General features: G+C 70.1%; 57 protein-coding genes and 1 tRNA gene (1 of these 58 running past the window's edge). 41 read left to right on the top strand and 17 right to left on the bottom strand.

All coding sequences use genetic code 11. The features are described 5' to 3' along the window. Window positions 1-1500, bottom strand: partial view of a winged helix-turn-helix domain-containing protein gene (locus EV148_RS17845; protein ID WP_132000210.1) — the 5' portion only. It extends 918 nt beyond the left edge of the window; only the first 1500 of its 2418 coding nucleotides appear in the window; it begins with the start codon at window positions 1498-1500; its stop codon lies beyond the left edge, outside the window. 59 nt (window positions 1501-1559) lie between these two features. Further along, a complete protein-coding gene (locus EV148_RS17840) occupies window positions 1560-2759 on the bottom strand; it encodes a magnesium transporter (RefSeq protein ID WP_132000209.1) in 1200 nt (399 codons plus the stop codon). 189 nt (window positions 2760-2948) lie between these two features. Between EV148_RS17840 and EV148_RS17835 the strand changes: the two genes are divergently transcribed. Further along, entirely contained in the window at window positions 2949-3425 is a 477-nt protein-coding gene (locus tag EV148_RS17835; RefSeq protein WP_241988142.1) for an outer membrane lipoprotein, read from the top strand. Window positions 3426-3514: 89 nt separating this feature from the next. On the opposite strand, the gene EV148_RS17830 is transcribed toward EV148_RS17835, so the two are convergent. Both EV148_RS17830 and ygfZ read right to left on the bottom strand, forming a co-directional pair. Further along, window positions 3515-3952 carry a cell wall hydrolase gene (locus tag EV148_RS17830; RefSeq protein WP_132000207.1) on the bottom strand — a complete coding sequence of 146 codons (438 nt, stop codon included), beginning with the start codon at window positions 3950-3952 and terminating at the stop codon, window positions 3515-3517. Between the two features lie 421 nt (window positions 3953-4373). Next, window positions 4374-5198 (bottom strand): CAF17-like 4Fe-4S cluster assembly/insertion protein YgfZ, encoded by an 825-nt coding sequence (gene ygfZ, locus EV148_RS17825; protein WP_158287535.1) that lies wholly within the window; start codon window positions 5196-5198, stop codon window positions 4374-4376. A gap of 131 nt (window positions 5199-5329) precedes the next feature. Here ygfZ and EV148_RS17820 point away from each other — a divergent pair, with 131 nt between their 5' ends. From EV148_RS17820 to EV148_RS17785, 8 genes are all read left to right on the top strand, one after another. Then, entirely contained in the window at window positions 5330-5509 is a 180-nt protein-coding gene (locus tag EV148_RS17820; RefSeq protein WP_132000205.1) for a DUF1674 domain-containing protein, read from the top strand. 55 nt (window positions 5510-5564) lie between these two features. Next, the gene (sdhC, locus tag EV148_RS17815; RefSeq protein ID WP_132000204.1) at window positions 5565-5960 is read left to right on the top strand and encodes a succinate dehydrogenase, cytochrome b556 subunit; all 396 of its coding nucleotides are present in this window, start codon (window positions 5565-5567) and stop codon (window positions 5958-5960) included. Continuing rightward, window positions 5957-6343 (top strand): succinate dehydrogenase, hydrophobic membrane anchor protein, encoded by a 387-nt coding sequence (sdhD, locus tag EV148_RS17810; RefSeq protein WP_132000203.1) that lies wholly within the window; start codon window positions 5957-5959, stop codon window positions 6341-6343. The genes sdhC and sdhD overlap by 4 nt, the downstream gene beginning before the upstream one ends. Before the next feature lies 1 nt (window position 6344). Beyond that, on the top strand, window positions 6345-8138 hold the full coding sequence (gene sdhA / locus EV148_RS17805) for a succinate dehydrogenase flavoprotein subunit (protein ID WP_132000202.1): 1794 nt from the start codon (window positions 6345-6347) through the stop codon (window positions 8136-8138). 104 nt (window positions 8139-8242) lie between these two features. Next, complete coding sequence (locus tag EV148_RS17800) at window positions 8243-9028, top strand: succinate dehydrogenase iron-sulfur subunit (protein WP_132000217.1); 786 nt, start codon at window positions 8243-8245, stop codon at window positions 9026-9028. 114 nt (window positions 9029-9142) lie between these two features. Beyond that, window positions 9143-10159, top strand: a complete 1017-nt coding sequence (locus EV148_RS17795) for an SRPBCC family protein (protein WP_199222824.1) — start codon at window positions 9143-9145, stop codon at window positions 10157-10159. Next, on the top strand, window positions 10156-10407 hold the full coding sequence (locus EV148_RS17790; RefSeq protein ID WP_132000201.1) for an FAD assembly factor SdhE: 252 nt from the start codon (window positions 10156-10158) through the stop codon (window positions 10405-10407). The genes EV148_RS17795 and EV148_RS17790 overlap by 4 nt, the downstream gene beginning before the upstream one ends. Next, the gene (locus tag EV148_RS17785) at window positions 10379-10813 is read left to right on the top strand and encodes a hypothetical protein (protein ID WP_132000200.1); all 435 of its coding nucleotides are present in this window, start codon (window positions 10379-10381) and stop codon (window positions 10811-10813) included. Before EV148_RS17790 ends, EV148_RS17785 begins: the two co-directional genes overlap by 29 nt. Before the next feature lie 37 nt (window positions 10814-10850). Here EV148_RS17785 and EV148_RS17780 read toward each other — a convergent pair whose 3' ends face one another. After that, a complete protein-coding gene (locus tag EV148_RS17780) occupies window positions 10851-11450 on the bottom strand; it encodes a Maf family protein (protein ID WP_132000199.1) in 600 nt (199 codons plus the stop codon). After that, entirely contained in the window at window positions 11447-11908 is a 462-nt protein-coding gene (locus EV148_RS17775; RefSeq protein WP_132000198.1) for a hypothetical protein, read from the bottom strand. The genes EV148_RS17780 and EV148_RS17775 overlap by 4 nt, the downstream gene beginning before the upstream one ends. A 117-nt stretch (window positions 11909-12025) precedes the next feature. On the opposite strand from EV148_RS17775, the gene EV148_RS17770 reads away from it, so the two are divergent. From EV148_RS17770 to EV148_RS17705, 14 genes are all read left to right on the top strand, one after another. Beyond that, window positions 12026-12532 (top strand): YceD family protein, encoded by a 507-nt coding sequence (locus EV148_RS17770; protein WP_132000215.1) that lies wholly within the window; start codon window positions 12026-12028, stop codon window positions 12530-12532. A gap of 87 nt (window positions 12533-12619) precedes the next feature. Then, window positions 12620-12814, top strand: coding sequence for a 50S ribosomal protein L32 (gene rpmF, locus EV148_RS17765; protein ID WP_132000197.1), 195 nt, complete (start codon window positions 12620-12622; stop codon window positions 12812-12814). A gap of 135 nt (window positions 12815-12949) precedes the next feature. Beyond that, complete coding sequence (locus tag EV148_RS17760; RefSeq protein WP_277871172.1) at window positions 12950-13963, top strand: beta-ketoacyl-ACP synthase III; 1014 nt, start codon at window positions 12950-12952, stop codon at window positions 13961-13963. A 156-nt stretch (window positions 13964-14119) separates the two neighbouring features. Further along, the gene (gene fabD / locus EV148_RS17755; protein WP_132000196.1) at window positions 14120-15079 is read left to right on the top strand and encodes an ACP S-malonyltransferase; all 960 of its coding nucleotides are present in this window, start codon (window positions 14120-14122) and stop codon (window positions 15077-15079) included. A gap of 112 nt (window positions 15080-15191) precedes the next feature. Next, window positions 15192-15989 carry an SDR family NAD(P)-dependent oxidoreductase gene (locus tag EV148_RS17750; RefSeq protein WP_132000195.1) on the top strand — a complete coding sequence of 266 codons (798 nt, stop codon included), beginning with the start codon at window positions 15192-15194 and terminating at the stop codon, window positions 15987-15989. A gap of 113 nt (window positions 15990-16102) precedes the next feature. Next, a complete protein-coding gene (gene fabG / locus EV148_RS17745; protein ID WP_132000194.1) occupies window positions 16103-16846 on the top strand; it encodes a 3-oxoacyl-ACP reductase FabG in 744 nt (247 codons plus the stop codon). Between the two features lie 184 nt (window positions 16847-17030). After that, window positions 17031-17270: an acyl carrier protein gene (acpP, locus tag EV148_RS17740; protein ID WP_132000193.1), complete on the top strand. Its 240-nt coding sequence runs from the start codon at window positions 17031-17033 to the stop codon at window positions 17268-17270. Between the two features lie 118 nt (window positions 17271-17388). Further along, a complete protein-coding gene (gene fabF / locus EV148_RS17735; protein ID WP_132000192.1) occupies window positions 17389-18624 on the top strand; it encodes a beta-ketoacyl-ACP synthase II in 1236 nt (411 codons plus the stop codon). Between the two features lie 284 nt (window positions 18625-18908). After that, window positions 18909-20255 carry an aminodeoxychorismate synthase component I gene (locus EV148_RS17730; RefSeq protein ID WP_132000191.1) on the top strand — a complete coding sequence of 449 codons (1347 nt, stop codon included), beginning with the start codon at window positions 18909-18911 and terminating at the stop codon, window positions 20253-20255. Between the two features lie 53 nt (window positions 20256-20308). Continuing rightward, window positions 20309-21379, top strand: a complete 1071-nt coding sequence (gene mltG, locus EV148_RS17725; protein WP_132000190.1) for an endolytic transglycosylase MltG — start codon at window positions 20309-20311, stop codon at window positions 21377-21379. After that, on the top strand, window positions 21376-22011 hold the full coding sequence (gene tmk / locus EV148_RS17720) for a dTMP kinase (protein WP_132000189.1): 636 nt from the start codon (window positions 21376-21378) through the stop codon (window positions 22009-22011). The genes mltG and tmk overlap by 4 nt, the downstream gene beginning before the upstream one ends. After that, the gene (gene holB / locus EV148_RS17715; protein WP_132000188.1) at window positions 22008-22976 is read left to right on the top strand and encodes a DNA polymerase III subunit delta'; all 969 of its coding nucleotides are present in this window, start codon (window positions 22008-22010) and stop codon (window positions 22974-22976) included. Before tmk ends, holB begins: the two co-directional genes overlap by 4 nt. Window positions 22977-23094: 118 nt before the next feature. Beyond that, window positions 23095-23445, top strand: a complete 351-nt coding sequence (locus EV148_RS17710) for a PilZ domain-containing protein (RefSeq protein ID WP_199222825.1) — start codon at window positions 23095-23097, stop codon at window positions 23443-23445. Window positions 23446-23449: 4 nt separating this feature from the next. Beyond that, entirely contained in the window at window positions 23450-24373 is a 924-nt protein-coding gene (locus EV148_RS17705; RefSeq protein ID WP_132000186.1) for a ketopantoate reductase family protein, read from the top strand. 45 nt (window positions 24374-24418) lie between these two features. Here the strand turns inward: EV148_RS17705 and EV148_RS17700 are convergent, their stop codons facing one another. From EV148_RS17700 to cysS, 3 genes are all read right to left on the bottom strand, one after another. Continuing rightward, on the bottom strand, window positions 24419-26323 hold the full coding sequence (locus EV148_RS17700; RefSeq protein WP_132000185.1) for a patatin-like phospholipase family protein: 1905 nt from the start codon (window positions 26321-26323) through the stop codon (window positions 24419-24421). 144 nt (window positions 26324-26467) lie between these two features. After that, entirely contained in the window at window positions 26468-26908 is a 441-nt protein-coding gene (locus EV148_RS17695) for a SufE family protein (protein ID WP_132000184.1), read from the bottom strand. Next, complete coding sequence (cysS, locus tag EV148_RS17690; protein WP_132000183.1) at window positions 26892-28289, bottom strand: cysteine--tRNA ligase; 1398 nt, start codon at window positions 28287-28289, stop codon at window positions 26892-26894. Before cysS ends, EV148_RS17695 begins: the two co-directional genes overlap by 17 nt. Window positions 28290-28535: 246 nt before the next feature. On the opposite strand from cysS, the gene EV148_RS17685 reads away from it, so the two are divergent. The 11 genes from EV148_RS17685 (at window position 28536) to EV148_RS17635 (ending at window position 40705) form a co-directional block, all read left to right on the top strand. Continuing rightward, a complete protein-coding gene (locus EV148_RS17685) occupies window positions 28536-29072 on the top strand; it encodes a glycine zipper 2TM domain-containing protein (RefSeq protein WP_132000182.1) in 537 nt (178 codons plus the stop codon). A 338-nt stretch (window positions 29073-29410) separates the two neighbouring features. Further along, entirely contained in the window at window positions 29411-30466 is a 1056-nt protein-coding gene (locus EV148_RS17680; protein WP_132000181.1) for an N-acetylornithine carbamoyltransferase, read from the top strand. A gap of 55 nt (window positions 30467-30521) precedes the next feature. Beyond that, window positions 30522-31775: an argininosuccinate synthase gene (locus tag EV148_RS17675; RefSeq protein WP_132000180.1), complete on the top strand. Its 1254-nt coding sequence runs from the start codon at window positions 30522-30524 to the stop codon at window positions 31773-31775. Next, a complete protein-coding gene (locus tag EV148_RS17670) occupies window positions 31772-32872 on the top strand; it encodes an acetylornithine deacetylase (protein WP_182518558.1) in 1101 nt (366 codons plus the stop codon). The genes EV148_RS17675 and EV148_RS17670 overlap by 4 nt, the downstream gene beginning before the upstream one ends. Before the next feature lie 108 nt (window positions 32873-32980). Continuing rightward, window positions 32981-34279: an acetylglutamate kinase gene (locus EV148_RS17665; protein WP_425479892.1), complete on the top strand. Its 1299-nt coding sequence runs from the start codon at window positions 32981-32983 to the stop codon at window positions 34277-34279. Between the two features lie 113 nt (window positions 34280-34392). Then, window positions 34393-35373 (top strand): N-acetyl-gamma-glutamyl-phosphate reductase, encoded by a 981-nt coding sequence (gene argC / locus EV148_RS17660; RefSeq protein WP_199222823.1) that lies wholly within the window; start codon window positions 34393-34395, stop codon window positions 35371-35373. Between the two features lie 99 nt (window positions 35374-35472). Next, the gene (gene proS, locus EV148_RS17655; protein ID WP_132000177.1) at window positions 35473-36813 is read left to right on the top strand and encodes a proline--tRNA ligase; all 1341 of its coding nucleotides are present in this window, start codon (window positions 35473-35475) and stop codon (window positions 36811-36813) included. A 79-nt stretch (window positions 36814-36892) separates the two neighbouring features. Beyond that, complete coding sequence (gene argH / locus EV148_RS17650) at window positions 36893-38188, top strand: argininosuccinate lyase (protein ID WP_132000176.1); 1296 nt, start codon at window positions 36893-36895, stop codon at window positions 38186-38188. Window positions 38189-38263: 75 nt separating this feature from the next. Beyond that, a complete protein-coding gene (locus EV148_RS17645; RefSeq protein ID WP_132000175.1) occupies window positions 38264-39298 on the top strand; it encodes a PIG-L deacetylase family protein in 1035 nt (344 codons plus the stop codon). Beyond that, window positions 39299-40162, top strand: coding sequence for an alpha/beta hydrolase family protein (locus tag EV148_RS17640; protein WP_132000174.1), 864 nt, complete (start codon window positions 39299-39301; stop codon window positions 40160-40162). It begins immediately after the preceding gene. Between the two features lie 186 nt (window positions 40163-40348). Beyond that, entirely contained in the window at window positions 40349-40705 is a 357-nt protein-coding gene (locus EV148_RS17635) for a hypothetical protein (RefSeq protein WP_132000173.1), read from the top strand. A 125-nt stretch (window positions 40706-40830) separates the two neighbouring features. On the opposite strand, the gene EV148_RS17630 is transcribed toward EV148_RS17635, so the two are convergent. Continuing rightward, window positions 40831-40907 (bottom strand) — tRNA-Pro (locus tag EV148_RS17630). 309 nt (window positions 40908-41216) lie between these two features. Between EV148_RS17630 and hisS the strand changes: the two genes are divergently transcribed. From hisS to EV148_RS17615, 3 genes are all read left to right on the top strand, one after another. Continuing rightward, window positions 41217-42614 carry a histidine--tRNA ligase gene (gene hisS, locus EV148_RS17625; protein ID WP_132000172.1) on the top strand — a complete coding sequence of 466 codons (1398 nt, stop codon included), beginning with the start codon at window positions 41217-41219 and terminating at the stop codon, window positions 42612-42614. 123 nt (window positions 42615-42737) lie between these two features. Further along, window positions 42738-44642 carry an HAL/PAL/TAL family ammonia-lyase gene (locus EV148_RS17620; protein WP_132000171.1) on the top strand — a complete coding sequence of 635 codons (1905 nt, stop codon included), beginning with the start codon at window positions 42738-42740 and terminating at the stop codon, window positions 44640-44642. Between the two features lie 139 nt (window positions 44643-44781). Next, complete coding sequence (locus EV148_RS17615; RefSeq protein WP_132000212.1) at window positions 44782-45078, top strand: GIY-YIG nuclease family protein; 297 nt, start codon at window positions 44782-44784, stop codon at window positions 45076-45078. Window positions 45079-45264: 186 nt separating this feature from the next. Here EV148_RS17615 and EV148_RS17610 read toward each other — a convergent pair whose 3' ends face one another. The 3 genes from EV148_RS17610 to gloB all read right to left on the bottom strand — a co-directional run bounded on the left by EV148_RS17610 (window position 45265) and on the right by gloB (window position 48220). Then, the gene (locus EV148_RS17610) at window positions 45265-46047 is read right to left on the bottom strand and encodes an enoyl-ACP reductase FabI (protein ID WP_132000170.1); all 783 of its coding nucleotides are present in this window, start codon (window positions 46045-46047) and stop codon (window positions 45265-45267) included. A 92-nt stretch (window positions 46048-46139) separates the two neighbouring features. Then, window positions 46140-47462 (bottom strand): transglycosylase SLT domain-containing protein, encoded by a 1323-nt coding sequence (locus EV148_RS17605; RefSeq protein WP_241988143.1) that lies wholly within the window; start codon window positions 47460-47462, stop codon window positions 46140-46142. Continuing rightward, window positions 47462-48220, bottom strand: coding sequence for a hydroxyacylglutathione hydrolase (gene gloB / locus EV148_RS17600; RefSeq protein ID WP_132000168.1), 759 nt, complete (start codon window positions 48218-48220; stop codon window positions 47462-47464). The genes EV148_RS17605 and gloB overlap by 1 nt, the downstream gene beginning before the upstream one ends. A 192-nt stretch (window positions 48221-48412) precedes the next feature. On the opposite strand from gloB, the gene EV148_RS17595 reads away from it, so the two are divergent. From EV148_RS17595 to dnaQ, 3 genes are all read left to right on the top strand, one after another. Next, window positions 48413-49105, top strand: a complete 693-nt coding sequence (locus EV148_RS17595) for a methyltransferase domain-containing protein (protein ID WP_158287534.1) — start codon at window positions 48413-48415, stop codon at window positions 49103-49105. Continuing rightward, a complete protein-coding gene (gene rnhA / locus EV148_RS17590) occupies window positions 49102-49557 on the top strand; it encodes a ribonuclease HI (protein ID WP_132000166.1) in 456 nt (151 codons plus the stop codon). Before EV148_RS17595 ends, rnhA begins: the two co-directional genes overlap by 4 nt. A gap of 135 nt (window positions 49558-49692) precedes the next feature. After that, entirely contained in the window at window positions 49693-50424 is a 732-nt protein-coding gene (gene dnaQ, locus EV148_RS17585; RefSeq protein ID WP_132000165.1) for a DNA polymerase III subunit epsilon, read from the top strand. A 148-nt stretch (window positions 50425-50572) separates the two neighbouring features. Here the strand turns inward: dnaQ and EV148_RS17580 are convergent, their stop codons facing one another. Further along, window positions 50573-51277, bottom strand: a complete 705-nt coding sequence (locus EV148_RS17580; protein ID WP_132000164.1) for a PP2C family protein-serine/threonine phosphatase — start codon at window positions 51275-51277, stop codon at window positions 50573-50575. 183 nt (window positions 51278-51460) lie between these two features. Between EV148_RS17580 and EV148_RS17575 the strand changes: the two genes are divergently transcribed. Further along, on the top strand, window positions 51461-53167 hold the full coding sequence (locus EV148_RS17575) for an amidohydrolase (protein WP_132000163.1): 1707 nt from the start codon (window positions 51461-51463) through the stop codon (window positions 53165-53167). Between the two features lie 483 nt (window positions 53168-53650). On the opposite strand, the gene EV148_RS17565 is transcribed toward EV148_RS17575, so the two are convergent. From EV148_RS17565 to EV148_RS17555, 3 genes are all read right to left on the bottom strand, one after another. After that, window positions 53651-53971 (bottom strand): PGPGW domain-containing protein, encoded by a 321-nt coding sequence (locus tag EV148_RS17565; protein ID WP_132000162.1) that lies wholly within the window; start codon window positions 53969-53971, stop codon window positions 53651-53653. A 182-nt stretch (window positions 53972-54153) separates the two neighbouring features. Beyond that, window positions 54154-54816 carry a hypothetical protein gene (locus tag EV148_RS18580; protein ID WP_158287533.1) on the bottom strand — a complete coding sequence of 221 codons (663 nt, stop codon included), beginning with the start codon at window positions 54814-54816 and terminating at the stop codon, window positions 54154-54156. 308 nt (window positions 54817-55124) lie between these two features. Further along, the gene (locus EV148_RS17555; RefSeq protein ID WP_132000161.1) at window positions 55125-56033 is read right to left on the bottom strand and encodes a hypothetical protein; all 909 of its coding nucleotides are present in this window, start codon (window positions 56031-56033) and stop codon (window positions 55125-55127) included. Window positions 56034-56240 lie beyond the last annotated feature (207 nt).

The following is a 56240-nucleotide window of genomic DNA, read 5'->3' as shown; positions in this document are numbered from 1 at the left end:
CGCTTCGGCATGCCGGCCGCGGTTGTTGTTGAGGATGCCTTCGTTGGCGTCGACCCGCGCGAGCGACAGCGTGTCGTTGGCGAGCGTGAGGGCGATGCGCGCACGCGCGAGCGCGCTTGCCGCCTCGTCGAACCGCCACAGGTTGACCAGCGCGGCAGCGAGCCCGGTGTAGGCCTGGCCGACCACGACCGGCTCGTGGCGCGACTCGGTCAGGCGGATTGCCTCCTCGAAGATCGGCACCGCGTCCGCGCTGCGGTCCTCGCGCACGGCGAGCGCGCCGAGCATGTGCAGCGCCTGCGCGCGCAGCACGGGGTCGGTCTCCGCCGACACCTGAGCGAGCACCTGTTCGAGCGTGCCGCGCGCGGCATCGAGGCGTCCGCTGCGGTAGTCGATCTGGGCGAGCCGCACGCCGATCGCCGGCGTCGCCCGCACGGCGGCGGGGGCCGCTTCGATCAGGCGCCGGGCGGTCGCGAAATCATCGCCGAGCAGCGAGGCTTCCGTGCGTTGCAGGAGCCCGGCGACCGACACCGGGACGTCGTCGTGCGTGGCCACCGGCGACTTGCCGAGCAGCACGAGCAACTGGTCGCTCGCGTTGCGCGCGGTTTCGATCGGGTCGCTGCCGCGCGCTTCGATCGTACGGCGCCGGCCGTCGTTCTCGCGCAGTTCGATCTGTACGAGCCAGTCGTCGGCGACGCGCGCGACTTGCGGCACGATCACCTCGCGCGCGCCGGTGAGGCTGCGCACGACGGTCGCCGGGTCGCCACCTCCCGCGCTCGCGGTACGCCAGGCGGCGACGACGTTGTCGCTCGGTGCGACGACCTGGCCGGCCTGGCGCAGCCGCGAGGCGACGAGGTCCATGAGGCCGAGACGCAGCCAGGCCCATTCCTCGCTCGATTCGACCGTCGCCGGAAGCACGACGAGGGCGTCGTTCGACGCGACCTGTGCCGGCTTCGGCGGCAGCGCGTCGCGACCGCGCGGAGGCAACAGCCAGGCGAGCGCGAGCGTGGCAAGCACGAATGCCGCTGCGCCGGCCAAGATCGCAACCCGCCGGTGCGGTCCCGCAGGCGGCGCCGCAGTTGTGGCGGCGACCGCCTCCGCCGGCGGCTCGGTGGCGGTCGTCGCCGCGGGAGCGGACGGCGGTGTCGACGGAGCGGACTCCCGCGGGTCGGGCTCGTCGGTGCGTGCGGTCTCCAGTTCGCGGATCCAGCGATAGCCGAAGCGCGGGATCGTGCGGATCGCGTTCTGTTCGTTGCCGTCGTCGCCGACCGCGCGACGTGCCTTCAGCAGGGTCTGGCCGAGCAGGGTGTCGCTGACGTCGAGCTTGCCCCATACCGCGGCGATGAGTTCGTCGCGGCCGACCGCGCGGTCGCGGTGCTCGATGAGGTAGACGAGGCAGTCGAACACCTTCGGGGACAGCGCCAGCAGTTCGCTGCCGCGATGCAGCTCGCGCGCGAGCGGATCGACGCGATATTCGCCGAAGAGATAGACCGGATGGGACATGGCGGCAGGTTAGCGCGTGCGCCCGCCTGCGGCCATCCATTCGATGCGCCGGTCGCGCGTCACGCGATGAGCCACGCGGCGAGGCCGAGGAACAGGCCCATGCTGACGACGTCGGTCGCGGTGGTCAGGAAGATGCCGGACGCCGTCGCGGGATCGGCGCCGAGCCGCTTGAGCGCGAGCGGAACCGCGGCACCCGCGACGCCCGACAGGGCGCAGCTGCCCGCCATCGCGACGAACGTGATCGCGGCGAGCATGAGGGCTTGGGGATGCTCCTGGTGGCGGGCGAGCCAGAACATGCCGATCGCGGCGACGAGCCCGGTCAGCGCACCGTTGACGAAGCCGAGCCAGGTTTCCTTCCACAGCAGCGCGCGCGTGCGGTTTGCGCCGACTTCACCGAGCGTCATGCCGCGCAGGGTGACCGCGAGCGACTGGCAGCCGGTGTTGCTGCACTGCCCGGACAGCACCGGGATGAACACCGCGAGCAGCACGATGCGGTTGACCGTGCCCTGGAACAGCCCGACCACGCTCGCCGCGACGAACGCGGTGACGAGGTTGATCTGCAGCCACGGGTGGCGGAAGCGCAGCGCGCGTTGCCACGGCGTCGCCAGGCGTTCCTCCTTCTCGACGCCGACCATCGCGCCGGCCTGGGCGCTGATCTCGAACGCCTGCTCCTCGAAGATGACCGCTCCGCGCACGACGCCGATCAGGCGGCCGTCGGCATCGCAGACGGGGTAAACGGGATAGTGGCGGCGCACGACTTCGCGCATCGCATCGAGCACGGCGGTCTGCGGCTGCAGCGAGAACGGCCGCGACACCATGATTTCCGACAGGCGCTGGGTCGCGCGTGCGAACGCGAGTTCGCGGAACGCGACGATGCCGGTCAGGGCGCGGTCCGCGTCGACGACGAACACATAAGTAACGAGCGTGTGGGAGACGACCGGGCGCAAGGTTTCGATCACCTGCGCCACCGTCGCGTCCCCGTCGAACACGGCCGGCGCCGGTTCCATGAGGCGGCCGATCGAACCTTCGGGCCAGTGCTGCCCCTGCAGCCACTGGCCGTCCTCGCCCTGGCCCGCGGCGAAGGCGATCTGGCGGCGGCGTTCGGCGCCGAAGCGGTCGAGGATCGCGACCGCACGGCCGGGGCCGAGCGCATGCAACAGGCGCGCGACCGAGGCGTCCGGCAGCGGTGCGAGGCGCACGACGGCATCGTCGGCGTCGAGGTCGCGCAATTCGTCCACGGTCACGGTCGGCGTCGTCATGGTTCCCCCTGCGGTCGCGCGATGCTAGCCGAAGCGCGGCGCGGCTCCCATAGCGACAGCCGGGCAGCGCCGCCGGCGTTGGACCGAACGCCGTCGTTCATCCGGCGGGGGTGTGGCGAGCGGCCGTTCACGGCTTCTTTAACGTGGGTGCGTGACCATGCGTGGCAGACCACCAACGGAACCATGACGATGAGCAGCAGATTCGTGTCGATGGCGTTGACCGCGGTAACCGGCATCGCCCTCGTGGGTTGCGTGGCGACGCCGCCGCGCACGCGTTACTACGACGATGCGTACTACCAGCGGCGCGCAGCCTACGACTGCTCGCGCTGCGGCGTGATCAAGGAGGTCGGCCGCGTGTACGTGCGCGAGAACAGCACGGGCGGCGGCGGCGCGGTGCTCGGCGCGATCATCGGCGGCGTGCTCGGCAGCACGGTCGGCAAGGGCGACGGCCGTACGGCCGCCACGGTTGCCGGCGCGGTCGCCGGAGGCTTCGCCGGCAATGCAATCGAGCGCAATTCGAACGACTACGGCGATCGCGAGGCATGGCAGTTCCAGGTGCGCCTCGACGACGGCCGCTGGGCCACCGTCACCCAATGGGACAACAACGACCTGCGCCCGGGTGATCGCGTGATGATCCGCGACAACCGCCTGATCCGCCTGCGCTGAGCCGGCGGGCCCGGAAACGAAAACGGCGAAGGCAGGGCCTTCGCCGTTTTTTCTGGTTCTCGTCCGATGCCGTCGGGCGCGGCGCGGACTCAGTTGATGCGGTAGAAGTTGTGGGCGCCGATCGTCGCGACCGGCGGACCCTTGATCCAGCCGGGCGACACCGAGTCGGCGAGCACGAAGTGGTCGGCGTCCGGCACGACGAACTTGCGCCGGTCGCGCGGCAGGGCCCAGATCGCGAGCGAGCGGCCGGCGATCTGCCAGGCCGTGTTCCAGGCGGCCGGTTCGTCCACGACGCGGTTGTTACGGATCGTCGTCGTCGCGAACTGCCCGGGGGCACGGACGACGTCGCAGACGGTCTTGCCCCAGCGGCCGCTTTCGCGGCGGCGCATCGCCACTTCGGCGACCGCCATCTGGCCGACCTTCGATTCGCTGCGCGCCTCGAGGTAGACCGTCGTCGCCAGGCAGACCTGGTCGGCGGCTGGCTGCGGCAGGATCGACGCGAGCCAGAGTAGAAAGGAAAGTTTCATGTCGCATACCTCTCGCAGTCGGGAGGTTCGTCCCGGCTCGCCGCGACGCGAACGCCAAGCGGGCATGCCAGGCGCACCATCGCCGGGCCGGGTCGAACCATCGATTTGGATGACGCTGCGGCGTGGGCGCGGTCCTGCCGCGCCTTGCTACGCCCGCCAGTCGCGTCTGCCACCCCGGCAGTCGCTCCGACGTCTTTCACGAACCGGCGCATCGCGCCGGGGACATCCGCCGGCCTTGTTCAGGTCCGCGGCGGGCGTCCAAAAAGCTCATTCAAAACAAGCTTGTGGATACGCAAAGCGCCCCGTCTGGACGAGGCGCGGGGCGAAGCCTACGCGAGTCGGCGGCCCATGTCCCTGAACGGGCGCCCCTTCGTTCAGCGTAGCGTAAGGCGCTGTCTGGCAGGTCCTTGTAAAAATTTTGTTATGCGCCGGGCACCAAAGTGCGGCCATCGGTGGTCGTCGCGACCGACCCGCGTGCGTCGTCGGTGACGACGGCGAGCGCATTCGCCGACAATCCGGACGGGTCGGCAGCCGCATACAGGATGCGACCGACCGGGGTTTCACCGACCAGCACGCCCGTCCCGGGCGGCAGCCCGGCGACGTCGTCCTCGACGCGATAAACCTGCAGGTGGCGCTTGTTGCCACCGCGGAAATGCAGGCGCGCGGCGATCTCCTGGCCGGGATAGCACCCCTTGTCGAAGCGGATCGCGTCGATGCGTCCGAGTTCGAGTGCCTGTGGCACGAACTCCCCGGCGAGCGCCGCGGCCAGGAAGGGCAGGCGGGCGGCCAGGTCCTCACGCCGCCAGGCGGCGAGTGCGGCGTCGTCCATCACGCCGGCAGCGGGCGCGAGCCAGGCCGCGCGCGGGGCCGTGCCGGGCAGGGCGATCGCATGGCCGCCGCCGATCGCCGCGACTTCGCCGGCGCCGGGTGGCGGCGTGTCGAGGCGATGCACGGCCCAGCCGCCGATCGTTTCGAGCCGTACCGCGCTGCGGAAGACGTAACGCTGCAGCGCGTCGCGCACGGCGGCGGCGTCGCCGAGCGGTTGCCATGCGACGAGGCGTTCGGCCGTCACGCGCAGCAGGGCGAACACGGCCCGGGCCCGGCCCTGGGCATCGAGCCACGCGCTCCATTGCCAGCGCGCGGGTTCGAGCGTTGAAACGTCGCTGGTGAACTGGGCGTGCGCGAACGTGGTCGCGTCCCTGCCTTCGATCGTGAGCAGTTCCGCGCGGCAGAGGGCAATCGGCATCGCAATCGTCATCGTGGCGAGTCGTCCACTGTAGCAGGCGCGCGTACGAGAGGGCCGCATCGTGCGCCGAACGCCTCGCGCGAGGTTGTCTGGATGAACGAGTGGGTTTAACCTTCGCGCCGCACCGCATCATGCCCGACACTCGACACTCCCCGACCGAATCCCCCTCGCCACCCGTGGCCGGCGCCACCGTGGATGCGCCCGCGGCACCCGCGAGCGAAGTGAAACCGGAGATCGGCGGGCGCGAATCGGGCCTCGATCCGACGCGCTACGGGGATTGGGAAAAGAACGGCCGCTGCATCGATTTCTGATGCCGAGCGCAGGATGCGCGAGCGGACCCTACGACAACGCCAGCACGAGCCAGCCATGCCAGCCAACGCGCGACCGCTATCGCCCCACCTGTCGATCTACCGCTGGCAGATCCAGATGGTCACTTCGATCCTGCATCGCGCGACGGGCATCGCGCTCGCCGCGGGCACGATCCTGCTCGTCGTCGCGCTGCTCGCGCTCGCGAGCGGCCCCGATGCGTACGGCAAGGTCGCCGCGTTCTGCGGCTCGTGGCTCGGCATGTTGCTGCTGGTCGGCTGGACCTGGTCGCTCGCCTACCACCTGCTCAACGGCATCCGCCACCTCTGGCAGGACCTCGGTTACGGCTACCTGCCCGCGCAGTTCGTGCGCAACGGTTGGATCGTCTCGATCGGCAGCCTGATCCTCACCGCGCTCGTCTGGGCCTGCGTGTTCGCACAGCGGGGTGGCGCATGAACGCCCGCCTGCGCTCGCCGCTGAAGAACGCGCTCGGGCTCGGCTCCGCGCGCGCCGGCTCGCACCATTTCGTCGTGCAGCGGCTCACCGCCGCGGCGCTCGTGCTGCTCGGCCTGTGGTTCGTCTGGATCGTGCTGGAACTCCTCCACCTCGACTATGCCGGCGCGCACGCGCTCGTCGCGCAGCCGTGCAACGCGGTGCTGCTGCTCGCGTTCGTCACCGCCGTGTTCTGGCACGCGCAGCTCGGCTTGCAGGTCGTCATCGAGGACTACGTGCACACGCGTGGCTCGCAGCTCCTGCTGCAGGTCGCGGTGAAGTTCCTCTGTTTCATCGGCGCCGCCGCAAGCGTGCTCGCCATCCTCAAAATCGCGCTGGGACGCTGACATGGCCGGTACCGCTTACAAGGTCCAGGAACACAAGTACGACATCATCGTGGTCGGCGCCGGTGGCGCGGGCCTGCGCGCGACGTTCGGCCTCGCCGCGACCGGCCTGCAGACCGCATGCCTCACCAAGGTGTTCCCGACGCGCTCGCACACGGTCGCCGCGCAGGGCGGCATCTCCGCCGCGCTCGGCAACATGGGCGAGGACGACTGGCGCTTCCACTTCTACGACACCATCAAGGGTTCGGACTGGCTCGGCGACCAGGACGCGATCGAGTACATGTGCCGCGAGGCGATCCCCGCGATCATCGAACTCGAGCACTATGGCGTGCCGTTCTCGCGTACGGACGACGGCAAGATCTACCAGCGCCCGTTCGGCGGCATGACCACGCACTACGGCCAGGGCGTCGCGCAGCGCACCTGCGCCGCGGCCGACCGCACCGGCCACGCGATCCTGCACACGCTCTACCAGCAGTCGCTCAAGCACGACGCGCGCTTCTTCGTCGAGTACTTCGCGCTCGACCTCATCTTCGACAGCGAGGGCGCCTGTCGCGGCGTGCTCGCGCTCGACATGGCCGAAGGCACGCTGCACCTGTTCCGCGCGCACGGTGTCGTGCTCGCCACCGGCGGTTACGGGCGCGCGTACTTCTCGGCGACGTCGGCGCACACCTGCACCGGCGACGGTGGCGGCCTCGTCATGCGCGCCGGCCTGCCGATGCAGGACATGGAATTCGTGCAGTTCCATCCGACCGGCATCTACGGCTCGGGCTGCCTCATCACCGAGGGCTCGCGCGGCGAGGGCGGCTACCTCACCAATTCGAAGGGCGAGCGCTTCATGGAGCGCTATGCGCCGAACGCGAAGGACCTCGCCTCGCGCGACGTCGTCTCGCGCTCGATGACGATCGAGATCCGCGAGGGTCGCGGCGTCGGCGAGCACAAGGACCACATCAACCTCAACCTCATGCACCTCGGCGCCGACGTGCTGCACGAGAAGCTGCCGGGCATCTCCGAATCGGCGCGCATCTTCGCCGGCGTCGACGTCACCAAGGAGCCGATCCCGGTAATCCCGACCGTGCACTACAACATGGGCGGCATCCCGACCAATTACCACGGCGAGGTCGTGCGCAAGGTCGGCAACGACCCCGACGCCGTCGTGCCGGGCCTGTTCGCGATCGGCGAGGCGGCGTGCGTGTCGGTGCACGGCGCCAACCGCCTCGGTTCGAACTCGCTGCTCGACCTCGTCGTGTTCGGTCGAGCGGTCGCGCAGCGCTGCGCGGCGACGATCAAGCCGGGCCAGCCGCACAAGGACCTGCCGGCGTCCGCCTGCGACGCCGCGCTCGCCAACCTCGACCGCCTGCGCAACGCGAACGGCTCGACGCCGACCGCGGAAATCCGCCTGACGATGCAGAAGACGATGCAGGCCGACGCCGCCGTGTTCCGCACCGCGCAGACGCTCAGGGAGGGCTGTGCGAAGATGGACAAGGTGTTCGCCTCGTTCGACGACGTGCGCGTTTCGGATCGCTCGCTGGTATGGAACTCCGACCTGATCGAGACGCTCGAGCTGCAGAACCTGCTCTACAACGCGGTCGCGACGATCAACTCGGCCGAGCAGCGCCCGGAGAGCCGCGGCGCCCACGCGCGCGAGGATTTCCCCGACCGCGACGACGAGAACTGGATGAAGCACACGCTCGTCAGCGTCGACGCCAAGGGCAAGTGCTCGTTCGACTTCCGCCCGGTTCACATGAACACGATGACGAGCGACGTCGAGCCGGTGCCGCCGAAGAAGCGCGTGTATTGACGACGTGATTCGTGATTCGTGATTGGTGATTGGCAGATGCCTGCGGCAATGCGAATCCTGCTTTTCCGAATCACGAATCACCAATGACGAATCACGGAGTCGACATGGCCGAATTCACCCTCCCCAAGAATTCCAGGATCAAGGCCGGCAAGCATCATCCGGCGAAGGCGGGCGCGAAGGACATCCGCACCTTCCGGGTTTACCGCTGGAGCCCGGACGACGGCGAGAACCCGCGCATCGATACCTACGACGTCGACATGGCGACGTGCGGGCCGATGGTTCTCGACGCGCTGATCAAGATCAAGAACGAGATCGACCCGACCCTGACGTTCCGTCGCTCGTGCCGCGAAGGCATCTGCGGTTCGTGCGCGATGAACATCGACGGCACCAACACGCTCGCCTGCACCAAGGCGATCAGTGACTGCGGCTCGGGCGACGTCAAGATCAACCCGCTGCCGCACATGTCGGTGGTCAAGGACCTCGTCCCCGACCTCACGCATTTCTATGCACAGCTCGCGTCGGTCAAGCCGTGGCTGCGCAGCGACACGCCGCCGCCGCCGGATCGCGAGCGCCTGCAGTCGAAGGAGGACCGAGCCAAGCTCGACGGCCTCTACGAGTGCATCCTCTGCGCATGCTGCACGACCTCGTGCCCCAGCTACTGGTGGAACAGCGAGCGCTATCTCGGCCCGGCCGTGCTGCTGCAGGCATACCGCTGGATCGTCGATTCGCGCGACGAGGACACCGGCACGCGCCTCGACGAACTCGAGGACCCGTTCAAGCTGTATCGCTGTCATACGATCATGAACTGCGCGCGTACCTGCCCGAAGGGACTGAACCCGGCCAAGGCGATCGGCGAGATCAAGAAGCTCATCGTCGAGCGCGCGAGCTGAGGCGCGCCTTGCACCGTTTCGCTGCCCACGTCGCCGGCAGCGTCGTGTCATGGGCGACGTGGATCGTGCGCGGTTTCGCGCACGCGCGCGCGGCCTGACTGCAGGAGCTTCGGCATGAGCGCAGACGCAACCGACGTTGCCACGGCCGTGCCGGCGCCACGCGCGGGGCCGCACCTCGCCTGGATGTTCGGCGCGGGGGCCCTGTACGGCCTCTGCATGCGCCTGCTGTTCGTGCTGCCGTTCTATCGCGACCACCGCGGTGCGAGCGGCGTCATGCTCGTTTCGTTCGTCTTCCTCGTGCCGATGCTGATCGGCGCGCTGACGGTCTACCTGCTGCCCACCGCGCAGCGCACCGTCGGTCGCGCCCTCGTAGCGCCGCTCGTGCCCGTGCTCGTATTCGTCGGCGGCACCGCGATCCTGCTCATCGAGGGCAGCATCTGCATCGCGCTGGCCCTGCCGGTCTTCCTCGTCGCGGCGATGTTCGGCGGCCTCGTCGGCTGGGTGCTGCTGCGCCTCGTGTCGCCGTCCCGCTCCGTCGTCGGTGCGGTGCTCGCGTTGCCGCTGCTGCTCGGCGCGGCCGAGCGCGGCGCGCCGCTGCCGGATCGCCACGGCGAGAGTGACGCGTCCGTCTTCATCGCGGCACCGCCCGAAGCGATCTGGCGCCTCATCAACGACGCGACCGGCATCCGCGAGGACGAGATGGCGCAGGGCCTCGCCTGGCGCATCGGCGTGCCGTTCCCGCAGGAAGCCGTCACGGTCGACACCCCGGGAGGGCGCGTGCGCAAGCTGCGCTGGGACAAGGGCGTGCATTTCGACGAGCCGATCCTCGACTGGGTCGAGAACCGCTACATCCGCTGGCGCTACGTATTCGCCGCCGACTCGATCCCGCCGGGTGCGCTCGACGAGCACGTGCTCATCGGCGGTCGCCACTTCGACCTCGTCGACACGTCGTACCGGCTGATCCCGGAAGACGGCGGCACGCGTCTCGCGATCCACGTGAGCTGGCGCGTCAGCACGCATTTCAATCCCTACGCGGGGGCATGGGCCGAACTGCTCGTCGACGACGCGGCGCGCACGATCCTCGCGTTCTACCAGCGCCGCGCCGAGGCGGCGGCGGTCGCGCGGCAATGAACGGCGACGATCCCCGCCTCGGTCGCCTGCGCTGGCGTGCCCGCCGCGGCACGCGCGAGCTCGACCGCCTGCTCGGCGCGTGGCTCGATCGTCATTATGCGGGTGCGGATGAAGCACGCCGTGCCGAGTTCGACGCGCTGCTCGGCGAATCCGATCCGGACCTCTGGGACTGGCTGACCGGTCACCTCGACCCTTCGCCGCGCTACGCCGCGATCATCGATGAGATCCGCGCCCTCGATCGTGTTTGACTACCGGCCGTCGCCGGCGGTCGCCACCGCGACGGTCGTGGTCGCACTCGCTGCCGGGCTGGCACCGTGGGCGAGCGCGGCGCCGCTCGCGTTGCGCATCGCGCTGTCGGCGCTCGCACTCGGCGGGGCGGCGATCGCATTGCACCGCTACCGCGCGCCCGCGTTTCGCCGCATCGTGTGCGGCGCGTCGGGGTGGCGCCTCGTCGATCGCGATGGCCGCGAGCACGCGGCCGTGCTGCATGCGCACCGGCGCCTCGGGAGCCTGCTCGCGCTCGACTGGCGGTGCGCGCCGCGCTCGCATTTTCGCGTGCTCGTCACGCCGGACAACCTCGACGCCGACACGCGCCGCCGCCTCGTGCTGTTGCTCGCGCGGGGCGAGCCGCCGGAAACCGGCGCGCTCGTGTAGGGCGCGCGCAGCCCGTGCCGCCCCGGAGCAGCGCGCCTCACGGCAGTTCGATGCCCGCCGCGCGCAGCAGACGCGCGAGCGCGATCAGCGGCAGCCCGATCAGTGCCGTCGGGTCGGTGTTCTCGATGCGTTCGAACAGCGCGATGCCGAGGCCTTCGGCCTTGAAGCTGCCGGCGCAGTCGAGCGGGCGTTCCGCGTCGACGTAGCGCGCGATCGTCTCGTCGTCGAGCGCGCGGAACACGACCCGCGTGAGGTCGATGTCGACATGGGCGCGCGGCGTCGCATCGCGCGCATCGACCACGCAGAGCGCGGTATGGAATGCGACCGCGCGGCCGGAACAGGCACGCAGTTGCGCGCAGGCCGCCTCGACCGTGCCCGGCTTGCCTAGGGCGCGGCCGTCGAGCTCGGCGACCTGGTCGCTGCCGACCACGATGGCGCCGGGGCAGGCGGCCGCCACCGCGTGCGCCTTCGCCTCGGCGAGGCGGGCCGCGAGGCGTGCCGGCGCTTCGCCGGCGAGTGGGGTCTCGTCGACCGCGGGCGCATGCACGCGGAACGACGGTGCCAGGCGCGCGAGCAGTTCGCGCCGGTAGCGCGACGTCGATCCGAGCACGAGATCGACCTCGGCTAGCCGCTTCAATGCGGCACTTCCGATGGTTGCGCGGCGAGCGTGGCGCGCGTCTGCTCGACGTCCGCACGCACGTCGGCGAGGCGTTCGAGCTGGCGCGCGAGCGTGCCGCGCGTCGCGTCGAGCGCGTCGCGTGCGGCGAGTAGTTCCGCGTCGCTCGCGCGCATGGCGTGCTGCCGGAGCCAGAGTCGATGCGCGAGCAGGTCACGCAGCGCCTCCTGCACTTGCGGCTCGGCGGCGAGCGTCGCGCGCGCCGACACGGCTTCGGCCGGCGACAGCGCGGCCGCGGCGATCGCGGGCACCTCGCGCAGGCGCGCGCGGCACTCGAGCAGCTCGCGTTCGAGCGCATCGGCGAGGTCGAGAATCTCGGTCAGCAGCATGCGCCGGCGCAGCAGGTGGCGTTCGCGCCGCCAGGCGAACACGAGGCCGAGCGCGAAGACGGCCGCCGCGCAGGCGAGCAGGATGTTCACGTGGCCGGCGACTCCGAGGGACGGGCAGCCAGTGTGCCCCCGATGGCCGCGCCAAGCCAGCCGGAACCGGCGGTTCAGGTTGACAGCGGGGAGGGCTCCACCTACCATCGCGCGCCCATGTCCGCAGCCCTGCCAGATCGCGTGGATGTCGCACGCCAGGTGCAGGCGCGCCGCACGTACGAAGGAACCCTGCCGCTGGCCGCGATGCAGCGCCTGCGCGGCAGCCTCGCGACGACGGAAGGCGAGGCACGCTACCACGTCGAATTCGGCAAGGACGAACTCGGTGTCGCGTATCTCGGATTGCGTGTGGAAACCGGGTTGCCGCTGGTCTGCCAGCGTACGCTCGATGTCTTCGTCCAGCCGGTGTCGATCGACCAGCGCCTCGGCCTGATCGCCGACGAAAGCGGCGAGGCCGCGCTGCCGCCGGGCTACGAGCCGTTGCTCGTGCCGGACGGCCAAGTCGGCATCGCCGACGTGATCGAGGACGAGCTGATACTCGCGTTGCCGGTGGTGCCCGTGAAGCCGGGCGAGCCGCTGGAATGGAAGGATCATTCGGACGAGGAGTCCGAGGAAAAGCCGGCCAGCCCGTTCGCGGCGCTGGCGGGCTTGCGCAAGAACACGTAGTTGCGTGCAAGTGTTGTGTACTGCGGCGAGGATCGCCGCTCCGAACTCGAATACGGACGTTCGTCAAAAGCCTGAGGAATAGCCACCATGGCCGTCGCCAAGAGTCGTAAAACCCCGTCCCGCCGCGGCATGCGCCGCGCCCACGATGCGCTGACCGCGAAGCAGCTGTCGACCGACCCGACCTCGGGCGAAGTGCACGTGCGCCACCACGTCACCAAGGACGGCTACTACCGCGGCAAGAAGGTCATCGAGTCGAAGGCGCAGGCCCGCGACGAAGACTGATCGCCACGCGGCGCCGCATCGGCGCCGACGGCGATGACGGCCCGGCCCGGATGCGCCGGGCGGGGTTGCCCGGCAGGGCACGGAGAGCCCGGCTCGGCAGCAGCGCGCGCCCGCTGAAGGTGCGCGCCTAATCTCGTGCAGGCGTTCGCGCCTGCCTCCTTCGAGCGGGGAACGGCCCTGATCTACTCACGCATCGCCGGTACCGGCAGCTACCTGCCGGAAAAGATCGTCACCAACGCCGATCTCGAGAAGCGCGTCGATACCACCGACGAGTGGATCCGCACGCGCACGGGCATCCGCGAGCGCCGCTTCGCCGCCGATGGCGAAACCACGGGCGACCTCGCGTTCTACGCCGCGACGCACGCGCTCGACGCGGCCGGCATCAAGGGTGCCGACCTCGACCTCATCGTGCTCGGCACGACCACGCCCGACATCATCTTCCCGTCGACCGCCTGCCTGCTGCAGCACCGCCTCGGCGCGAACGGCTGCGCCGCATTCGACGTCAACGCCGCGTGCTCGGGCTTCATGTACGCGCTCGGCATCGCCGACCAGTTCATCCGCAGCGGCCAGGCGAAGAAGGCGCTCGTCGTCGGCGCGGAGACGCTGACGCGCATGCTCGACTTCAGCGACCGCTCGACCTGCGTGCTGTTCGGCGACGGCGCCGGCGCGGTCGTGCTCGAGGCGTCGAGCGAGCCCGGCATCCTCACCACCAAGCTGCACGCGGACGGCGGCTACAAGCACCTGCTGTACAACCCGGTCGGCGTCTCCGCGGGCTTCCGCGACGACGAGCCGAACCACGGCGTGCGCGTGATGATGACCGGCAACGAGGTGTTCAAGGTCGCGGTCAAGACGCTCGACCGCATCGTCGGCGAGACGCTCGAAGCGGCCGGCATGCACGAGCAGGACGTCGATTGGCTGATCCCGCACCAGGCGAACCTGCGCATCATCGAAGCGACTGCCAAACGCCTGTCGATGTCGATGGACCGCGTTATCGTCACGGTCGACCGCCACGGCAACACCTCGTCCGGCTCGGTCCCGCTCGCGCTCGACGAAGCGGTGCGTTCGGGCAAGGTGCAGCGCGGCCAGACCCTGCTGCTCGAGGCGTTCGGCGGCGGCTTCACCTGGTCGTCGGCGCTGCTCAAGTACTGATCAGGGCCGAGGGTCGGGGGCTGGGTGGATCGCCAGGGTCGTCGCCCGCAGCCGCAATCCGTGGGGCGGATCAAGGCGCGAAGCGCCGCATCCGCCGCTTGCGCGGCTTGATCCGGCCTACCTGTTTCGTTACCCCTTCGATCCGGGAACACAACGATGTCCGCACACCCCAGCTCTCAGCCCTCGGCCCTCGCCTTCGTCTTCCCCGGCCAAGGCTCCCAGTCCATCGGCATGCTCGCCGAACTCGCCGAGCTGCACGCGCACGTGCGCGAGGCGTTCACCGAAGCCTCCGATGGCGCCGGCGTGGACCTCTGGGCGCTGTCGCAGGGCGGACCCGAAGCAATGCTCAATCGCACCGAATACACCCAGCCCGCGCTGCTCGCGGCGGGTGTGGCCGTGTGGCGACTGTGGCAGGCGAACGGCGGCGCGACGCCGTCGCATGTCGCCGGACACAGCCTCGGCGAATACACCGCGCTCGTCGCGGCCGGCGTGCTGTCGCTGCATGACGCCGCGCATCTCGTGCGCATCCGCGGCCAGGCGATGCAGGACGCCGCGCCCGAAGGCGTCGGTGCGATGGCGGCCGTGCTCGGCGCCGACGACGCACTGGTCGAAGAGGTCTGCCGCGAGGTGTCGGGCGACCACGTCGTCGTGCCCGCCAACTACAACTCGCCCGGCCAGATCGTCATCGGCGGCCACGCGCAAGCGGTCGATGCCGCGCTCGCGAAGCTGTCCGAGCGCGGCGTGCGCAAGGCGGTCAAGCTCGCCGTGAGCGTGCCGTCGCACACGCCGCTCATGCGCGAGGCGGCCAATCGCCTCGGCGAGGCGATGCAGGCCTACCACTGGAGCCAGCCGCGCATCCCGGTCGTGCAGAACGTCGACGCGCGCACGCACGATGGCCTCGCCGACATCCGCGACGCGCTCGTGCGCCAGCTCTACCTGCCCGTGCGCTGGACTGCCTGCGTGCAGGCGCTCGCCGCGGCCGGCGTCACGCGCATCGGCGAATGCGGCCCGGGCAAGGTGCTGACGGGCCTCGTCAAGCGCATCGACAAGGCGATCGACGGCCGCGCGCTCGGCACGCCGGGCGATTTCGACGCCGCGCTCGCGGACTGGCGCTGACGCCGCGCGGCGGGCACGATCGCCGCATTTCCGGTCAACCGATGATCCGCCGACTGCGCTAGGCTGTCGGCCAGCCGACGCGCTCGCGCCGCGTCGTCGTCGGGAGGGCGGCATGCTTCTGCAAGGCAAGGTGGCGATCATCCACGGCGGCGGCGGTGCGATCGGTGGCGCCGTCGCGCGTGTCTTCGCGCGTGAGGGCGCGCGCGTCTACCTGTGCGGCCGCACGCGCGCGAAGCTCGATCGCGTCGTGCGCGACATCGTCGCCGCCGGGGGACGCGCCGAAGCCGCGGAGGTGGACGCGCTCGACGAACACGCGGTCGAGCATCATGTCGAAGGCGTCGCGCTGCGCGCAGGGCGCGTCGACATCGCCCTCAACGCGATCGGCTTCGCGCACGTGCAAGGCACGCCGTTCGTCGACCTGTCGCTCGCCGATTTCGCCTATCCGGTCGAAGCGTACGCGCGCACGAATTTCCTGACCGCGCAGGCGGTCGGGCGGCGCATGGTGGAGCAGGGGGCGGGCGTGATCCTCACGCTGTCCACGCCCGGCGCTCGCATCTCCGGCCAGGGTTTCCTCGGCAACGGCGTCGCCTCGGCGGCGATCGAGGCGTTCTCGCGCATCCTCGCCGGCGAACTCGGCGCGAGCGGCGTGCGCGTGGTCTGCCTGCGGCCCGATGCGATTCCGGAGGCGCTCGCCGAATCGCATTCGCGCGACGTGTTCGCGGGTGCCGCCGCGCGCGCGGGCAGTACGATCGAGGCGCTGCTCGACGGGCGCGCGCAGCAGGCGACCTTGCTCAAGCGCCTGCCGACGCTGTGCCAGGTGGCCGAAGTCGCCGCGTTCATCGCGTCCGATCGCGCCGCCGCGATGACCGGCACGGTCGCCAACCTCAGTTGCGGCTCGATCGTCGATTGAGCCGCCGCACGCGCGACGCGTGCCACACCGTACGTCACCGCACGGCATCCGGCATGGATGATCGGCGTCGCTTTTGCGATCATGCGCGACCACTTACCCGAACGGATCGCATCGTGAGCAAGCCCCTCGCAGGAGAAATCGCCCTCGTCACCGGCGCCAGCCGCGGCATCGGCGCCGCGATCGCGGACGAACTCGCCGCGCTCGGCGCGACGGTGATCGGCACCGCGACGAGCGAAGGCGGTGCGAAGGCCATCGGCGAACGCCTCGCCGCGCACGGCGGCGCCGGGCGCGTGCTCGACGTGACCGACGGTGCCGCGATCGAGGCGCTCGTCGAGGCGATCGGCAAGGAGTACGGCGCGGTCTCGATCCTCGTCAACAACGCGGGCATCACGCGCGACCAGCTGCTCATGCGCATGAAGGACGAGGACTGGCAGGCGATCCTCGACACCAACCTGAGCTCGGTCTACCGTGCCTCGAAGGCGGTGATGCGCGGCATGATGAAGGCGCGCAAGGGGCGCATCATCTCGATCGCATCGGTGATCGGCCTCACCGGCAACCCGGGCCAGGCGAACTACGCGGCGGCGAAGGCGGGCATCATCGCGTTCTCCAAGTCGCTCGCGCGCGAGATCGGTTCGCGCGGCATCACGGTCAACGTCGTCGCGCCGGGTTTCATCGACACCGACATGACGCGCGCATTGCCGGAGGAGCAGCGCAACGCGCTGCTCGGCCAGATCGCCCTCGGCCGCCTCGGTGCGGCGGACGACATCGCGAAGGCGGTCGCGTTCCTCGCATCGCCCGCGGCGTCCTACATCACTGGCGAGACGCTCCACGTGAACGGTGGCATGTACATGCCGTAACGCTTGTTATTCAGCACCTTGGCCGCACCTTCGATGGCGTCGCCGAGGTTCGTGCGGCCCTTCCCGGCGCGGCTGGCGAGGGGGCAGGGCTTCAACTACAATGCCGCGGTTTACAGGGGGCGCTGCCCGCGAGGCACGCGGCCCGCGTGCGCCGCATGAATTCCGACCGGAGGTTTAGAAACACATGAGCACTATCGAAGAGCGCGTCAAGAAGATCGTGGTCGAGCAGCTCGGCGTGAAGGAAGACGAAGTCACCCCGAACGCGTCGTTCGTCGACGACCTCGGCGCCGACTCGCTGGATACGGTCGAGCTGGTGATGGCGCTGGAAGAAGAATTCGAGTGCGAGATCCCGGACGAGGAAGCCGAGAAGATCACGACCGTGCAGCAGGCGATCGACTACGTGAAGGCACACGTCAAGGCCTGATCGAATCGCCAGCAGGCAAGCCCGAAGCTGCGCCCGCCGGGCGCAGTTTTGTTTTTGATGAACGCGGCCAGGACGGCCGCCCTTGCTCCCGCGATCCGGATGATCGCAAAGGTGGACTATGAAGCGTCGCGTCGTCGTCACCGGTCTCGGCATCGTCAGCCCCGTCGGCAACGATGTCGCCACCGCCTGGTCGAACATCACCGCCGGCAGGAGCGGCATCGGCCCGATCACCCATTTCGACGCATCGACGTTCCCGACCCGCATCGCGGGCGAGGTGCGTGACTTCGACCCGGCGCAGTACGTCGCGGCGAAGGACGTCAAGAAGATGGACCCATTCATCCACTACGGCATCGCCGCGTCCGTGCAGGCGCTCGCCGACGCAGGCCTGCATCCGCACGAGCACGACGAGGAACGCATCGGCGTCGCGGTCGGCGCGGGCATCGGTGGCATCGCGACGATCGAGAAGACCTCGATCACCTACCACGAGCAGGGCCAGCGCAAGATCTCGCCGTTTTTCGTGCCGAGCTCGATCATCAACATGGCGTCGGGCAACCTGTCGATCATGCTCGGCCTCAAGGGGCCGAACATCGCCTGCGTCACCGCGTGCACGACCGCGACCCACAACATCGGCCTCGCGATGCGCATGATCCAGTACGGAGACGCGGAAGTGATGATCGCCGGCGGCGCCGAGTATTCGACCGTCGGCACCGCGGTCGGCGGTTTCTGCTCGGCGCGCGCGCTGTCCACGCGCAACGACGAACCGCACAAGGCGAGCCGCCCGTGGGACAAGGATCGCGACGGCTTCGTGCTGTCGGACGGCGCCGGCGTGCTCGTCATCGAGGAATACGAACACGCGAAGAAGCGTGGCGCGCGCATCTACTGTGAACTGGTCGGCTTCGGCATGAGCGGCGACGCGTACCACATGACCGCGCCGAGCGAGAACGGCGAGGGCGGCGGCCGCTGCATGGTCGCGGCGGTCAAGGACGCCGGCCTCGACCTCACCGACGTGCAATACATCAACGCGCACGGCACCTCGACCCCGGCGGGCGACGTCGCCGAAGTGCAGGGCATCAAGGGCGTGTTCGGCGACCACGCGAACAAGCTCATGGTGAGCTCGACCAAGTCGATGACCGGCCACCTGCTCGGCGCCGCCGGCGGCGTCGAGGCGATCTTCTCGATCCTTGCGTTGCGCGACAACGTCGTCCCGCCGACGATCAACCTCGACGCGCCCGGCGAAGGCTGCGACCTCGACTTCGTGCCGCATACGGCACGCGACGCGAAACTCGACGTCGTCCTGTCCAATTCCTTCGGCTTCGGCGGCACCAACGGCACGCTCGTCTTCCGCCGTGCCTGAGCGCGTCGGAAGCGGCGGGATCCCGAAGCAGGAAGATTGAAACACGAGGGACACGAAGGAAGAGCAGGAACCGAAGAGATTGAAACGCGGAGCACGCGGAGCACACGGAGAAGGCGATCGACTGAAGGTGCTTTTCCTCCGTCTTGCTTTTTCTCCTCCGTGTTCTCCGTGTGCTCCGTGTTTGAATCTTCGAATCTCTCCGCTCTCCCCCGTGTCCAGTCCTTCGTGTTTCAATCTCTTGCTCCTGCTCCCGCCGCCGGACTCCCGCGCCCAAGCGTCGCACCATGACCCACGTCGTCAAGGAAATCGCCGGCGTGTGCGATCTGCTCGGGCTCGCCGCGGCGCAGCCGCGGCGTTATCCGGGGCTGCTCGAGAGCGTCGCGCGAGGCAACGCGCGCGCGCGGCACGACATCCTGTTCGCATTCCCCGGGCGTGAGTTGCGTCTTGCCGGTGGCGTCGTGCGCGACGAGCGGGGCGCGGCCTGCGGCGGGCGCTTCCTCGATGCGCTCGACGACGCCTGGCGCGCGGAGCGCGGCGGCCGCGACGACGACGGCCTGCCGTTCCGTGGCGGCTGGTTGCTCTACCTTGGTTACGAGCTCGCGGCCGAGATCGAACCGAGCCTCGATCTCCCCGCGCCACGCGAAACAGCCCTGCCGACCGCGCTCGCGTTGCGCTGCCCCGCGGCGATCGTCGTCGACCATGAGCGCGCGCGCACGCTGCTCGTCGCGGAAGGGGGGCGCGAGGACCTGCTCGGCGTGCTCGCCGACGATCTTGCCGCGGCGGCGCGCTTCGAGGCGTCGCCGTGGCGACGGGCCGGCATCGAGGAGGACGCGCCGCAGGTGTTCCTCGATGGCGTCGCGCGCGTGCACGAGCACCTGCGCGCCGGCAACGTGTTCCAGGTCAACCTGTCGCGCGCGTGGCGCGCGCGCTGCGCGCCGGCGCCACGGCCGGCCGACCTCTACGCCGCGCTGCGCCGCGCCAACCCCGCGCCGTTCGCCGGCTTGCTGCAGCACGGCGGCTGGGCGGTCGTCAGTTCTTCACCCGAACGGCTGGTCGAAGTGCGCGGCACGCACGTGCAGACGCGCCCGATCGCCGGCACGCGGCCGCGCACGCCCGGCGACGACGATGAGGCGCGCATGCGCGAACTGGCCGCGCATCCGAAGGAGCGCGCCGAGCACGTGATGCTCATCGACCTCGAGCGCAACGACCTCGGCCGCATCTGCGTACCGGGCAGCGTCGAGGTCGACGAACTCATGGCGATCGAGAGCTATGCGCACGTCCACCACATCGTCTCCAACGTCCGCGGCGAACTGCGCGCGGGCGTGACGCCGGGGCAGGTCATCCGCGCGGCCTTCCCCGGCGGCACGATCACCGGCTGCCCCAAGGTGCGTTGCATGCAGATCATCGCGGCCCTCGAAGGCGTCGGCCGCGGCGCCTACACCGGTTCGTTCGGTTACCTCGACCGCAACGGCGACCTCGACCTCAACATCCTGATCCGCACGCTGACGCTGCACGGCGATGCCGTTTCGTTCCGCGCCGGCGCCGGCATCGTCGCCGACTCGGAGGCGCCGCGCGAGCTCGAGGAAACGCGCGCCAAGGCACGCGGCCTGCTGCGGGCCCTCGACGCATGATCCCGGCACGCCGGGCGCTTCAAGCGCGTGCCGAATCCGGTTACGCTGCCCGGATGCCGTCCTCGCCGTCCTTCGCACGCTCGTTCCGTCGCCAGCGCGGCGGCGCCGTCCTGCGCGTGTTCCTCGTGCTCGTGCTGCTCGCGCTCGTCGGCGTCGGCGCCGCGGCATGGTTCGACTACCAGCGCTACACGAACGCCGCTTTGCCGGTCGCCGCCGACGCGACGACCTTCGACGTGCCGCGTGGCGCGAGCTATCCGCAGATCGTCGCGGAGCTGCGGCGCATCGGCGTCGTCGCGCGCGACTTCCGCACGATGGTCTACTGGCGCGCGCTCGGCCGTGAACTCGGCATCGCCGGACGCCTGCATGCGGGCGAGTACGCGCTGCCGCAAGGCATCACGCCGCGCGCGCTGTTGCACCGCATGGCCGCTGGCGATGTCGTGCAGCACCGCTTCACGATCGTCGACGGCTGGACCTTCCGCCAGCTGCGCCTGGCCCTCGCCAGCGAAGCGGGCCTGCGGCAGACGCTGCCGGGCAGCAGCGACGAGGACATCGCCCATCGCCTCGGCATCGCCGACGGCAAGCCGGAGGGCTGGTTCCTGCCGGAAACCTATTCGTTCGTGAAGGGCGAGTCGGATTTCGACCTGCTGCAACGCGCGCACGCGGCGATGAAGAAGACGCTCGATCAGCTCTGGCCGCAGCGCTCGGCCGACCTCGCGCTTGACACGCCGTACAAGGCGCTGATCCTCGCCTCGATCGTCGAGAAGGAAACCGCGCAGCCGGCCGAGCGCGCGCAGATCGCCGGGGTATTCGTGCGCCGGCTCAAGTTCGGCATGCGGCTGCAGACCGATCCGACCGTGATCTACGGCATGGGCGCGAACTACGCGGGCAACATCCGGCGCAGCGACCTCGAAACCGACACGCCGTTCAACACCTACACCCGCGACGGCCTGCCGCCGACGCCGATCGCCCTGCCCGGTGCCGTCGCATTGGAGGCGGTGCTGCACCCGGCGCCGGGCGACGCGCTCTACTTCGTCGCGCGCGGCGACGGCAGCCACGAGTTTTCACCGACGCTCGACGCGCACAACCGCGCCGTGCAGAAATACCAGTTGCATCGCGGCCAATGAACGGTCGCCTGGTCACGCTCGAAGGCGGCGAGGGCGCCGGCAAGAGCACCGTGCTGGCCGCGGTGCGCGAGCGGCTCGAGCACCACGGCATCGACGTCGACGTCACGCGCGAACCGGGTGGCACCGCATTCGGCGAGGCGGTGCGCGCACTCGTGCTCGATCCCGCGCGCCACGGCATCTGCGCCGAGAGCGAACTGCTGCTGATGTTCGCCGCGCGGGCGCAGCTCGTGCGCGAACGCATCCAGCCCGCGCTCGCCGCGGGGCGCTGGGTGCTGTCGGACCGCTACACCGATGCGAGCTACGCCTACCAGGGCGGTGGTCGCGGCCAGCCGCTCGAACGCATCGCCGAACTCGAGCGCTGGGCCGCGCCGGTCGCGCCGGACCTGACCCTGCTGCTCGACCTGCCGGTCGAACAGGGGCTCGCGCGCGCGGGCACGCGCGGCGAGGCCGATCGCATCGAGCGCGAGGGCGGGGACTTCTTCGAGCGCGTGCGCGCCGCCTACCGCGCGCGCGCCGCCGCCGAGCCGCGGCGCTTCCGCGTCATCGACGCGAGCCGCGCCGTCGAAGAGGTGCGTGCCGCCGCCATCGCCGAAATCGACCGTTACGTCGCCGCGGCGCGGGAGGGCGCATGAACCTGCAGCCGTGGCTCGCCCAACCCTGGCGGGAGCTCTCCGGTGCGCTCGCGCGTGGCCGCCTGCATCATGGCCTGCTGTTCGCCGCACCCGCCGGCTACGGCAAGCGCGCCCTGGCCGACGCGCTGGTCGCCGCGGCGCTGTGCGAACGACGGCGCGACGACGGCCATGCCTGCGGCCGTTGCCGCGGCTGCCTGCTGCTCAAGGCGGGCAGCCATCCGGATTTCACGCGGGTCACGCTCGAACCGCGCGACGACGGCAAGCTGCGCAGCGAGATCACGATCGACCAGATGCGCGCGTTGTCGCAACGGCTCGCCCTGTCGAGCCAGTTCGGCGGCTTGCAGCTCGCGCTCGTCGACCCGGCCGACCGCCTCAACATCAGCGGCGCGAATGCGCTGCTGAAGACGCTCGAGGAACCTGCCACGGCGACGATCCTGTTGCTCGTCGCCGACGAGCCGGCGCGACTGCCGGCGACGATCCGCAGCCGCTGCCAGCGCATCGACGTGCCTGCGCCGACGCGCGAGGAGGCGCTCGCATGGTTGCGCAGCGAGCGCGTCGACGCTGCCGCGGCGGCGGCCGCGCTCGACGCGAGCCTCGGCAACCCCGGCCTCGCCCTTTCCTGGAGCGCCGACGACACCCTGCCGCTGCGCAAGGCATGCGCGGACGACCTCGCGGCGCTCGCACGCGGCCGCCGCGCGGCGGCCGAGGTCGCCGAGGCCTGGGCCGCCGACCGTCCGCACGAGCGCCTCTGGTTCGCCGCGGTGCTCGCGCGCGACGAGGCGCGCGCGATCGCGGGCGGCCGCGCCGGGCGGCTCGGCTTGACCGCGCGCGAGGAAATCCCGAAGCTAGCCGCATGGTTCGGTCGCGCCAACCAGGCGCGCGGCCTGCTCACGACGACGGCGCGCTCGGATCTGGTCCTGCTGGAGCTGCTGCGTGCCTGGTCGCCGGACGGCAGGCCGGCATGATGCGGCGAGGCGCAAGGCGCGCCGCGCGAATGTGCGGCAGGATGCAGGACGGAAACGCGCTTGCGGCACCCGCCGCGGGCATGCACGATCGAAGGGGTGACTGATGGCAACGCCGGCAATGGGCGGTGCGCCGCGACAGGGCATCCTGTCGCTCGCGATCAAGGACAAGGGTGCGCTGTTCAATGCGTACATGCCGTTCGTGCGCGGTGGCGGCCTGTTCGTGCCGACGACCAAGCGCTACAGCCTCGGCGACGAGGTGTTCATCCTGCTCTCGCTGATGGAAGAGAAGGACCGCCTGCCGGTCGCCGGCAAGGTCGTCTGGATCACGCCCGCGGGCGCGCAGGGCAACCGCATGGCCGGCATCGGCGTGCAGTTCAACGAATCCTCGGACGGCGAGGCCGCGCGCACGAAGATCGAATCGATCCTCGCCGGCATCATGGGCCAGGAGCGTCCGACGCACACGATGTAGGCCCGTGCGCATCCTCGTCCTCGGTGCCGGTGCGATCGGCGGTTATTTCGGCGCGCGCCTGGTCGAGTCGGGCGCCGACGTCACGTTCCTGGTGCGGCCCGCGCGCGCCGCGGTGCTCGCGCGCGATGGCCTCGTGGTGCATTCCGCGCGCGGCGATTTCCGCCGTCCCGTGCGCACGCTCACCGCGCCGGATGCGCCGTTCGACCTCGTCATCCTGTCGGCCAAGTCGTACGACATGGATTCGGCGATCGACGCGATCCGTCCGGCCGTCGGCGCGTCCACGCGCGTCCTGCCGCTGCTCAACGGCCTTGCCCATCTCGATGCGCTCGACGACGCGTTCGGCAGCGGGCGCGTGCTCGGCGGGCTGTGCCATATCTCGGTCACGCTGGAGCCGGACGGGGCGATCCGCCAGTTCGGCGCGCTCGAACGCCTCGCGTTCGGTGACCGAACCGGCGCGCCCGTGCGCGAGGACATTTCCAATGCCCTGCGCGCTCTCGGCGAACACGTGGTCGAGCGACCCGACGTGGTGGACGCGATGTGGGACAAGTTCGCCTTCATCGCCGCGCTCGCGGGTGGAACCTGCCTCATGCGCGACGCCGTCGGCGCGATCGTCGCGACCGCCGACGGCGCCGTCCTCATGACCCGCCTGCACGACGAATGCCGCGCCGTGGCCGCGGCGAGCGGCCATGCGCCCGGGCCCGAGGCGGTGGCGAATGCGCGCGCGATCCTGACCGCGGCGGGCTCGCCGCTGAAGGCGTCGATGCTGCGCGACCTCGAGCGTGGCGCGCGCACCGAATGCGAGCACATCCTCGGCGACCTGCGCCGCCGCGCGGCGGCATTCGGTCTCGACGTGCCGCTGCTTTCGGCGGCGCTCGCGCACCTGCGCGTCTACGAGGCGGCGCGCGCCGGCGGGGCGACGACCGCATAGCTTCGACGGCCGCGGCGCACGTCGCAGGGCGGCGCGACGCTTCGGTCAGCGCGTCGAGCGCGACCGTGTCGCGGGTGCGCGCGTGCGTCCGCCCGGCGGTGCCGCCGAGGCGGCCGTCGCCGCCGCCGTCGCTTCGCGCACGCGCGCGGTGACGCGCTCGCGCCGTTCCGCACGGCTGCGATCGCCACGTTTGCGGTCGTCGAGGAATCCCCTGAGCGCAGCCAACGAATATTCGTAGCTGCGATCCACCAGCGACTGGATTTCGCGCCAGCCGAACGTGCGCGCGCCCTGCACGGGCATGCGCAGGCGCAGGTCCGCGAGGTCGTCGGCACCGTTGTCGCGCGATGGTGCGTAGCCGCTGCCGAGCAGGCCGAACAGCGAAACGCGCGAGGGATTGGTGCGCCGGTGCAGCAGCGCCTCGGGATCGGGCCCGACGATGCCGGGCGCGTCGAGGCCGGCGCCGGCGGCGACGTCGGAGGCGATGATCGGGCCGCGGCCGAGTGCGTGCATGACGTCGACCGGCAGGCTGTTGGCGATCGCGCCGTCGACGAGCAGGCAGCCGTTCCACGCCACCGGCGGCGCGATGCCGGGCACGCACATGCTCGTGCCGACCCAGGTCGCGAGCGGGCCGCCGTCGTGCACTTCCTGGCGTCCGCGCGTGAGGTTCGTGCTGACGCAGAAATACGGCATGCGCAGGTCCTCGATGCGCGCGTCGCCGAACACGCTCGCGAGGCGCTTGAAGAACTTGCGGCCGCGCACGAGCGAGACGCTCGGCCAGACCCAGTCATTGAGGTAGTTGCGGTCGATGAACGTGGCGCGACCGATCGCGAGCATGTCGCGGCTGCTCGCGCCGATCGCATGCATGCCGGCGAAGAAGGCGCCCATGCTCGTGCCGCCGACGATGTCGGCGCTCACGCCCAGTTCCTCCATCGCGCGCACGAGGCCGACGTGGGCGAACGCGCGTGCACCGCCGCCGCCGAACACGAGGCCGAGGCCGTGCCCGCTGAGCTGGCGCGCGACGGCGTCGTGGTCGGCCTGCGCATCGGGTCGAACGAAGTAGTGCGAGCGCGCGCCGAACAGCACGCGCCGTTCGAGCACGTCGCCGGCCGGCACGCCGTCGGGGCGAAGCACGAGCAGGTCGACCGGCGCGCGTGGCGCGTGCTGGCGCAGCGTGCGCGCCAGCGCGACGGCCGGCTGGCCGCCGTCGCTCGACACGACGACGACGACGCGATCGCACTGGCGCAGGCAGCGCTCGGTCCATTGTTCGCCGTTGGCGTCGCTCCACAGCACGAGATGCCCGCCGGCGAGTTCGCGCCGCTCCAGCCAGGCGCTGATGATGCGGTGGCGATCGCCGTCGCCGAACGCGGTCTGCGCGGCACCGTCGCCGAACTGCTTGTCGACGTCGGCGGCGCCGATGCAGCGCACGACCTTGCCGGTCTTGCGCATGCCGCCGACGATGCGTTCGACCAGCGGGCCGAGGCGCACGCCCGCTTGCGCGCGGATCACTGCGATCGTGCGATTGCCGCGCGCGGCGTCGAGGCGCGCGCGGCGCGGACCGCGGCGGCTGCGCTTGGCGATCGTCGCGCACAGCGAGAGCAGCGCGGAAGGGTGGCGCGAGACGACGTCGAGCAGGGCCATGCGGTTGATCCGCAGCAGCAGCGAATCGCGCAGGGCGACGACGTCGGCGCCGCGCGTTTCGCCCGACAGCAGCGCCATTTCACCGACCGGTTCGCCGCGGCCGATCTCGCCGATGACGGCGCCGTCGCCGTGCTGCGCCTGCAGGCGCCCGGTCGCGACGACGTAGAGGAAGTCGGGCAGGTCGCCTTCGCGGAACAGCGTGCGGCCGCCGCGCAGCTCCTCGATGTCGAAGCGCTCCGCGATCGCGGCGAGCGCATCCGGGGCGAGATCGCGAAACAGCGGGCTGCCGGCCAGTACGGTCTTCTTGTCCATCGCCTCTTCCCCTGCGAGACGAGGCAAGCTTAGCAGCCGTCCCGTCGCGGCTGCGCGTCACGCGACGTGCGCTGGGCCGAAGCGAGGGCTGGCCGGGTCGGCACGTGCGGTCGCGCGCGGCCCCGCGTGGGCCTGCGGCCACGCCTAGGCGGCGGCTTCGCCCGCGTACTGCTTGACCTTGGCGAGCATCGCCGCGAGGCCGTTCGAGCGCGTCGGCGACAGGTGGCGGGCGAGGCCGATCGCCTCGATGAAGCGTGGTTCGGTCGCGAGGATCTCGGCCGCGGGGCGGCCGGAGTAGACCCGCAACAGCAGTGCGATCAGGCCCGAGACGATCGAAGAATCACTGATCGCCTGGAAGTCGAGGCGCTGCGCGTCGCCGGACGGCACCAGCCACACCTGCGACTGGCAGCCGCTCACCTTGAACTCGTCGCGTTTGAGCGAGTCCGGGAACGGCGGTAGCTTGCGGCCGAGGTCGATCAGGTACTGGTAGCGCTCGGTCCAGTCGCCGAAGAACGCGAACTCCCCGGCGATCGCCGCCTGCGCCGCCTCGGCGCTCGCTTCCGCCGGTTCAGCTCGCGCGTTCATCGGTCTTCGCCACCTTCCAGCGCGGCCCCTGCGCGGTGTCCTCGATGACCACGCCCATCTGCAGCAACTGCTCGCGGATGCGGTCGGCTTCGGCGAAGTTGTGCGCCTTCTTCTCGGCGACGCGCAGGTCGACCAGGCGCTGGATTTCCGCCTCGTCGAGCGCCGGGCCGCCGGCGGCCTGCTTGAACCAGGCCTCCGGGTCCTGCTGCAGGATGCCGAGCAGGCCCGCCGCGCCGAGCAGGGCGGCCTTCGCGCTGCGCCGCGCGTCCGGCGTCGTCGCCGCGCGCGCTTCGCCGGCGAGACGGGCGATCACCGCGAGGGCTTCGGGCGTATTGAGATCGTCGCACAGCGCATCCTCGATCTCGGTGGTCACCGTGCCGCTGCCGACGTCGATGTCGGCGAGGTCGCGCAGCGTGCCGTACAGGCGGTCGAGCGTGCGGATGCTCTGCTCGACGAGCGCGTCCGACCAGTCGAGCGGCTGGCGGTAGTGCGCGCTCAACAGGGCGTAGCGCAGCGCCTCGGGCGGGTACCTGTCGAGCAGTTCGTGCAGCACGCAGACGTTGCCGAGCGACTTGGACATCTTCGCGCCGCCGAAGTCCAGCATGCCGTTGTGCAGCCAATAGCGTGCGAACACCTTGCCGGCGTGCGCGCAGGTGCTCTGCGCGACTTCGTTCTCGTGGTGCGGGAACATGAGGTCGTTGCCGCCGGCATGGATGTCGATCGTCTCGCCGAGGTGCGCCGCCGCCATCGCCGAGCACTCGATGTGCCAGCCGGGCCGGCCCACGCCCCAGGGCGAATCCCAGCCCGGCTGCTGCGGCGTCGACGGCTTCCATAGCACGAAATCGCCCGGGTCGCGCTTGTACGGCGCGACGTCGATGCGCGCCCCGGCGATCATCTCGTCGACCGGGCGGCGCGACAGCTTGCCGTAATCGGCGTAGCTCGCGACCGAGAACAGCACGTGGCCCTCGGCGGCGTACGCGTGGCCGCGCGCGACGAGCTGCTCGATCATCGCGATGATCTGCGCGATGTGCGCGGTCGCATGCGGTTCGACATCGGGCGGAACGACGCCGAGGCGGCCCATGTCCTCGCGGTAGATCGCCGCGTACTTGCCGGTGATCGTCGCGATCGGCACGCCCTGTTCCTGCGCCGCAGCATTGATCTTGTCGTCGACGTCGGTAATGTTGCGCGCGAACACGAGCCGGGGGTAATGGCGGCGCAGCAGGCGGGTCAGCACGTCGAACACGACCGGGCCGCGCGCATTGCCGATGTGCACGTAGTTGTAGACCGTGGGCCCGCACAGGTACATCGTCACGCGCTGCGGGTCGGCCGGGACGAAGTCTTCGGTGCGGCGGGTGAGGCTGTTGTGGAGTCGGAGCGGCATCAGTCGGGACCTCGGTGGACCCTGAATGATAGCAGCGCAGGCCCGCTTGCCCGGCCGGATCCGCGGCGAGTGCGCCGCCGGTCGCGGCGGGCAGCGCGGCCCGGGCCTCTTTTTTCAGGCAGGGGAAAGGCTTAGGGTTGGGTTCAGCGATCAGCTGCTGTAATGGCGCCCATGGATCAACGGGCTGCGCACCGGAAAGGAGCCGGCGAGCGATCGGCGTGCGCAGTGACTTCAGGTGGAGGCAGCATGAAATTGATGGTGGCGGTGGCGTTGCTCCTGGCGGGAACCCAGGTCGGCGCGCAGGAGCGTGGCTACGCCACGGATGACCAGGGCGCGGAGAACGTGAAGGTCGCGTGGGCCGACGTGCTGCGCGTGGACCCGATCTACGACCGCGTGCGCGTGAGCAATCCGCGCGAAGTGTGCGACGACATCCCGGTCGAGCGACGCGTCGACAACGGCAATCGTGCCGCGGGCACGGTGCTCGGCGCGATCGTCGGCGGCGTGCTCGGCAGCACGGTGGGCAAGGGCGATGGTCGCCGCGCGGCGACGGTCGCCGGCGCCGTGGTCGGCGGGGCGGTCGGCAACAACGTCGCGCGCGGCGATGACCGCTATGTCGAAGGCGTCGAGCGCCATTGCCATGTGGTCGACGACGGCGTGCAGGAAAACCGCGTGGTCGCCTACGACGTGCAGTACCGCTACCGCGGCGACGTCTACATGTCGCGCCTCAACTACGACCCGGGCGATCGCCTGCGCGTGCGCGTGAGCATCGAGCCGGCCGAGTAGGCGGCTGCGGAAGGATGAAGGCCGGGCTCTTGCCCGGCCTTTTCGTTTGCGGCGTCGGATTTTCCGAGCCCGCATATTGCGTTGCACCAGGTTTGCCGCTATGGTCCGCCGACCTCACCGAAGTCCGCCCAGGCAGATGTCCCGAGTCGCCGCCCAGCCGCAGATCACCACCAGCGCCCGCATGGCCGCTGGCATGACCTCGCGCGCGCGTCGACCGGAACCGTGCCATTCCGCCGGGTAGCCTGTCGCGCGTTCTTCACACGAATCGACGAAAACCCGGCCCCCGTGCCGGGTTTTTTTTTGGTGACTCGGCGCCGCCCCCAACCCCGAGCACCCCGATGATCCGACACTTCTTGAGTACCCAGGACTGGTCGCGCGCCGACCTCGACGCGCTGCTCGCCCGGGCCGCTGCCTTCAAGCGCACGAAGGCCGGGCGCGAGCTCGCCGGCAAGTCGGTCGCGCTGCTGTTCTTCAATCCGTCGATGCGCACGCGCACGAGCTTCGAGCTCGGCGCCTTCCAACTCGGCGGCCATGCGATCGTGCTCGCGCCGGGCAAGGATGCATGGCCGATCGAGTTCGACACGGGTGCGATCATGGACGGCGAGGCCGAGGAACACGTCGCCGAAGTCGCGCGTGTGCTGTCGCGCTACGTCGACCTCATCGGCGTGCGCGCGTTCCCGAAGTTCCGGGACTGGTCGGTCGACCGCGAGGATCGCGTGATCAACGCATTCGCCCGGCACGCGACCGTGCCCGTGATCAACATGGAAACGATCACCCACCCGATGCAGGAGCTCGCGCACATCCTCGCCCTGCAGCAGCACTTCGGTGCGCCTGAACGCGGGGTCGATCCCGCACAGGTCCTGCGTGGAAAGAAGTACGTGCTGACCTGGACCTATCACCCGAGGCCGCTCAACACCGCGGTCGCCAATTCCGCGCTGCAGATCGCGACGCGCTACGGCATGGACGTGACCCTGCTGTGCCCGACGCCCGACTACGTGCTCGATTCGCGCTACATGGACTTCGCGCGCGCGAACGTCGCCGCCAACGGCGGCTCGCTGCGCGTGAGCCACGATCCCGACGAGGCGTACCGCGGCGCGCATGTCGTCTACGCCAAGAGCTGGGGCGCGCTGCCCTACTTCGGCCGCTGGGACGAGGAGAAGCCGATCCGCGATGCGCACAGGCACTTCATCGTCGACGAACGCAAGATGGCGCTCACCGACCATGGCGTGTTCAGCCATTGCCTGCCACTTCGCCGCAACGTCAAGGCGACCGACGCGGTGATGGACTCGCCCGCGTGCATCGCGATCGAGGAAGCGGAGAACCGCCTGCATGTGCAGAAGGCGGTGATGGCTGCGCTCGTCGCGCAACCGGGATTGGCGATTCGGGATTGGTGATTCGGCAAGGCGCGGTATCGACAATCCACGAAATACAACCAGAGCGAGATTTTCCATGTCGTCGCAAGCTGCTTCCTCCAATCCCCGATCCCGACTCCCGAATCCCGCCTCCGGAGAACGCCAGGACATCGTACTGGCGTTCTCCGGAGGGTTGGACACGAGCTTCTGCGTGCCCTGGCTCAAGGAGCGCGGCTGGGCCGTGCACACCGTGTTCGCCGATACCGGAGGGGTCGACGCCGAGGAGCGCGAATACATCGAACAACGCGCGCGCGAGCTCGGCGTCGCCTCGCACCTGACCGTCGACGGCGGGCCGGCGATCTGGAACGGTTTCGTCAAGCCGTTCGTCTGGGCCGGCGAGGGTTACCAGGGGCAGTATCCGCTGCTCGTGTCGGACCGCTACCTCATCGTCGATGCGGCGATCCGCCGTGCGCACGAGCTCGGCACGCGCGCGATCGCGCACGGCTGCACCGGCATGGGCAACGACCAGGTGCGCTTCGACCTCGCGGTGAAGGCGCTGGGCGACTACCAGATCGTCGCGCCGATCCGCGAGATCCAGAAGGAGCACACGCAGACGCGCGCGTACGAGCAGGCCTATCTCGAGGAGCGCGGATTTTCCGTGCGCGCCAGGCAGAAGCACTACACGATCAACGAGAACCTGCTCGGCGTGACGATGTCCGGCGGCGAGATCGACCGCTGGGAAGCGCCCGGCGAGGGCGCACGCGGCTGGTGCAAGCCGCGCGCGGAATGGCCGCCGCAGCCGATGCGCGTGACGATCGGCTTCGAGGACGGCGAGGCCGTGCTCGTCGACGACCAGACGCTGCCGGGGCCGGTCCTGCTCGGCGAACTCAATCGCGCCTTCGCGCACTACGGCGTCGGCCGCGGCATCTACACCGGCGACACGACGATCGGGCTCAAGGGACGCATCGTGTACGAGGCGCCCGGCCTCACCGCGCTGCTCGTCGCGCACCGCGCGCTCGAGGAGACGGTGTTGACCAAGCAGCAGAACCGCTTCAAGCCGGAAGTCGCGCGCAAGTGGGTCGAACTCGTCTACGAGGGCTTCTTCCACGACCCGCTCAAGGCCGACCTCGAGGCGTACCTGAAGAGTTCGCAGCGCCAGGTCACCGGCCTCGTCACGCTCGAGACCAACGGTGGCAGCGTGCACGCGGTCGCGGTGCAGTCGACGCACATCCTGCAGACCAGGGGCGCGACCTATGCGCAGTCGGCGGACTGGGGCGTCGCCGAAGCGGAAGGCTTCATCAAGCTGTTCGGCATGAGCTCCACCGTGTGGGCGCAGGTCAACCGTCCGTGAGCGCCTTGCTCGCCCGCACGCTCGACCATCTCGACGCGCTCGTCGCTTTCGACACACGCAATCCGCCGCGCGAGATCGGCACGGGCGGCGTGTTCGACTACCTGCGCGCACAGCTGCCGGGTTTCCGCATCGACGTGGTCGACCACGGCGCAGGCGCGGTGTCGATGCTCGCCGTGCGTGGCGCGCCGCGGCGCGTGTTCAACGTGCACATGGACACCGTGCCCGCTTCACCGGCGTGGAGCGCGGATCCGCATCGCCTGCGCGTGACGGACGAGCGCGCCATCGGCCTCGGTGCGTGCGACACCAAGGGGGCCGCGGCCTGCCTGCTCGCCGCGGCCGCGGACACGCGCGGCGATGCCGCCATCCTGTTCACGACGGACGAAGAAGCGAACGACGCCCGCTGCATCGCCGCGTTCCTCGCGCGCGAGCATGGCTTCGGCGAAGCGATCGTTGCCGAGCCGACATGTGGCGAGGCGGTCCTCGCGCATCGTGGCATCAGTTCGGTGCTGATGAAGTTCCGCGGCGTCGCCGGGCACGCCTCGGGCGCGCACGCCCCGCACGCGAGCGCGTTGCACCAGGCCGTGCGTTGGGGCGGTGCGGCGCTCGACTTCGTCGAGGCGCAGGCGCATGCGCGCTTCGGCGGCCTCACCGGCCTGCGCTTCAACATCGGCCGCATCGAAGGCGGCATCAAGGCGAACATGATCGCTCCGTCGGCGGAGGTGCGCTTCGGCTTCCGTCCGCTCCCTTCGATGTCGATCGACGCGTTGCACGAACGCTTCGCCACGCTGGTCGAGGCCGGTGCGATCGAGCGCTACGAGGAAACGTTCCGCGGCCCGTCGCTGCCGGCCGGCGACGTCGCCGACGCCGAGCGTCGCCGCCTCGAGGCGCGCGACCTCGCCGACGCGCTCGAGCTGCCGATCGGCAATGCCGTCGACTTCTGGACCGAAGCCTCGCTGTTCTCCGCCGCCGGCCTTACCGCGATCGTCTACGGCCCGGGCGACATCGCCCAGGCGCACGCCGCCGACGAATGGGTTTCGCTCGATCAACTCGCCGCCGCGACGGCGACCTACCAACGCTTGCTGGAGCACCGAGCATGAATGCCTTGATGCGCGCCGACCACGCCACCGCGCTCGCGACCGTCCGCCCGGGCGATCGGGGGGCGCTTCCGCCATGCCTTCGCTGAGCGCCCGCTGACGATGACCGACATGCGCACGACGATCGTCCGCCTGCTGTCCAACATGGCCAGCACGAAGGAGATCCAGCAATACCTCAAGCGCTTCTCGCAGCTCGACGCGGCGCGCTTCGCCGTGGTCAAGGTCGGTGGCGCGATCCTGCGCGACGAGCTCGACGCGCTGGTGTCCTCGCTCGCGTTCCTGCAACAGGTCGGCCTCACGCCCATCGTCGTGCACGGCGCTGGGCCGCAGCTCGACGAACGCATGAGGCAGGCCGGCATCGAAAAGCGCACGGTCGACAACCTGCGCGTGACCGACGCGGCCGTGCTCGCGGTCGTGCGCCAGGTCATGCGCCAGGAAAACCTGCGCCTGGTCGAGGCACTGCAGGCGCAGGGCGTGCGCGCGACATCGATCCAGTCCGGCGTGTTCGAGGCCGAGTTCCTCGATCGCGACGTGTACGGCCTCGTTGGCAAGGTCGTGCGCATCGACACGGACGGCATCCAGGCGGCGATCAAGGTCGGCTCGATCCCCGTCATCGCTTCGCTCGCCGAGACGCGCGAGGGCCAGATCGTCAACGTCAACGCCGACTTCGCCGCGAACGAGCTCGTGCAGGTGCTGCAGCCGTACAAGATCGTGTTCCTCACCGGCACCGGTGGCCTGCTCGACGAACACGGCAAGCTCATCGACTCGATCAACCTGTCGACCGAATACGAGCACCTGCTGGCGCAACCCTGGATCAATGGCGGCATGCGCGTGAAGCTCGAGCAGATCAAGGACCTGCTCGATGGCCTGCCGCTGTCGTCGTCGGTGTCGATCACGCGCCCGGCCGAGCTCGCGAAGGAGCTGTTCACGCACAAGGGCTCGGGCACGCTGGTCCGGCGCGGCGAGCGCGTGCTGCGCGTGACGGGCTGGGACGAACTCGATCGCGCCCGCCTCACGGAGCTCGTCGAATCCGCGTTCGGCCGCCGCCTGCTGCCCGGCTACTTCGAGCGCACGCGCCTGCTGCGCGCCTACGTCAGCGAGAACTACCGCGCCGCGGTGATCCTCACGGACGAGGACGGCGAGGTGTACCTCGACAAGTTCGCCGTGCTCGACGATGCGCAGGGCGAAGGCCTCGGTCGCGCGGTGTGGCAGGTCATGCGCGAGGAGACGCCGCGCCTGTTCTGGCGCTCGCGCCGCGGCAACCCGGTCAACCCGTTCTACTTCGCCGAGAGCGACGGTTGCATCAGGCTCGCGAAGTGGAAGGTGTTCTGGTACGGCATCGACGGCTTCGACGCGATCGAACGCTGCGTCACGCACTGCCGCGACCGCGCGCCGACGCTGGTCGACTGACCAGGGCAGGCAAAATACTGAAACGCGGAGCACACGAGAAGGCGAGGACAAGCTCGAGGAGGTCTTCTCTCCATGTGCTCCGTGTTCGATCTGTTTCTTCGGGAGAATCCACGTTGAAGCGAACCATCGGTATCGTCGGCGCGCGCGGGCATACGGGCGCGGAATTGATCCGGCTCGTCGCGGCGCATCCGGGCTTCGAGCTCGCGTTCGTGTCCTCGCGCGAGCTCGCGGGGCAGCCCGTGCGTGATCATGTCGCCGGATACGACGGCGCGTTGCGTTACGAGAACCTGTCCCACGAGGACGTCGCGGCGAACGGCGCCGATGCGGTCGTGCTCGCGCTGCCGAACGGCAAGTCGGCCGAGCTCGTCGATGGGATCGACGTGGCGAAGCCGGACACGGTCGTCGTCGACCTTTCCGCCGATCATCGTTTCGACGACGGCTGGTACTACGGCCTGCCCGAGCTCACGCGCGGCGCCTATGCCGGCGAGCGCCGGATCAGCAACCCCGGCTGTTACGCGACCGCGATGCTGCTCGCGGTCGCGCCGCTCAAGGACGTGCTCGCCGCGCCGCCCGCGTGCTTCGGCGTGTCGGGCTATTCCGGCGCGGGGACGACGCCGACGGACAGGAACGATCCGGAAAAGCTGCGCGACAACCTCATGCCGTATGCGCTCACCGACCACGTGCACGAGCGCGAAGTGACGCGCCGGCTCGGCGTGCCGGTCGAATTCATGCCGCACGTCGCGCCGCACTTCCGCGGTATCACGATGACCGTCAACCTCTGGCTCGCGCAGGCGTCGACGCGCGAGGCGATCAAGGCACGCTACGCGTCGTTCTACGCCGGCGAGCCGCTCGTGCGCGTCGTCGACGAGGCGCCGTGGGTCAGCGCGATCGCGGGGAGGCACCACGCCGAGATCGGCGGCTTCGCGCTGGCGCCGGGCGGCAAGCGCGTGGTCGTCGTCGCGACGCTCGACAACCTGCTCAAGGGGGCGGCGACGCAGGCGATGCAGAACCTCAATCTCGCGTTCGGCTTCGACGAGCTCACCGCCATCCCCGAGCCGTCGCCCGGGTGGAAGCCGGGGCCCGGCGACTCCTGATCGCCGGCCGGAGTCACCGCGTCCCGGCTTCCGCCGGTACGACGAAGGTGGGATTCGGGTCGAAAACGTGGGTCATCCTTCCAACATGAAGCACATGCCATGCGCCTTTCCCGTTATTTCCTGCCGACGCTGAAGGACAACCCCGCCGAAGCGCAGATCGCCTCGCATCGGCTCATGCTGCGTGCCGGCCTGGTCCGCCAGGAGGCCGCCGGCATCTACGCCTGGCTGCCACTCGGCCTGCGCGTGCTCCGGCGCATCGAGCGCATCGTGCGCGAGGAACTCGACCGCGCGGGCGCGATCGAACTGCTCATGCCGACCCTGCAGCTCGCCGACCTCTGGCGCGAGAGTGGTCGCTACGATGCCTATGGCCCGGAGATGCTGCGCATCCGCGACCGCCACGAGCGCGAGCTGCTGTACGGGCCGACCAACGAGGAGATGGTCACGGAGATCGTGCGCGCCGGCGTCACTTCGTGGCGTGAGCTGCCGCGCAACCTCTACCAGATCCAGTGGAAGTTCCGCGACGAGCAGCGGCCGCGCTTCGGCGTCATGCGCGGACGCGAATTCCTCATGAAGGACGGCTATTCGTTCGATCTCGACGAGGCCGGCGCGCGGCGCTCGTACCAGCGCATGTTCGTCGCCTACCTGCGCACGTTCGCGCGACTCGGCGTGAAGGCGATACCGATGCGAGCGGAGACCGGTCCGATCGGCGGCGACCTTTCGCACGAGTTCATCGTGCTCGCCGATACGGGCGAGTCGGACGTCTACTGCGACCGCCGCGTGCTCGACCTTCCCGTGCCGGGCATCGATGTCGATTACGACGGCGACCTCGAACCGCTGATTCGCGCCTGGACCTCGCTGTACGCGGCCACGTCCGACGTGCACGACGCAGCGCGCTACGACGCGGATGTGCCTGAAGCGCACCGACTGCGCACGCGCGGCATCGAGGTAGGCCAGATCTTCTACTTCGGCACCAGGTACTCGCAGCCGATGCGCGCGCAAGTGACGATGCCCGACGGCAGCGCGCGCCTGCTGCACGGCGGTTCGTACGGCATCGGCGTGTCGCGCCTGGCCGGTGCGATCATCGAGGCCTGCCACGACGACGCCGGCATCGCCTGGCCCGACGCCGCCGCGCCGTTCGACCTCGGCATCGTCGACGCCAAGGCCGGCGACGCCGCCACGGCGGCGGTGTGCGGCGACCTGCATGCCCGCCTCGCGGCGAACGGCGTGGACGCGCTGTGGGACGATACCGACGCGCGCGCCGGGGCGAAGTTCGCGAACATGGACCTGATCGGCCTGCCATGGCAGGTCGTCGTCGGCCCGCGTGGTCTCGCCAACGGCGTGGTCGAGCTGAAACGTCGCGCGACGGGCGAGCGGATGGAGTTGTCGCCGGATGACCTGGTCGCGAAGTTCGCGACCGCAGCCGCGGTAACGCCGCGATGATGAACCCTTCCCCCGGAGGAGGAAGGAATGCTCCGGGCACGCACGCCGCCTTTTGAATCGCCAACCGAAACCACGAACCATGACCGACCTTCTCTGGCAAAAAACCGGCACCCGCACCGACGAACGCATCATGCGCTTCCTCGCCGGCGACGACGTCGTGCTCGATCGCGAGTTCCTGCTCTGCGACATCGAGGCGAGCAAGGCGCATGCCGGCGGCCTCGCCAACATCGGCATCCTCACCACGGGGGAACGCGACGCGCTCGTGCGTGAACTCGACGGGCTCGCCGATGATTTCCGCGCCGGGCGCTTCGTGCTCGACGACCGCTACGAAGACGGTCATTCGGCGATCGAAGCACGCCTCACCGAACGCCTCGGCGACGCCGGGCGCAAGGTGCACACCGGGCGCAGCCGCAACGACCAGGTCCTCGTCGCGACGCGCCTGTGGCTGAAGGAGAGGCTCGGCGAGCTGTCGGCGCACTGCGTCGAAGCAGCGCGCGTCTGCCTTGCGCGTGCCGCGGGCGAAGCCTTGCCGCTGCCGGGCTACACGCACCTGCAGCGCGCGGTCGTCTCGTCGACCGCGCTGTGGTTCGCCGGCTTCGCCGAAGCCTTCATCGATGACGCGTGCCGCGCGCGCGACACGCGCGCATGGATCGACGCCAACCCGCTCGGCACCGCCGCCGGCTACGGCGTGAACCTGCCGCTCGACCGCGCGCACACGACCGCGGCGCTCGGCTTCGCGCGCTTGCAGGTCAACCCGGTCTACGCGCAGCTTTCGCGTGGCAAGTTCGAAATCGCCGCGCTCGATGCGCTCGCGGGCGCGCTGCTCGACCTGCGCCGGCTCGCCTGGGACCTGTCGCTGTTCACGACCGCCGAGTTCGGCTTCGTGCGCCTGCCCGCCGAATACACGACCGGCAGTTCGATCATGCCGAACAAGCGCAATCCCGATGCGGTCGAGCTCATGCGAGCGAGCTACGCATGCGTCGCCGCGGCGCGCACCGAGGTCGAGCAGCTGCTGTCGCTGCCCTCCGGATACCAGCGCGACCTGCAGCTTTCCAAGGGCGCGATCTTCCACGGCTTCCACCATGGCCTCGGCGCGCTCGCACTGCTGCCGGACCTGCTCGCACGCCTGGAATGGAACGCGCCGGCGATGCGTGCGGCGATCGAGCCGGCGATGTATTCGACCGACGTCGCGATCGAGCAGGCTGCCGCGGGCGTGCCATTCCGCGAGGCGTATCGCGCCGCAGCGGCTGCGGCCGACGAAGCCGGGCAAGGCCGCACGCCGGAGGCGAGCCTCGCCGCGCGCACCTCTCCCGGTGCGTCCGGCGACCTGCGGCTGGCGGAGCTGAACGCACGCCTTCGCGAATTCCTGCCCTGATGCACGCCGCGCGAGCGATGCGCTAGTCTGTCCTCGCCGCGCCCCTGGCGGGCCGTACCAAAGGGATGAAGGTCGATGCCGGCGTTGTTGCCGCTCTCCGCACAGGACCGCCTGCTCGTCGTCGCGCCGCATCCGGACGACGAAACGCTCGCCGCCGGTGAACTGATCCAGGCTGCGCTCGCCGCCGGCGCCGTCGTGCGCGTGCTGTACGCGACCGACGGCGACAACAATCCATGGCCGCAGCGCTGGCTCGAGAAGCGCTGGCGCATCGACGCATCCGCACGCGAGCGCTGGGGGCGGCGGCGGCGCGAAGAAGCGGCGGCAGCGCTCGTCGAACTCGCTGCGGACCGCACCGTCGAGGTGCGGCATCTCGGCTGGCCCGACCAGGGCCTCACCGATGCGCTCGTCGGCGACGACGCGGCCGTCGCCCGACTGCACGCCGAGCTCGATGCGTTCGCACCGACGCATCTGGTGATGCCGAGCCTCGCCGACCGCCATCCCGACCACAGCGCGTTGCACGTGATGCTCGAACTCGCCTTGCTGCGCTGCGCGCGATCGTGCCAGCGCCTCGGCTACCTCATTCATGCCGGCGACGGCACGGGCGGCGTCGTGCTGCCCTCCGATCCTGCGCGCTCGGCGCGCAAGCGCGCGGCGATGGAAGCGTACGCGAGCCAGCTCTCGCTGAGCCGCAGCCGCCTGCTCGCGCTCGCGACACGGCCGGAGCGCTTCGCCGCGCTGGACGCGCCCTCGGCGCGTGAACACGCGAGCCTGGAAATCCCGCGCGAGCAGGCGGCGACCTGGCGTTCACATGACCTGTTGCTCGTGCTCGCGAACGGCGAGCGCACGTGGCGCTTCCGTGCCCGCGTGCCGCGGCGCGCGCTTGCCTTCACGCTGGAAGCGGACGGCTGCGTGCTGCACGCGATCGCGCGCCGCGATGCGATCGAGGTCGCGCTGCCGTCGCCGCTGCGCGCGAGCGCCGCCTGGGCCAAGCTGCATCGGCGCGGCGCGCGCATCGTCGTGTTCGACCGCGCGACGTGGCGTCGCGTCGATGCGGCGATCGACGTGCCGGCGCTGCCGCGCCAGGCGCGTGTCGCCACCGGGCTCGGCTGAATGGCGGACGACGCAGGGGAGGGCGTGCGCGAATCCGTCGCGACCGTCGTCGCCCGTGACGGCGCACGCGCGGAACTCGCCTGGATCGAACCGGCGCAGCCGCCGCGCTCCGTGCTGCTGTGGTTGCCCGCGCTCGGCGTCAGCGCGCGCAACTACCTGCCGTTCGCGCGCGGGCTCGCCGCGCACGGCATGGCCGTCGCCCTGCACGAGTGGCGCGGCGCGGGCTCGAGCGATCGCCGCGCGGGTCGTGGTTCGGACTGGGGCTATCGCGAACTGCTGCTCGAGGACATCCCGGCCAGTCGCGCCGTCGTGCGCGAACGTCATGCGGGTGCCCGAATGCGCATCGGCGGGCACAGCCTGGGCGGCCAGCTCGCGGTACTCGCCGCCGCGCTCGACCCCGGCGACGTAGCCGGCGTCGTCCTCGTCGCCAGCGGTTCGCCTTACTGGCGCTGCTTCGCCCATCCCTGGCTCCTCCGCGCGTTCTACACGGGCGTGCCCGCGCTCGCCGCAGCCTGCGGTTACTTCCCGGGACGCCGGCTCGGCTTCGGCGGACGCGAAGCGCGGCGTGTCATGACGGACTGGGCGCGCAGCGGTCGCAGCGGTCGCTACAGCGCAGCCGGCGTCGCGGACGACCTCGAGGCGCGTCTGGCCCGCGTCACCGCGCCCGTGTTCGCGCTGCGCTTCGCCGACGACTGGTTCGGACCCGAAGCGTCCCTCGAATGGCTCCTGCGCAAGCTCCCTGCTGCACCGCGGGAGACCGTTTCAATGGACTCCGGCGAGCTCGGCAATATCGCCGCGGACCATTTTTCCTGGATGAAATCCCCCGCTGCGGTGATCCGCGCCGTTGCGAATAAATGCATATGATTCATGCATTTATGGAATATACCTGAAGCTGTCAGGTATTTATCGGTTAATCGCGGTAACGGAATCTTACTGGCCGGTACGGCATAATAGGCGATCACCCATCGCCGGTGCGCTTTTGCGGTGCACCGTGCGCCCGCCGGGTCGCGTCCGCGCGGCTCGCGCCCATCGTTCCGGAGGTTCCAATCCATGACTTACGACATCGGCATCGGACGCTGCGCCGAAGTGATCGACGACACCGTCGTCGTCAAGCTGGAGAGCGTCATGGTCGAGCGCTTGCAGCCCGGCCATCCGTGGCAGCGCCCGGGCACGAGCCTGCTGCGCCTCAAGCGCAGCCTGTGCAGCACGACGCGCCCGCCGCAGCCGGATCGCGAAGTGTTCCTCGACCGCGCCGCGCTCAGCAAGCGCACGATGGGCGCGCTCGATCTCGCCGGCAACGGCTCGACCGTCTCGGTCGACCTGCGCGCGCTGCTCAACAACCTCGATCCGCAGCCGTCCGCGGGCCCGCAGACGAAGAGCCGCGTCGGCGACCGCAAGCAGCGCTGACCGCTGCGAACCGGCTGCACGAAGAACCCGGCGCGAGCCGGGTTTTTTATTCCGCAGCTTTCGGAGTGCAGCCCCCGAAATGCAGAAGGCCGCCCCTTTCGAGGCGGCCTTCTGCACGAATGAATTGGTCGGGGTGACAGGATTCGAACTTGCGACTTCTACCTCCCGAAGGTAGCGCTCTACCAGGCTGAGCTACACCCCGACCGGGACCCGCCGTGGCGGGGCCGCGAATTCTAAACGAGGGCCCGCGCGGCTTGCAACACTCGCCATGGGGCCTCGCGTGCGCCGGGTCGGCTGCGTGGGCGTCGCGTGGGCGGGCGGACCGAGGTTGCAGGCGGGACAGGCACCTGCGGGGTCCTGGTCCGACGCGCGCGCGCTGCCGGCGAAGTTGCGCTCGCCGCGGCGTCGCGTACCCGAGCATCCCGCGCCCGTGCGCGGCGAAAAGCTGCCATCTGCTACGCTATTCGTTTCGCGACGCCGCGCGTCGCCGCCCCGCCGTACCGAGGATTCCATGGCTGTCACGCAAGCCCGCACCATGCCCGGCGTGCTCGAGCTGTTGCCGCTCGACCAGGTCGCCTTCCAGTCGATGCTCGACGCGGTGCGCCGCAACTTCGAGCGCTTCGGCTTCCTGCCGATCGAGACGCCGGTGATGGAGTTCTCGAGCGTGCTGCTGACCAAGGAAGGCGGCGAGACCGAGCGCCAGGTCTACTTCGTGCAGTCGACCGGCGCGCTGCAGGCGGCGAAGGACGGCGAGGTGCCCGAACTCGCGCTGCGCTTCGACCTCACCGTGCCGCTCGCACGCTACGTCGCCGAGCACGAGCACGACCTCGTGTTCCCGTTCCGCCGCTACCAGATCCAGCGCGTCTACCGCGGCGAGCGCGCGCAGCGTGGGCGCTTCCGCGAGTTCTACCAGTGCGACATCGACGTGATCGGCAAGGATGCGCTGTCGGTGCGCTACGACGCCGAACTGCCCGCGGTCATCTACGCCGTGTTCCGCGACCTCGACATCGGCCCGTTCACGATCCAGGTCAACAACCGCAAGCTCATGCGCGGCTGGCTCGAAGGACTCGGCCTCGCGGATGCGGAACGCCAGGCCGCGGTGCTGCGCGAGGTCGACAAGCTCGACAAGCGCGGCGTCGACGCGGTGCGCGAGACGCTCACCGGCGAGGCGTTCGGCCTGTCCGCCGACGCGGTGGCCAAGCTGCTCGACTTCGTCGCATTCCGCTCGACCTCGCTCGCCGGGGCACTTGCCAAGCTCGATGCGCTCGGGGCCGGCAGTGAGGCGCTCGAACAGGGCCGCGCGGAACTCAAGGAAGTGCTGACGCTCATCAAGGCGTTCGGCGTGCCCGAATCGCACTACGCGCTGAACCTCTCGATCGCGCGCGGCCTCGACTACTACACCGGGACCGTCTACGAAACGACGCTCAACGAGCATCCGCAGATCGGGTCGATCTGTTCGGGCGGCCGGTACGAGAACCTCGCCAGCCACTACACGAAGTCCAAGCTGCCGGGCGTCGGCATTTCGATCGGCGCGACGCGGCTGTACTGGCAGCTGCGCGAGGCAGGCTTGCTGAAGGGTGGGCGCAGCACCGTGCAGGCGCTCGTCGCGCAGATGGACGAGGCCGAGCTGCCGCGTTACCTCGCGCTCGCGACCGACCTGCGCGCGGGCGGCATCAATACCGAGGTCGTGGTCGAACCCGGCAAGCTCGCCAAGCAGTTCAAGTATGCCGACCGCGCGGGCATCCGCTTCGTGCTCGTGCTCGGTCCGGATGAAATCGCGAGGGACACGGTCACCGTCAAGGACCTGCGCAAGCAGGACCAGTTCGAGGTCGCGCGCGCGGAGCTCGTCGATGCGCTGCGCGTGGAGATCGAGCAGGCGGCGGTGATGGCGCGCGGCCAGGCCGACTGATGCGCGCGCTTCGTCGTCGTCAAGCCCGCGAAAGCGGGCATCCATGTTGATCTTCCGCATGACCGGCCATGGATTCCCGCTTGCGCGGGAATGACGTCGGTAGTTGATTCCGGATATGAAGCCATGACCCACTCGATTCTCCTCGACGGCAACAGCCTCACCCGCGCCCAGGTCGCCGCCATCGCGCGCGGCGCGAGGGTAGGGCTCGACCCTGCGCAGCTCGCGCGCGTGCAGCGCGCGGCCGACTTCCTCGCCGACAAGGTGAGCTGCGGAGAGCCGATCTACGGCGTCACCACCGGCTTCGGCAGCAATGCCGACAAGCTGCTCGGTGCGCACCGCGTGCGCGACGAACTGCCGGGTGGCAACCCGCAACCGCGCAGCGAGACCTTGCTGGAGGAACTGCAGCACAACCTCGTGATCACCCATGCGGTCTGCGTCGGCGAGCCGTTCGGCGCGGACGTGGTGCGCGCGATGCTCGGCATCCGCATCAACACGCTCATGCGCGGCCATTCGGGCATCCGCGTGTCGACGCTCGAGGCGCTCGCCGCACTGCTCAACCGCGACGTGATCCCGGTGATCCCGCAGAAGGGCTCGGTCGGCGCGAGCGGCGATCTCGCGCCGCTGTCGCACCTCGCGATCGTGCTGCTCGGCGGTGGCGAGGCATTCTTCGGCGGCGAACGCCTGCCCGGCGCGGAAGCGCTGTGTCGCGCGGGGTTGGCGCCGGTCAAGCTGTCGTTCAAGGAAGGCCTTGCGCTCAACAACGGCACCACGCAGATGCTCGCGACCGCGGCGCTTGCGCTCGAACGCCTCGGCGAACTGCTCGACACCGCCGATCTCGCCGCGTCGATGACGCTCGATGCATTCGCCGGTCGCAGTGGCGCGCTGCGCGAGGAAGTGCACGCGCTGCGGCCGCACCCGGGCCAGGTCGCGACCGCCGCGCACGTGCGCGAGCTGCTCGAGGACTCGACGCTCGTCGACATCGCCTACCACCTCGTGCCGCGCTTCCGCGGCTGGTCGGCCGAGGCATGGAGCGACCCGCAGGACCAGCAGCAGGGCTTCGACATCGCCTGGGACTGGGTGCCGCCGTCGCAGCGCCACGGCCGTGAGGCGTTCTACCAGCGCTTCCTGCCGTTCCGCGGCGGCAAGAAGCACCAGCCACAGGATGCCTACTGCCTGCGCTGCATGCCGCAGGTGCACGGCGCGGTGCGCGATGCCTACGAGCAGGCCTGCTGCATCGTCGACATCGAACTCAATGCGGTCACCGACAATCCACTGATCTTCCCCGACGCGCCGGATGCGAAGGTGATCGAGGAGCAGGTGATCTCGGCCGGCCACTTCCACGGCATGCCGCTCGCGCTCGCGATGAGCTACGTGAAGGCGGCGATCCCCGTGCTCGCCTCGATCTCCGAGCGCCGCCTCAACAAGCTCGTCGACCCGGCCACCAACGACGGCCTGCCGGCGTTCCTGATCGGCAACGAGGATGCGACCGACTCCGGTTTCATGATCGTGCAGTACACCGCTGCCGCGCTTGTCAACGACCTCGCGACGCGCGCGCATCCCGCTAGTGTGTACTCGGTGCCGACGAGCGCGAACGCGGAGGACCACGTTTCGATGGGCGCGAACGAAGCGCGGCATGTCCTCGAGATGACCGAGGACCTCGCCCACGTGCTCGCGCTGGAGCTCTACACGGCAGCGCAGGCGCTCGACTACCGCCAGGACATGCTCAACGCCGCACGCCGCCTCGCCCAGCGCGGCGACTGGCGCGCGCTCGCCGCGAAGGTCGCGAATGCACCCGACACGACGCACCCGACGCGAGCGCAGTTCGAGGCCGAAGTGCAGGCGCTCGCGAAGTCACTCGCCGAAGCTGCCGACTTCCACGCCGGCGCAGCGGTGCGCGCCGCGCACGCGAAGATCCGCGAGCGCATCGCGTTCATGGCACGCGATCGCGCGATGGACGGCGACGTGAAGGCGATCTGCGACATCGTTCGCGAAGGCATCCTGCCGACGCGTCGGCGCGACGACCGCTGACAGCGGCTCGCCGGGGCGAGAAGCAAAATGGATTCCCGCTTTCGCGGGAATGACGTCCAGGTAGCCCGAAGTCCCCCTCGACGTCATGCCCGCGAAAGCGGGCATCCATTTTGTTTTTTCGAACGAATACGAGGGTCGAATGGCGATTCGCCAACCCGCGGTCTACATCCTCGCGAACCGGCCGCGAGGTACGTTGTACGTTGGCGTGACGGGTTGGCTGCGCCAGCGTATCCATGAGCACCGCGAAGGGCTCATCGACGGGTTCACGAAGCGCCACGGCGTGAAGGCGCTCGTCTGGTTCGAATGGCATGCGGATTTCAATTTTGCGATCCGCCGCGAGACGCAACTCAAGCCATGGAAACGCGCGTGGAAGCTCGAGCTGATCGAGACGGCGAATCCGCAGTGGCGGGATCTGTGGGCCGACATCGCCTGGTGATCTTCGCTCGTAGCGTCGTCGCATACCCCAAAATGATTCCCGCTTTCGCGGGAATGACGTCGAGTCAGGTTGTGGACCCGTCGGGAAACGGCCGGGAGTGGGTACACGCCCGGAGTCCCCTCGACGTCATGCCCGCGAAAGCGGGCATCCATTTTGATCTTCGACGACCCCCGAGGCCCGCCAACCTCAGATCCCGGTCATCCCGAGCGTGTTGTAGCCCGCATCGACATAGGTGATTTCGCCCGTGATGCCCGAAGCGAGGTCCGAGCAGAGGAACGCGGCCGCATTGCCGACCTCGTCGATCGTCACGCTCCGGCGCAGCGGCGCGTTTTCCTCGACGTGATCGAGCATCTTGCGGAAGTTCGCCACGCCCGATGCCGCGAGCGTCTTGATCGGCCCGGCCGAGATCGCGTTGACGCGCGTGCCCTCGGGACCGAGGTTGTAGGCGAGGTAGCGCACGTTCGCCTCGAGGCTGGCCTTGGCGAGGCCCATCACGTTGTAGCTCGCCAGCGCGCGTTCCGAACCGAGGTAGGTGAGGGTGAGGATCGCTCCGCCGCGGCCCTTCATCAGCGGACGTGCGGCCTTCGCCAGCGCGGCGAGGCTGAAACTGGAGATGTCGTGCGCGATCGCGAAGTTCTCGCGCGTGAGGCCGTCGAGGAACTCGCCCTTGAGCGCTTCGCCCGGCGCGAAGCCGATCGAGTGCACGAGGATGTCGAAGCCGTCCCAGTGCTTGCCGAGGTCGGCGAACAGCGCTTCGATGTCCTGGTCCTTCGACACGTCGCACTTCAGGACGATGTTGGAGCCGAACGCGGTCGCGGCTTCGTCGACGCGGCTCTTCAGCTTCTCGTCGACGTAGGTGAAAGCGAGCTGCGCGCCTTCGCGGTGCATCGCGTTGGCGATGCCCCAGGCGATCGAGCGCTGGCTGAGGATGCCCGTGACGAGGGCGCGCTTGCCGTGCAGGAAACCCATGTGCTCTCCAAGATCGTCGCAGCGGAAAGCGCGGATTCTACCAGCGCGCATTCCCCCGGCGGGCGCCGTGCGGCCGCGTACGGCCGGAAGGATCAGCCCGCGTCGAGCCGCAGCTTGTCGCCGAGGTGCAGCATGCGGCCGGCGTGCGGATTGAGCTGCCGCAGGCGACGCAGCGGGATGCCGTAGCGCCGGGCGATGCCCGACAGCGTATCGCCGGCGGCGACCACGTGCGTGCGCGCGCCGGACGGGGCTTCTTCGACCGGTTCGGCTTCGTGCCCGGGCAGCAGCAGGCGCGTCGCCGGCAGCACGGTCGCATCCTCGCCGACCGCGTTGGCCGCGGCGAGCACCGCGACCGGGATACCGAGCTGGCTCGCCCAGCTGCCGATGCCGCTCGTGCGTGCGGCGCGCTCCTCGCGCCAGTCGTTCCACAGCGTCTGCGGCAGCGCTTGCGAGGCGACGAGGAAACGTTCGACGCGCGTTTCCGGCAGCAGCAGGCGATGCGGCACGCCATCGGCCATGCGGTTGCGCCGGTACGCGGCGTTCCAGCGCTTGAAGTCGTCGATCGGCACGCCGGCGAGCCGCGCGGCGAGGCGCACGTCCATGCCCGCGGGCAGCTCGGTCACGCGCAGGCGCAGGTCCGGCCCGGGCTCGGGCAGGGTGACGTGGAAGCGCGCGGGATCCTCGACGATGCATGCCAGCGCGAGCAGGCGCTCGAGGTGTTCGTGCGTGATGCGGTTGAACGCGAGCCGGCCGAGTTCGCCGGCATCGAGGTCGCGCGCGTCGCGGTCGCCGAGCAGGCGCTTGACGCGGAACTCGCCGCTGTTGAACGCCATGTCGGCGAGGCGCCAGTCGGCGAACTCGCGGTAGTAATCGCCGATGAGGTCGAGCGCGGCCTGCGTCGAAGCGAGCGCGTCGAGGCGGCCGTCGTAGTCCTTGCGCACGACGAGGCCGGCGGCGCGCGCCGTGGCCGGGACGATCTGCCACATGCCGGCGGCCATGTCGCCGCGCGTCGCGATCGGCTGGTAAGTGCTTTCGACGTACGGCAGCATCGCGAACTCGCCGGGCAGCCCGCGGCGTTCGAGTTCGTCGATGACGAGGCCGAGGAATGGCAGCGCGCGCTTCCAGCTCGCCACGAATGCGCGCGGCGACTGCGTGTACGCCTTCGCCCAGCGCTGCACGCCCGGACTGTAGTCGCAGCCCTGCATCGCGAACAGGCTGCGCAGCCGACCCCACAGCGAGCGCTCTTCCGCGGTCGCGACGGGCGCGGGTGGCACGGGCGCGGTGGTCGCGGGGGCGGGCAGCGGCGCGGGTGGCGCCGGCGGCGGCGCGTGCGGCGCGCGCGTCGGTGGCGCCGCGCACGCGGCGAGCAGGAGCAGGCCGCCGCCGAGCAGCGCGGCGCGCACGTCGCGACGCATCACGGCGCGGGCATCCGGAATTCGTCCTTGCGCCGGCGCAGTTCGGCGAAACGCGCGACGCGGTCGTCGACCCCGAGGGTGTCACGCAGCGCGGGCGCGTCGATGCGCAGGAACGGATTGGTCGCGCGTTCGTCGGCGAGCGTCGACGGCACGGTCGGCTCACCTCGCGCGCGTCGCGCGGTGGCCTGTTCCGTGCGCGCGGCGAGCGCCGCGTTCGAGGGGTCGACGGTGCGCGCGAACGCGCAGTTGGCCAGCGTGTACTCGTGGCCGCAGCACACGCGCGTGTCGTCCGGCAGTGCGGCGAGGCGCTCGAGCGAGGCGAGCATCTGCGCCGGCGTGCCCTCGAACAGGCGTCCGCAGCCGACGCTGAACAGCGTGTCGCCGCAGAAAAGCACGCCGGCGCCATGGAAGGCGATGTGGCTGCGCGTGTGCCCGGGGACCCCGAGCACGTCGAAGGTGAAGGCGGGGCGTTCGAGCATGACGCGATCGCCGTCGCCGACGCGCACGTCGGCAGCGGCGATGCGTTCGTCGTGCGGCGCGTGAACGCGGCTGCCATGGCGGCTGGCCAATTCGCGCGCGGCACCGATATGGTCATTGTGATGGTGCGTGAGCAGGATAGCCTGCAGGCGCAGGCCGCGCTCGGCGAGCACGCGCTCGACCGGTCCGGCCTCGCCCGGATCGACGACGAGCGCATCGCCGCCCTGCTCGAGCAGCCAGATGTAGTTGTCGGCGAGCGCGGGCAGGGCGGTCAGGATCATCGGCGCCGGACTATAGGCCAGCGTCGCCGCCGCTGACGTTAAACGAACATTAGGCCGGCGCCGCTCGCGTTACACTGCGCCCGCCGCGATGCGGTGTGCGACGCGCACCGGTCGCGAAGGATCGATGCCAAGTCGTTGATCCGCGAAGAGTGTCGCCGAAGGCGACGAATGCCACCTGGAATCCGCTGCCGCGTGATCACCGGTCCCGACAACCTGTTCGTGCTGCCCGAGTTCGAGACGCTGTTGCGCGACGAACTCGCACGCCTGCCGCCGCTGGTGCTGCGCCAACCCGCGGGTGCGGCCCTGCTGCTGCAGGCGTGCGCGGCGAATCGCGCGCTGGCGGCGGACCTGCGCCACCTGAGCGCGACGCGCCTGCACGTCGAGGGTAGCGGCTTCGCCGGCGACGTGCGTTGCGCGGTCGATGCGCTGCCGTACGAAAGCGATGCGTTCCAGTTCATCGTCGTGCAGCACGCCGCCGACGCGCTCGCCGCGCCGGAAGCGCTCGTCGACGAACTCGCGCGCGTGCTCGCGCCGGGCGGCACCTTGTTGTGGTTCGGCCTCAATCCCTGGAGTCCCTGGATGCTCTGGTTGCACTGGCAGGCGCGCCGTGGCGTCGCGCTGCCGCACGCACGCCATCCCGACGCGCTGCGTCGTCGCCTGCTGCACGCCCAGCTCACGCCGGGCACGAGTTCGACCCTCGGCACGTGCTGGCCGACGCCCGTGGGGCGCGCCGACGGCGCGCGCGTGCTGGCGCCGCTGCGCGGCGCGTGGATGGTGTCGGCGTCGAAGCAGCGCTCGGTGCTGACGCCCCTGCGCCAGCGACCGCTGCGCGCGGTCACGCCGCGTCCTTCCCTCGCGGTGCCGAGCCGGCGCGTGCGTGCATGAGCGGCGCGAAGCCGGTGGTGGAACTTTTCACCGATGGCGCCTGCCTCGGCAATCCGGGGCCGGGCGGCTGGGGCGCGCTGCTCCGCTTCGGTGATCGCGAGAAGGAACTCAGCGGTGGCGAGGCGCAGACGACCAACAACCGCATGGAACTCATGGCCGCGATCGCCGGCCTCGAGGCGCTCACGCGCCCATGCAAGGTCGAACTCACGACCGATTCGCAGTACGTCAAGCGCGGCGTCGAGGAATGGATGGCGCGCTGGCGCGCGAACGGCTGGCGCACGAGCGACAGGCAACCGGTGAAGAACCGTGACCTGTGGGAGCGCCTCTCCGCCGCACTCGCCGCGCACGAGGTACGCTGGCATTGGGTCAAGGGGCACAACGGCCATGACGAGAACGAGCGGGTGGATGAACTCGCGCGGCAGGCGGCGATGCTGGTTCGAGGGCTGGGCTGAGGGGCCGAGGGTTGCAAGCGTCGCCGCGCGCGGCTTGCAGTGCACGCCGTTGTCTTGATCCACCAAAGCCTTGCCAGAAGAGCCGCCGTCCTCCACGCTCCAGCCCTCAGTCCTCAGCCCTCGTACCAGGCCGCAATGCGCCAGATCATCCTCGACACCGAAACCACCGGCCTCGAAGTCCAGCGCGGCCACCGGGTGATCGAAATCGGCTGCGTCGAGCTCGTGCAGCGCCGCCGCACCGGGCGCGAGTTCCACACCTATCTCAATCCCGATCGCGAGATCGACGAGGGTGCGCGTGCGGTCACCGGCATCGCCGACGAGTTCCTGCTCGACAAGCCGCGCTTCGCCGAGATCGCGCAGGAATTCCTCGACTTCATCGACGGCGCCGAGATCATCGCGCACAACGCGAGCTTCGACATCGGCTTCCTCGACGCCGAGCTCGCCCGCGCCGGCATCCCCGAGCCGCGCATCGGCGCGCGCGCGCAGGTGCTCGACACGCTCGTGCTCGCGCGCGAGAAGTACCCCGGCCAGCGCAACAGCCTCGACGCGCTGTGCAAGCGCCTCGACATCGACAACAGCCACCGTGGCCTGCACGGCGCGCTGCTCGACGCGAACCTGCTCGCCGACGTCTACCTCGCCCTCACCTCGGGCCAGGGCGCACTCGGCTTCGGCGACGAAGCGGTCGCCGGCGAAGTGCGCGTCGCCGCCGAGCTGCGCATCGTCACCCGACCGCGCGTGCTGCGCGCGCTCGACGCGGAGATCGTCCTGCACGAGGCACGCATCGCCGCGATCGACAAGGCGAGCCGCGGCGCGTGCGTGTGGCGCCGTCTCGAAACGGAAGCCGCGCCGATCGCCGCCACCGCGTAGGGCGGGCCTTGCGCCGATGCCACGACGGCGAAGAGCAACGTAGGGTGGATCAAGGCGCGCGAGCGCGGGATCCGCCGCTGCGCGGCTCGATCCAGCCTATGCGTCGGGGAGCATCACGGCCTCGCGCAGCAAGCCGGCCGGCAGGGATTCAACGCGCGCGGACGAGGATCACCGTCACGTTGTCGGAGCCGCCGCCGTCGAGCGCGGCGAGCACGAGGTGGTCGACGCATTCCTGCGCCGACAGGTCGGTGCGGCCGACGATCGCGGCAATCGCGCTGTCCTTCACTTCTTCGGTGAGGCCGTCGCTGCAGATGAGCAGCTGCATGCCCGGCGTGAGTTCGCCGCGCATGCTCGCCACGCGCAGCGACTGCGGGTCGGTGACGCCGAGCGCCTGCGTGACGACGTTGCGGTGCGGATGGCTGCGCGCCTGTTCGCTGGTGATCGCGCCCTGGTCGATCAGCTCCTGCACGTAGGAGTGGTCCTGCGACAGCTGCCTGAGGCCGTCGTTCCACACGTAGATGCGGCTGTCGCCGACCCAGGCGACTTCGAACGCGCTTTCGCCGGAAAGGCGCAGGGCGGCGATCGTCGTGCCCATCGGCAGGGCTTCGGAGCGACGCGTCGAATGGCGGATGATTTCTTCGTCGGCGATCTGGATCGCCCGCACGAGCTCGGTGCCGCGGCTCACCTCGCGCACGAGCGTGTCGCGCGCGAGCGCGCTCGCGACTTCGCCGTGCTCGTGGCCGCCCATGCCGTCGGCGACGAGCCACAGGCCGAGCTCGGCGTCGGCGTAGTAGGTGTCCTCGTTGTGCTCGCGGCGCAGGCCGACGTGTGTGCTGTGTCCGAATTCGATCATGCGCGGCGAAGTCACTCCTGTTGGACCCGCGCAGCGGGCGGCAGCGGCCCTTCCCGGCGCCGTCCGGGCATAGGATGCCGCCGAGTTCGCGCCGGGCGCAAGCAATGCGCGCGCCGGGGAGCGGTACCGGGCCGGCGCCGGAACCGCTATCGTTGCGGAATTCCAGCGGAGGCGGGGACTTCGATGCGCATTGTCCACCTGTTCCACTCGTTGCCGATCGCGCTCTTCGCGGCCCTGGGCGCCGCGACCGCCGGGGCGGGCGAGCTGTTGCTCGACCACGTCGACGGCTACACGCTCGACCGCGCCGGCAAGCTGCAACGCTTCGAGGCCATGCTCGTCGCCGACGGCAAGGTCGTCGCGACGGGTTCGCACGCCGGGCTCGCGCGCCGGGCCGGCAAGGCCGACGTCGTCGACGGCGGCGGCCACGTCCTGCTGCCGGGCCTCATCGATGCACACGGGCACGTGATGGGCCTGGGTGAAATGAAGATCCGCGCCGACCTCACCGCTTCGACCTCGCTCGACGACGCACTCGCGCGCGTGCGCGCGTTCGCGACCGCGCATCCCGACGACGCCTGGGTCATCGGCCGCGGCTGGAACCAGGTCGTGTGGAAGCTCGGCCGCTTCCCGACCGCGCACGAGCTCGACCGCGCCGTCGCCGATCGGCCTGCGTGGCTGCATCGCGTCGATGGCCACGCCGCCTGGGCGAACGCGGCGGCGCTGCGCATCGCCGGCATCACGCGCGACACGCCCGATCCGCCGGGCGGTCGCATCGAACGCGATGCGGAGGGCAACCCGAATGGCGTGTTCGTCGACGCGGCGATGGCGCTGGTGGAGCGCCACGTGCCGGCGCCGACCGAGGCCGAGGCCGCGCGCATGCTCGATGCCGCGCTCGCCGAGATGGCCAGCGTCGGCCTCACCGGCGTGCACGACCCGGGCATCGACGCTGGCACTTATGCGCTGTACCGCCGTTACGCGGACGAGCACAAGCTCACCACGCGCATCTACGCGATGATCGGCGACGTCGGCGCCGACTTCGATGCGATCGCCAAGGACGGCCCGCTCAGCGGCTACGGCGACGGATTCCTCGACGTGCGCGCGGTCAAGCTTTACGCCGACGGTGCACTCGGCAGCCGTGGCGCGGCGCTGCTCGCGCCGTACTCCGACGACCGTGCGAACAGCGGCCTGCTGTTCCATCCCCCCGCCGACATCACCGCGATGATCGACAAGGCGGTCGGCAGGGGCTACCAGGTCGGCGTGCACGCGATCGGCGATCGCGCCAACCGCGAAGTACTCGACGCGTTCGCGAGCGTCTACGCGAAGCACCCCGATGCGCGCGGCCTGCGCAACCGCATCGAGCACGCGCAGGTGGTCGCGCCGGCGGACATCCCGCGCTTCAAGTCGCTCGACCTGGTCGCCTCGATGCAGCCGACGCACGCGACCTCGGACATGAACATGGCCGAGGACCGCGTCGGTCGCGAGCGCCTGCGCGGCGCGTACGCGTGGCGCACGTTCCTCAAGCAAGGCACGCGCATCGCCGGCGGTTCGGACTTCCCGGTCGAGTCGGCCAATCCGTTCTTCGGCCTGTACTCGGCGATCACGCGCCAGGACCATGACGGCCATCCGCCGCACGGCTGGCACGCGGAGCAGGCGATGACGCGCATCGAGGCGCTGCGCGCGTTCACGCTCGACGCGGCCTGGGCCGGCCACGCGGAAGACGCGGTCGGCACGCTCGAGCCCGGCAAGCGGGCCGACTTCATCCTCGTCGACCGCGACTACTTCAAGGTCGCGCCATCGGAGATCTGGAAGACGCGCGTGCTGCAGACCTGGGTCAGCGGACGGCGCGTGTACGCCGCCGACGCGCCCGCGGCGCCACCCGCGGCAAGGCCCTGATCGAAATCGACGAAACCACGCACATCACCCCTGCCGCTCGCGGGCCTGCGCCGAGGCGGTCGAATCCGTGGGAGCACCTGTCTTCACCGGGTCGACGCTTCGAAAATTGCTGGGCGCAGCCCGCGAAGCGGGCGGAGTCGATGCGCCCGCCGTCGAGGGCAATGGCCCTTCGACTGGGTCTGCGGCCTGCGCTCAGGGCGAACGGATGGAGTTGTGCGCCGCGAAACTCTACGCCTCTGTCGAGATTCGGTCGGCTCCGTGGAACAAAGGGAAGCCGGTGGGCCAGAAAGCCCCACGCAAGGTCCGAGACATTTGGGCGATCCGCAAACGCGCGTACTCGAAGGACATTCCGGACGATCTGGCCGAACTCGCGACGGGCGCAAGCGCCGCAGTAGATGAAGCCGGCTCCCCCAACGATTGTTGGCTGCTGAGGCGCGCAAGCGCCCTATCCGCCGCTGCACGGCTTGATCCAGCCTACGCGACTCAGCCCTCAGCCCGCAGCCCCCGCCGCCACCTCCGCCCCGCACGCGCGACCGCAAGATCGATCCGGTCCATCACCCGCGCCACGAATGCCGATTCCTCCGCGAGCAACACCGCGCCCGCGAGCATCACGAGCAGCCCGGGCCCCGGCAGCACGAGCATCGCGATGCCGACCACGATCATCAGCGACGCGCCCGCCATGACCGCATAGCGCACCCATCCCGCCGCGCCGTCGCGATGCGCGCGGCGATGATGTGCCAGGAACCGCTCCCCGCGCGGTACGGCGATGAAGGCGCGCCAGCGCGCCTTGAGAGTGTCGAACATGGCACTTCCACCTATGCGGTTCACTTCATCGTGAACGACCGGTCCTGAACGGCCAGTATCACGCGACGGCCGATCCGCAGCGTGGCCCTCGGCACCTCGTCCGACGGCCCCTTCTTGCACGCGCCAACGCGCATGCCTCGAACGATGGGGCCGGGTTCTCGCCGGGACTGCGCTCCGGCCGTTCAATGCCCGGCACAACACTCCGCGTACAGCCGGCGTCCCTCGGCTTCGGCTTGCGCGAGCGTGGATGCATCGAGCGGGCGCGCACTGCGGTCGAGCAACCAGGTCATCTGGTCGCGCTCCATCCCGGTCAGGTCCGCGGCCTGCAAGGCGGCATAGGCGTAGGCGTGGGCGCGCGCCGCATCCGCGGCATACAGGTTGATCGTCGGCGCCTCGCCGTAGGCGCCGGCGAGGTCGACGAGCGCGGAGGTGTCGCCGCGACGCACTGCCTCGTCGAGGTAGGCGCGTGCCTTGTCGCGACGCGCGATCGCTTCGTCGACGTCGGCGACGACGGCCGCCACGCCGTCGTACTCGCCCATCGCGAGGCGCGCGTACTCACGCATCGCATAGGTGTCACCCGACTGCGCGGCGCGATCGATCGGGTCGAGCCAATGCGCGAGGATGTCGTGCGGCAGGGCTGCGCAGGCGGCACGTCGTTCCGCATTCTCGTTGATCCGCTGCATCATGTTGGCGCGGCGTGTCTCGCGCTGGCTTTCTGTCCAATGCTCGTCCGTCGCGTCCATCATGATCGAGCGGCGATCATCGTCGTCGGAGGCCTCGGCTACGCGCAGGCCATGGGGCGTGCACAAGCTCAGTTGCGAGGACAGCGTGATCGCGGCCTTCATGTCGCCGGCGTCCGCCCACCCGCGAAGTTGCTGCACTGCTTCGCCGAACGGCGTGCGGTAGTCGGGCCATTCGTGCGCGGGGACCCCGGGCGCCGACGGTCGTGCCGCGGCTACGGCCGGCGGCGCCGCCGGGCGCGCCGGGGGCGACGCGGCGGGCGAAGGGGCTGGGGCAAGGGCAGCGGCGGCCGGCGTCTCGACACGCGGCGCAGGTGCGACGACGTCCGCAGTGCGCTCATGCCGCAGCGCGAGCCATGCGCCCGCGACCAGGGCGATACCGGCCGTGGCGATCGCGTACCGCGGGAGCCGCTTCATGGCGCACCCGGCGACATGCAGCAGGCAGCAAGCGCACGAGCCGCGCTGCGCGCACGCTCGCGCGCAGCGTCGTCGAGTGGGGCGGCCGCTTCGTCGAGCAGGCGTGCCAAGGCATCCGGCGCCAGTTCGACCGAACGCGGCGTCAGCGAGTACGCATACAGATAACGATAGGCGGCTTCCGCGTCCTCGGGGTAGAGCGTGCCGTGCGCATGGTGCAAGTACATCTGCTGCAACGCGAGCGCGTCGCCGCGCGCGAGCGAGCGTTCGAGATAGTCGCGTGCGATCCGCTTGCGCTCGCGCAGTTCCTCCGCATCGACGATCGCCGAGCGCGCGCTGTAGGTCGCGAACGCAAGGCTGCCGTACAGCGCCTGCGCGTCGGCGTCACCGAGCGCGGCGGCGCGTTCGGTCCAGCGGAACGCGAGCGGCCACGGATCCTTTTCGTCGATGCCGCCCGCGTTGGCGCAATCGCGCGCCCTCTGCGCCTGGTTCGCCTTCAGGCGCGCGAGCAGGGCATCCGGGCCGAGCGGATGGTCACCCTCGTTGAACACGACCCCTCGCGCGGTCGCTTCGACCACCCACGATTCGAGCTGCGCGTCGTCCACCGGCACGTAGCCGTTGCATTGGGCGAATGCGCGACCGAGCCGCGCGGCGGCACGTGCGTCGCCGCGCTCGGCGCGGCGTTCCAGTTCCGCGCGCGCCTCGACGAAAGGGCGATCGTCGAGGTCGCTCGCGGCTTGCATCGAGGGCGGGGCCGTGGGAGGGGAATGCGGCGAATCGGCGGGCGCCATCGCGCCCTCCGTGCCTGCGCGCGTCGGTGCGTCGGCGGCGCCGGGAGCCGTGGCAATGTGCCGATACAGCAGCGCTACACCCGCGATCGCTGCCAGCGCCAGCACGATCCATCGCATGCGTCCGTGATCCATCACATCCACCCCGTCCCTTTCCGTCGATGCGAAACCGGCTTGTCGTCACGAGCGTCGGGCGCGCGCCTCAGCCGGAATCTACCCGATTTCGCCCCAGCTAAGGAAGGTCTGAATAAGCCCTCGCCGCCCCATGCCAGAAGCACGATTTGCAGAACCGGCATCGAAACCTGGCGCAAAGTTGCCAAAATCTCG

Source organism: Dokdonella fugitiva (assembly GCF_004342425.1).
Taxonomy (GTDB): Bacteria; Pseudomonadota; Gammaproteobacteria; order Xanthomonadales; family Rhodanobacteraceae; genus Dokdonella_A; species Dokdonella_A fugitiva.
This window is presented reverse-complemented; position numbering and strand designations above follow the sequence as displayed.

Coding starts and splice junctions, on each gene's coding strand:
- EV148_RS17710 (WP_199222825.1), top strand. CDS start 23,095: ATGGGCGGTGCGCCGCGACAGGGCATCCTGTCGCTCGCGATCAAGGAC.
- EV148_RS17620 (WP_132000171.1), top strand. CDS start 42,738: ATGACCCACTCGATTCTCCTCGACGGCAACAGCCTCACCCGCGCCCAG.
- rpmF (WP_132000197.1), top strand. CDS start 12,620: ATGGCCGTCGCCAAGAGTCGTAAAACCCCGTCCCGCCGCGGCATGCGC.
- mltG (WP_132000190.1), top strand. CDS start 20,309: ATGCCGTCCTCGCCGTCCTTCGCACGCTCGTTCCGTCGCCAGCGCGGC.
- sdhD (WP_132000203.1), top strand. CDS start 5,957: ATGAACGCCCGCCTGCGCTCGCCGCTGAAGAACGCGCTCGGGCTCGGC.
- EV148_RS17770 (WP_132000215.1), top strand. CDS start 12,026: ATGTCCGCAGCCCTGCCAGATCGCGTGGATGTCGCACGCCAGGTGCAG.
- EV148_RS17580 (WP_132000164.1), bottom strand. CDS start 51,277: ATGATCGAATTCGGACACAGCACACACGTCGGCCTGCGCCGCGAGCAC.
- EV148_RS17795 (WP_199222824.1), top strand. CDS start 9,143: ATGAGCGCAGACGCAACCGACGTTGCCACGGCCGTGCCGGCGCCACGC.
- EV148_RS17645 (WP_132000175.1), top strand. CDS start 38,264: ATGCCGGCGTTGTTGCCGCTCTCCGCACAGGACCGCCTGCTCGTCGTC.
- EV148_RS17685 (WP_132000182.1), top strand. CDS start 28,536: ATGAAATTGATGGTGGCGGTGGCGTTGCTCCTGGCGGGAACCCAGGTC.
- ygfZ (WP_158287535.1), bottom strand. CDS start 5,198: ATGCCGATTGCCCTCTGCCGCGCGGAACTGCTCACGATCGAAGGCAGG.
- EV148_RS17695 (WP_132000184.1), bottom strand. CDS start 26,908: ATGAACGCGCGAGCTGAACCGGCGGAAGCGAGCGCCGAGGCGGCGCAG.
- EV148_RS17665 (WP_425479892.1), top strand. CDS start 32,981: ATGCGCACGACGATCGTCCGCCTGCTGTCCAACATGGCCAGCACGAAG.
- EV148_RS17750 (WP_132000195.1), top strand. CDS start 15,192: ATGCTTCTGCAAGGCAAGGTGGCGATCATCCACGGCGGCGGCGGTGCG.
- EV148_RS17790 (WP_132000201.1), top strand. CDS start 10,156: ATGAACGGCGACGATCCCCGCCTCGGTCGCCTGCGCTGGCGTGCCCGC.
- tmk (WP_132000189.1), top strand. CDS start 21,376: ATGAACGGTCGCCTGGTCACGCTCGAAGGCGGCGAGGGCGCCGGCAAG.
- EV148_RS17830 (WP_132000207.1), bottom strand. CDS start 3,952: ATGAAACTTTCCTTTCTACTCTGGCTCGCGTCGATCCTGCCGCAGCCA.
- EV148_RS17555 (WP_132000161.1), bottom strand. CDS start 56,033: ATGCGATGGATCGTGCTGGCGCTGGCAGCGATCGCGGGTGTAGCGCTG.
- EV148_RS17675 (WP_132000180.1), top strand. CDS start 30,522: ATGTCGTCGCAAGCTGCTTCCTCCAATCCCCGATCCCGACTCCCGAAT.
- argH (WP_132000176.1), top strand. CDS start 36,893: ATGACCGACCTTCTCTGGCAAAAAACCGGCACCCGCACCGACGAACGC.
- cysS (WP_132000183.1), bottom strand. CDS start 28,289: ATGCCGCTCCGACTCCACAACAGCCTCACCCGCCGCACCGAAGACTTC.
- EV148_RS17730 (WP_132000191.1), top strand. CDS start 18,909: ATGACCCACGTCGTCAAGGAAATCGCCGGCGTGTGCGATCTGCTCGGG.
- gloB (WP_132000168.1), bottom strand. CDS start 48,220: ATGATCCTGACCGCCCTGCCCGCGCTCGCCGACAACTACATCTGGCTG.
- fabF (WP_132000192.1), top strand. CDS start 17,389: ATGAAGCGTCGCGTCGTCGTCACCGGTCTCGGCATCGTCAGCCCCGTC.
- EV148_RS17565 (WP_132000162.1), bottom strand. CDS start 53,971: ATGTTCGACACTCTCAAGGCGCGCTGGCGCGCCTTCATCGCCGTACCG.
- EV148_RS17605 (WP_241988143.1), bottom strand. CDS start 47,462: ATGCGTCGCGACGTGCGCGCCGCGCTGCTCGGCGGCGGCCTGCTCCTG.
- EV148_RS17610 (WP_132000170.1), bottom strand. CDS start 46,047: ATGGGTTTCCTGCACGGCAAGCGCGCCCTCGTCACGGGCATCCTCAGC.
- EV148_RS17820 (WP_132000205.1), top strand. CDS start 5,330: ATGCCCGACACTCGACACTCCCCGACCGAATCCCCCTCGCCACCCGTG.
- EV148_RS17635 (WP_132000173.1), top strand. CDS start 40,349: ATGACTTACGACATCGGCATCGGACGCTGCGCCGAAGTGATCGACGAC.
- fabD (WP_132000196.1), top strand. CDS start 14,120: ATGTCCGCACACCCCAGCTCTCAGCCCTCGGCCCTCGCCTTCGTCTTC.
- hisS (WP_132000172.1), top strand. CDS start 41,217: ATGGCTGTCACGCAAGCCCGCACCATGCCCGGCGTGCTCGAGCTGTTG.
- dnaQ (WP_132000165.1), top strand. CDS start 49,693: ATGCGCCAGATCATCCTCGACACCGAAACCACCGGCCTCGAAGTCCAG.
- EV148_RS18580 (WP_158287533.1), bottom strand. CDS start 54,816: ATGAAGGCCGCGATCACGCTGTCCTCGCAACTGAGCTTGTGCACGCCC.
- sdhC (WP_132000204.1), top strand. CDS start 5,565: ATGCCAGCCAACGCGCGACCGCTATCGCCCCACCTGTCGATCTACCGC.
- EV148_RS17700 (WP_132000185.1), bottom strand. CDS start 26,323: ATGGACAAGAAGACCGTACTGGCCGGCAGCCCGCTGTTTCGCGATCTC.
- sdhA (WP_132000202.1), top strand. CDS start 6,345: ATGGCCGGTACCGCTTACAAGGTCCAGGAACACAAGTACGACATCATC.
- EV148_RS17575 (WP_132000163.1), top strand. CDS start 51,461: ATGCGCATTGTCCACCTGTTCCACTCGTTGCCGATCGCGCTCTTCGCG.
- EV148_RS17680 (WP_132000181.1), top strand. CDS start 29,411: ATGATCCGACACTTCTTGAGTACCCAGGACTGGTCGCGCGCCGACCTC.
- acpP (WP_132000193.1), top strand. CDS start 17,031: ATGAGCACTATCGAAGAGCGCGTCAAGAAGATCGTGGTCGAGCAGCTC.
- holB (WP_132000188.1), top strand. CDS start 22,008: ATGAACCTGCAGCCGTGGCTCGCCCAACCCTGGCGGGAGCTCTCCGGT.
- EV148_RS17840 (WP_132000209.1), bottom strand. CDS start 2,759: ATGACGACGCCGACCGTGACCGTGGACGAATTGCGCGACCTCGACGCC.
- EV148_RS17800 (WP_132000217.1), top strand. CDS start 8,243: ATGGCCGAATTCACCCTCCCCAAGAATTCCAGGATCAAGGCCGGCAAG.
- EV148_RS17785 (WP_132000200.1), top strand. CDS start 10,379: ATGAGATCCGCGCCCTCGATCGTGTTTGACTACCGGCCGTCGCCGGCG.
- proS (WP_132000177.1), top strand. CDS start 35,473: ATGCGCCTTTCCCGTTATTTCCTGCCGACGCTGAAGGACAACCCCGCC.
- rnhA (WP_132000166.1), top strand. CDS start 49,102: ATGAGCGGCGCGAAGCCGGTGGTGGAACTTTTCACCGATGGCGCCTGC.
- EV148_RS17615 (WP_132000212.1), top strand. CDS start 44,782: ATGGCGATTCGCCAACCCGCGGTCTACATCCTCGCGAACCGGCCGCGA.
- EV148_RS17640 (WP_132000174.1), top strand. CDS start 39,299: ATGGCGGACGACGCAGGGGAGGGCGTGCGCGAATCCGTCGCGACCGTC.
- EV148_RS17835 (WP_241988142.1), top strand. CDS start 2,949: ATGAGCAGCAGATTCGTGTCGATGGCGTTGACCGCGGTAACCGGCATC.